Origin of the sequence: Halobacteriovorax sp. RT-2-3 (assembly GCF_047085075.1) — a bacterium.
In the GTDB taxonomy this organism is placed as follows: domain Bacteria; phylum Bdellovibrionota; class Bacteriovoracia; order Bacteriovoracales; family Bacteriovoracaceae; genus Halobacteriovorax_A.
In genome coordinates, this window is sequence record NZ_JBKIYF010000001.1 from 1 (window position 1) to 57,671 (window position 57,671).

The 57,671-nt window shown below is 36.5% G+C and carries 51 protein-coding genes (1 of these 51 running past the window's edge); 32 read left to right on the forward strand and 19 right to left on the reverse strand.

Annotated features, from left to right (window positions below; all coding sequences use genetic code 11):
- Positions 1-122: 122 nt before the first annotated feature.
- Together ACMAYX_RS00005 and ACMAYX_RS00010 are read right to left on the reverse strand one after the other, a co-directional pair.
- On the reverse strand, positions 123-1,136 hold the full coding sequence (locus ACMAYX_RS00005) for a glycosyltransferase family 9 protein (protein WP_412462495.1): 1,014 nt from the start codon (positions 1,134-1,136) through the stop codon (positions 123-125).
- Between the two features lie 73 nt (positions 1,137-1,209).
- Positions 1,210-2,247 carry a porin gene (locus ACMAYX_RS00010; RefSeq protein ID WP_158246790.1) on the reverse strand — a complete coding sequence of 346 codons (1,038 nt, stop codon included), beginning with the start codon at positions 2,245-2,247 and terminating at the stop codon, positions 1,210-1,212.
- A gap of 121 nt (positions 2,248-2,368) precedes the next feature.
- Here ACMAYX_RS00010 and rimM point away from each other — a divergent pair, with 121 nt between their 5' ends.
- The 6 genes from rimM (at position 2,369) to ACMAYX_RS00040 (ending at position 6,161) form a co-directional block, all read left to right on the forward strand.
- On the forward strand, positions 2,369-2,902 hold the full coding sequence (gene rimM / locus ACMAYX_RS00015) for a ribosome maturation factor RimM (protein WP_103216953.1): 534 nt from the start codon (positions 2,369-2,371) through the stop codon (positions 2,900-2,902).
- Positions 2,903-3,625, forward strand: a complete 723-nt coding sequence (trmD, locus tag ACMAYX_RS00020; RefSeq protein WP_103216954.1) for a tRNA (guanosine(37)-N1)-methyltransferase TrmD — start codon at positions 2,903-2,905, stop codon at positions 3,623-3,625.
- Between the two features lie 13 nt (positions 3,626-3,638).
- On the forward strand, positions 3,639-4,220 hold the full coding sequence (locus tag ACMAYX_RS00025) for an RNA methyltransferase (RefSeq protein WP_103216955.1): 582 nt from the start codon (positions 3,639-3,641) through the stop codon (positions 4,218-4,220).
- Between the two features lie 67 nt (positions 4,221-4,287).
- Positions 4,288-4,650, forward strand: coding sequence for a 50S ribosomal protein L19 (gene rplS, locus ACMAYX_RS00030; RefSeq protein WP_103216956.1), 363 nt, complete (start codon positions 4,288-4,290; stop codon positions 4,648-4,650).
- A gap of 65 nt (positions 4,651-4,715) precedes the next feature.
- The gene (locus tag ACMAYX_RS00035; protein WP_392992259.1) at positions 4,716-5,378 is read left to right on the forward strand and encodes a ribonuclease HII; all 663 of its coding nucleotides are present in this window, start codon (positions 4,716-4,718) and stop codon (positions 5,376-5,378) included.
- 312 nt (positions 5,379-5,690) lie between these two features.
- Positions 5,691-6,161, forward strand: a complete 471-nt coding sequence (locus ACMAYX_RS00040) for a hypothetical protein (RefSeq protein ID WP_103216958.1) — start codon at positions 5,691-5,693, stop codon at positions 6,159-6,161.
- Here ACMAYX_RS00040 and ACMAYX_RS00045 read toward each other — a convergent pair.
- Positions 6,152-6,535: an STAS domain-containing protein gene (locus ACMAYX_RS00045; RefSeq protein ID WP_103216959.1), complete on the reverse strand. Its 384-nt coding sequence runs from the start codon at positions 6,533-6,535 to the stop codon at positions 6,152-6,154. The genes ACMAYX_RS00040 and ACMAYX_RS00045 overlap by 10 nt on opposite strands.
- 131 nt (positions 6,536-6,666) lie before the next feature.
- Between ACMAYX_RS00045 and rsmI the strand changes: the two genes are divergently transcribed.
- The 8 genes from rsmI to ACMAYX_RS00085 all read left to right on the forward strand — a co-directional run bounded on the left by rsmI (position 6,667) and on the right by ACMAYX_RS00085 (position 14,788).
- A complete protein-coding gene (rsmI, locus tag ACMAYX_RS00050; RefSeq protein WP_412469433.1) occupies positions 6,667-7,485 on the forward strand; it encodes a 16S rRNA (cytidine(1402)-2'-O)-methyltransferase in 819 nt (272 codons plus the stop codon).
- Between the two features lie 73 nt (positions 7,486-7,558).
- A complete protein-coding gene (locus ACMAYX_RS00055; protein ID WP_412462497.1) occupies positions 7,559-8,326 on the forward strand; it encodes an MBL fold metallo-hydrolase in 768 nt (255 codons plus the stop codon).
- Between the two features lie 46 nt (positions 8,327-8,372).
- A complete protein-coding gene (locus tag ACMAYX_RS00060; RefSeq protein ID WP_412469434.1) occupies positions 8,373-9,644 on the forward strand; it encodes a hypothetical protein in 1,272 nt (423 codons plus the stop codon).
- Positions 9,580-11,991 carry an LPS-assembly protein LptD gene (locus ACMAYX_RS00065; protein ID WP_412470040.1) on the forward strand — a complete coding sequence of 804 codons (2,412 nt, stop codon included), beginning with the start codon at positions 9,580-9,582 and terminating at the stop codon, positions 11,989-11,991. The genes ACMAYX_RS00060 and ACMAYX_RS00065 overlap by 65 nt, the downstream gene beginning before the upstream one ends.
- Entirely contained in the window at positions 11,988-12,620 is a 633-nt protein-coding gene (locus tag ACMAYX_RS00070) for an aminodeoxychorismate/anthranilate synthase component II (protein WP_412469435.1), read from the forward strand. Before ACMAYX_RS00065 ends, ACMAYX_RS00070 begins: the two co-directional genes overlap by 4 nt.
- Positions 12,621-12,630: 10 nt before the next feature.
- Positions 12,631-13,296, forward strand: a complete 666-nt coding sequence (locus tag ACMAYX_RS00075) for a hypothetical protein (RefSeq protein WP_103216965.1) — start codon at positions 12,631-12,633, stop codon at positions 13,294-13,296.
- A 24-nt stretch (positions 13,297-13,320) separates the two neighbouring features.
- Positions 13,321-14,079, forward strand: coding sequence for a 5'/3'-nucleotidase SurE (surE, locus tag ACMAYX_RS00080; RefSeq protein ID WP_103216966.1), 759 nt, complete (start codon positions 13,321-13,323; stop codon positions 14,077-14,079).
- 55 nt (positions 14,080-14,134) lie between these two features.
- The gene (locus ACMAYX_RS00085; RefSeq protein WP_103216967.1) at positions 14,135-14,788 is read left to right on the forward strand and encodes a M23 family metallopeptidase; all 654 of its coding nucleotides are present in this window, start codon (positions 14,135-14,137) and stop codon (positions 14,786-14,788) included.
- Here ACMAYX_RS00085 and ACMAYX_RS00090 read toward each other — a convergent pair.
- From ACMAYX_RS00090 to thrS, 11 genes are all read right to left on the reverse strand, one after another.
- Entirely contained in the window at positions 14,765-15,358 is a 594-nt protein-coding gene (locus ACMAYX_RS00090; RefSeq protein WP_103216968.1) for an exonuclease domain-containing protein, read from the reverse strand. The two genes, ACMAYX_RS00085 and ACMAYX_RS00090, sit on opposite strands and share 24 nt — an antisense overlap.
- A 23-nt stretch (positions 15,359-15,381) precedes the next feature.
- Positions 15,382-15,624, reverse strand: a complete 243-nt coding sequence (locus ACMAYX_RS00095) for a hypothetical protein (protein WP_103216969.1) — start codon at positions 15,622-15,624, stop codon at positions 15,382-15,384.
- A complete protein-coding gene (locus ACMAYX_RS00100; RefSeq protein ID WP_103216970.1) occupies positions 15,615-16,832 on the reverse strand; it encodes a hypothetical protein in 1,218 nt (405 codons plus the stop codon). The genes ACMAYX_RS00095 and ACMAYX_RS00100 overlap by 10 nt, the downstream gene beginning before the upstream one ends.
- Complete coding sequence (locus tag ACMAYX_RS00105) at positions 16,813-17,190, reverse strand: hypothetical protein (RefSeq protein ID WP_103216971.1); 378 nt, start codon at positions 17,188-17,190, stop codon at positions 16,813-16,815. Before ACMAYX_RS00105 ends, ACMAYX_RS00100 begins: the two co-directional genes overlap by 20 nt.
- 195 nt (positions 17,191-17,385) lie before the next feature.
- Complete coding sequence (locus ACMAYX_RS00110; protein ID WP_103216972.1) at positions 17,386-18,012, reverse strand: 3-oxoacid CoA-transferase subunit B; 627 nt, start codon at positions 18,010-18,012, stop codon at positions 17,386-17,388.
- Between the two features lie 2 nt (positions 18,013-18,014).
- Complete coding sequence (locus ACMAYX_RS00115) at positions 18,015-18,710, reverse strand: CoA transferase subunit A (protein ID WP_103216973.1); 696 nt, start codon at positions 18,708-18,710, stop codon at positions 18,015-18,017.
- Positions 18,700-19,908: an aminotransferase class III-fold pyridoxal phosphate-dependent enzyme gene (locus tag ACMAYX_RS00120; RefSeq protein ID WP_412471356.1), complete on the reverse strand. Its 1,209-nt coding sequence runs from the start codon at positions 19,906-19,908 to the stop codon at positions 18,700-18,702. Before ACMAYX_RS00120 ends, ACMAYX_RS00115 begins: the two co-directional genes overlap by 11 nt.
- A gap of 26 nt (positions 19,909-19,934) precedes the next feature.
- Positions 19,935-21,017, reverse strand: a complete 1,083-nt coding sequence (locus ACMAYX_RS00125; RefSeq protein ID WP_158246793.1) for a C45 family autoproteolytic acyltransferase/hydolase — start codon at positions 21,015-21,017, stop codon at positions 19,935-19,937.
- Positions 21,017-23,875, reverse strand: a complete 2,859-nt coding sequence (locus ACMAYX_RS00130; protein WP_392992243.1) for an aminotransferase class III-fold pyridoxal phosphate-dependent enzyme — start codon at positions 23,873-23,875, stop codon at positions 21,017-21,019. The genes ACMAYX_RS00125 and ACMAYX_RS00130 overlap by 1 nt, the downstream gene beginning before the upstream one ends.
- 25 nt (positions 23,876-23,900) lie before the next feature.
- Positions 23,901-24,890: a D-alanine--D-alanine ligase gene (locus ACMAYX_RS00135; RefSeq protein ID WP_103216977.1), complete on the reverse strand. Its 990-nt coding sequence runs from the start codon at positions 24,888-24,890 to the stop codon at positions 23,901-23,903.
- A gap of 42 nt (positions 24,891-24,932) precedes the next feature.
- Positions 24,933-26,675 carry a threonine--tRNA ligase gene (gene thrS, locus ACMAYX_RS00140; protein ID WP_392992242.1) on the reverse strand — a complete coding sequence of 581 codons (1,743 nt, stop codon included), beginning with the start codon at positions 26,673-26,675 and terminating at the stop codon, positions 24,933-24,935.
- Between the two features lie 199 nt (positions 26,676-26,874).
- Between thrS and ACMAYX_RS00145 the strand changes: the two genes are divergently transcribed.
- The 9 genes from ACMAYX_RS00145 to ACMAYX_RS00185 all read left to right on the forward strand — a co-directional run bounded on the left by ACMAYX_RS00145 (position 26,875) and on the right by ACMAYX_RS00185 (position 36,343).
- On the forward strand, positions 26,875-28,158 hold the full coding sequence (locus tag ACMAYX_RS00145) for a winged helix-turn-helix domain-containing protein (RefSeq protein WP_392992240.1): 1,284 nt from the start codon (positions 26,875-26,877) through the stop codon (positions 28,156-28,158).
- A 15-nt stretch (positions 28,159-28,173) separates the two neighbouring features.
- Positions 28,174-28,668 (forward strand): hypothetical protein, encoded by a 495-nt coding sequence (locus ACMAYX_RS00150; RefSeq protein WP_392992238.1) that lies wholly within the window; start codon positions 28,174-28,176, stop codon positions 28,666-28,668.
- A 2-nt stretch (positions 28,669-28,670) separates the two neighbouring features.
- A complete protein-coding gene (locus ACMAYX_RS00155) occupies positions 28,671-29,135 on the forward strand; it encodes a GNAT family N-acetyltransferase (RefSeq protein ID WP_412471357.1) in 465 nt (154 codons plus the stop codon).
- 215 nt (positions 29,136-29,350) lie between these two features.
- Positions 29,351-29,866 carry a ribosome maturation factor RimP gene (rimP, locus tag ACMAYX_RS00160; RefSeq protein ID WP_392992236.1) on the forward strand — a complete coding sequence of 172 codons (516 nt, stop codon included), beginning with the start codon at positions 29,351-29,353 and terminating at the stop codon, positions 29,864-29,866.
- A gap of 16 nt (positions 29,867-29,882) precedes the next feature.
- Entirely contained in the window at positions 29,883-31,295 is a 1,413-nt protein-coding gene (gene nusA / locus ACMAYX_RS00165; RefSeq protein WP_103216983.1) for a transcription termination factor NusA, read from the forward strand.
- Between the two features lie 39 nt (positions 31,296-31,334).
- Positions 31,335-34,109 (forward strand): translation initiation factor IF-2, encoded by a 2,775-nt coding sequence (gene infB, locus ACMAYX_RS00170; protein ID WP_103216984.1) that lies wholly within the window; start codon positions 31,335-31,337, stop codon positions 34,107-34,109.
- Between the two features lie 16 nt (positions 34,110-34,125).
- Positions 34,126-34,482, forward strand: a complete 357-nt coding sequence (rbfA, locus tag ACMAYX_RS00175; RefSeq protein ID WP_103216985.1) for a 30S ribosome-binding factor RbfA — start codon at positions 34,126-34,128, stop codon at positions 34,480-34,482.
- Positions 34,482-35,450, forward strand: a complete 969-nt coding sequence (gene truB / locus ACMAYX_RS00180) for a tRNA pseudouridine(55) synthase TruB (protein WP_412471358.1) — start codon at positions 34,482-34,484, stop codon at positions 35,448-35,450. Before rbfA ends, truB begins: the two co-directional genes overlap by 1 nt.
- A gap of 53 nt (positions 35,451-35,503) precedes the next feature.
- Positions 35,504-36,343 carry a ferredoxin gene (locus ACMAYX_RS00185; protein WP_199177516.1) on the forward strand — a complete coding sequence of 280 codons (840 nt, stop codon included), beginning with the start codon at positions 35,504-35,506 and terminating at the stop codon, positions 36,341-36,343.
- 63 nt (positions 36,344-36,406) lie between these two features.
- On the opposite strand, the gene ACMAYX_RS00190 is transcribed toward ACMAYX_RS00185, so the two are convergent.
- A complete protein-coding gene (locus ACMAYX_RS00190; protein ID WP_412471359.1) occupies positions 36,407-36,697 on the reverse strand; it encodes a cyclic-phosphate processing receiver domain-containing protein in 291 nt (96 codons plus the stop codon).
- Between the two features lie 100 nt (positions 36,698-36,797).
- On the opposite strand from ACMAYX_RS00190, the gene ACMAYX_RS00195 reads away from it, so the two are divergent.
- From ACMAYX_RS00195 to ACMAYX_RS00205, 3 genes are read left to right on the forward strand one after another with little or no spacing between them, the layout of a single operon-like run.
- Positions 36,798-37,673 carry a type II toxin-antitoxin system death-on-curing family toxin gene (locus ACMAYX_RS00195; protein ID WP_412471360.1) on the forward strand — a complete coding sequence of 292 codons (876 nt, stop codon included), beginning with the start codon at positions 36,798-36,800 and terminating at the stop codon, positions 37,671-37,673.
- Between the two features lie 52 nt (positions 37,674-37,725).
- The gene (locus tag ACMAYX_RS00200) at positions 37,726-38,253 is read left to right on the forward strand and encodes a hypothetical protein (RefSeq protein ID WP_412471361.1); all 528 of its coding nucleotides are present in this window, start codon (positions 37,726-37,728) and stop codon (positions 38,251-38,253) included.
- Complete coding sequence (locus ACMAYX_RS00205) at positions 38,246-38,770, forward strand: GNAT family N-acetyltransferase (protein WP_412471362.1); 525 nt, start codon at positions 38,246-38,248, stop codon at positions 38,768-38,770. The genes ACMAYX_RS00200 and ACMAYX_RS00205 overlap by 8 nt, the downstream gene beginning before the upstream one ends.
- 244 nt (positions 38,771-39,014) lie before the next feature.
- Here the strand turns inward: ACMAYX_RS00205 and ACMAYX_RS00210 are convergent, their stop codons facing one another.
- The 3 genes from ACMAYX_RS00210 to ACMAYX_RS00220 form a co-directional block, all read right to left on the reverse strand.
- Positions 39,015-44,474, reverse strand: coding sequence for a zinc-dependent metalloprotease (locus tag ACMAYX_RS00210; RefSeq protein WP_412470557.1), 5,460 nt, complete (start codon positions 44,472-44,474; stop codon positions 39,015-39,017).
- 36 nt (positions 44,475-44,510) lie between these two features.
- Positions 44,511-45,350: a hypothetical protein gene (locus tag ACMAYX_RS00215; protein WP_103216990.1), complete on the reverse strand. Its 840-nt coding sequence runs from the start codon at positions 45,348-45,350 to the stop codon at positions 44,511-44,513.
- A gap of 390 nt (positions 45,351-45,740) precedes the next feature.
- Positions 45,741-46,421, reverse strand: coding sequence for a M14 family murein peptide amidase A (locus ACMAYX_RS00220; protein ID WP_412462507.1), 681 nt, complete (start codon positions 46,419-46,421; stop codon positions 45,741-45,743).
- A 245-nt stretch (positions 46,422-46,666) separates the two neighbouring features.
- On the opposite strand from ACMAYX_RS00220, the gene ACMAYX_RS00225 reads away from it, so the two are divergent.
- The 3 genes from ACMAYX_RS00225 to ACMAYX_RS00235 all read left to right on the forward strand — a co-directional run bounded on the left by ACMAYX_RS00225 (position 46,667) and on the right by ACMAYX_RS00235 (position 48,214).
- The gene (locus ACMAYX_RS00225) at positions 46,667-47,137 is read left to right on the forward strand and encodes a ribonuclease H family protein (protein WP_103217557.1); all 471 of its coding nucleotides are present in this window, start codon (positions 46,667-46,669) and stop codon (positions 47,135-47,137) included.
- 90 nt (positions 47,138-47,227) lie between these two features.
- Complete coding sequence (locus tag ACMAYX_RS00230; RefSeq protein ID WP_103216992.1) at positions 47,228-47,914, forward strand: FKBP-type peptidyl-prolyl cis-trans isomerase; 687 nt, start codon at positions 47,228-47,230, stop codon at positions 47,912-47,914.
- A 147-nt stretch (positions 47,915-48,061) separates the two neighbouring features.
- Positions 48,062-48,214, forward strand: coding sequence for a hypothetical protein (locus tag ACMAYX_RS00235; protein WP_158246795.1), 153 nt, complete (start codon positions 48,062-48,064; stop codon positions 48,212-48,214).
- On the opposite strand, the gene ACMAYX_RS00240 is transcribed toward ACMAYX_RS00235, so the two are convergent.
- Positions 48,211-49,107 (reverse strand): hypothetical protein, encoded by an 897-nt coding sequence (locus ACMAYX_RS00240; RefSeq protein WP_412462508.1) that lies wholly within the window; start codon positions 49,105-49,107, stop codon positions 48,211-48,213. The genes ACMAYX_RS00235 and ACMAYX_RS00240 overlap by 4 nt on opposite strands.
- A gap of 204 nt (positions 49,108-49,311) precedes the next feature.
- On the opposite strand from ACMAYX_RS00240, the gene ACMAYX_RS00245 reads away from it, so the two are divergent.
- The 3 genes from ACMAYX_RS00245 to ACMAYX_RS00255 all read left to right on the forward strand — a co-directional run.
- A complete protein-coding gene (locus ACMAYX_RS00245) occupies positions 49,312-52,173 on the forward strand; it encodes a tail fiber domain-containing protein (RefSeq protein WP_392992221.1) in 2,862 nt (953 codons plus the stop codon).
- Positions 52,174-52,363: 190 nt separating this feature from the next.
- Entirely contained in the window at positions 52,364-56,983 is a 4,620-nt protein-coding gene (locus ACMAYX_RS00250; RefSeq protein WP_412471363.1) for a hypothetical protein, read from the forward strand.
- A 42-nt stretch (positions 56,984-57,025) separates the two neighbouring features.
- Positions 57,026-57,671, forward strand: the 5' portion of a protein-coding gene (locus ACMAYX_RS00255; protein WP_103216996.1) for a ParA family protein. The gene runs 260 nt beyond the window's last position; the window shows 646 of its 906 coding nt (coding positions 1-646); its start codon is at positions 57,026-57,028; the stop codon falls past the right edge of the window.

A 57,671-nucleotide genomic window follows, 5' to 3' on the forward strand; every position in this document is an offset into this window, starting at 1 on the left:
CGCTTGCGCCGAAGGTAGTGCCAGGGTCACTTGGTGTGAGACTAGGAAGATGCACCTTCTATATAAAAAGCCAGATCAATGATCTGGCTTTTTTTGTTTGTGGGTAAAAAAAATAAGTCACACTACTTCAAGATTGAATTTACCTTTTCAAGTACTTCCTCAACAGTAATAAGATTCATCATATCGTCTTCTTTTATACGAAAGCGCCAAGGGACATCGTTCTCTGTTTTATGAAAGTAGTGTTCTAAGGCCCTAGGGTAGGCATTAATACAGTTTTCTATTTGACCGAATGGTCCAGTGTATTCTGGAGGTACGGCCGTATATAAACCTATTACCGGTGTATTTAGCGCTGCTGCCATATGGGCAGGTCCAGAGTCTGGAGCAATCACCATTCTAGCTTTTAAAAAGACATTCTTAAGTCCATTAAGAGATGTTTTTCCACATAGATTTATGATATCTGCCTGTGATTCTTGTTCAATAGAATCACATATATCTTTATCGCTTGGAATTCCAGTTAGTACAATTGGTATATTGTGTAGCTCTTTTATTTTGTTTGAAAGCTCGATGTAGCGCTTTGTAGACCAAGTTCTTTGAAGTGAAGAAGCTTTTGGATGTATAACGATAAAGTCTTTTGGAGGAAGTTGTGAAACTTCTTCAGTCGTAAAAGGTAAGTTGAATTCGATTTCGTTTGAATTGATTCCTAAGTAATCAGCGAAGCCTAAAAAAGCGTCTACAGAATGCTCCTTCTTGAAAGGGATTGATTCATTGATGAATATTTTTTGTAGATCACGTCCTCTTTTTGAGTCAAAGCCAATTTTTCTCTTAGCTTTTATAAATGGGTAGATAAAATTAATTCTAAGGTTTGCCTGTGTACATAGAAGTACATCAAAGTTGTAAGGGGCAAATACACTTTTTAATTTAAAGTAGTCTTTTAACTTCTTTGGCTTATCAATTCTTATAAGTTCAATATCCTCAATTCCTTCGATTAAAGGGGCAAAGGTATTGCTCGTTATAAAATATATCTTAGCTTTTGGAAGGGCCTTGCGAATGCGATTAAGCATTGGAAGTGTCCAAATAATGTCCCCAAGGGCAGATGTTCGCATAATAGCGATTGATTTAATTTGATCTAATTTCATGTGGTTATTATAGTGATTTTTTGTGAAAAAGAAAGGCCCACTTTGCGTGGGCCTTAAAGTATTTAGCTAATAATTAAAATTTTAATTGAACACCAGCTGCTGCCATTGATGCATCATTTTGTGTTGCACCAGTATCAACTTCATATGTTAGGTAAGTGATATTGAAGTCAATATTCTTATTAAGCATATATCTGTAGTGAGCTGCAATTTGAGTGTAGTCATTATTAAGATCTTTCTCATCACGATTTTGGTAAGTAACAGAGAAAACATTCTTATTTAGCATATAAGTGATACCAGCAAGAATACGATTAATTTCGCTATCAGCTACTGTCGTGTCGTTGTTTTCGATACTGTAACCAAGGTTGATTTTGAAGCTTCCTAGTCCAAGATTTACACCTGCTAGAGTGTAGTTGCTATCTTCAGTTGAAGCACTTGCCCATTGGTCATAACCAGCGTAAACGTCTAGATCTACCTTATCCATTTTTCTTTGGTATCTTACTAGACCTGAGTAGTGTGTATCGCCGTAGTTAGCTGTTGGGTCGTTATCATTTCCATTTCCACGATCTGTTGAAAGAGCGATTGTAAGACCACCCATACTTGGTGTTTCGTAAGAGAACATGTCTGTTCTTGCACGGTATCTAAAACCAAGACCACCTGATGCTGCTCCATCAATTCTAGCACTAGTATCAGAACCGGCCATTGAAGCTACTGTTGAGCTTAGTGGATCTGATTTTAGCATTACATAATCAAGTGGAGTATATGTTTGACCCATCTTGAATGTACCAAAAGAAGTCTTTGCTCCAACTGCAGCTTGACGCATTCTGATTCTGTAATCATTACCAGAGTTTGATTTACTTGAGTTAAGGCCCATTTCAAGTACGTAAGTACCTTCAATTCCTTCTGTTCCCCATTTTCCTGTAGCTCCTAGTCTAGACTCAGAAGAATCAACGTCTACAAAGCCAGAAAAAGAAGTTCTGTTTGAGTTTTCGTTGTCAGTGTAAAGTGCAACTCTGTTTAATTTTCCGTAAATTGTTGGCGCATCAATTGTTGCTGTCGCCGCGATTGCTGGAATTGCAACTAGCGTAGCTGCAACTGTCATTAGTTTTTTCATAATTCTCTCCATGAATAAATAATCTAATATAAATATTAAAACGAGAGGTTACAAAATTGGCAAGTTAAATACCTGAAAAATATAATGATGATTTAATGAAGAGAGCATGGTATAAGGCAGCATGAAGAAAAATTTAGAAAATATGGTTTTACTTGGTACGGCAACTAGGCCTCATGGAATTAAAGGTGCTTTTGTTTTTAATCTTGAAAATAAAGTGAATAGTGTCCTTGAAAATGGCTCAACTTTTATAGCTATGCCTTTAAGCGGAAGTAAAATAAGTAAAGATGGCGAAGAGAAGGAGATTAAAACAATTTCTTTTGGTAATAAAGTCATCGCATATTTAAGTGGTGTTGATAATCGTAATATTACAGAAGATATGCTTCCTTTTGAAATCTACGTAAGTCGAGATATTTTTCCTGATATTGAAGATGAGGACGAGTTTTACATGTCTGATATTGTCGGTCTTGATGTTTATGACTTAGAAAAAGAAGCGGTAGTGGGTAAAGTTGATAAGTACTTTGATAATGGAGCTCACATTGTTCTAGTGACAAAAGTAGGTGGCAAATTTGTGGATATCCCATTTGTTGATCATTTTGTTAAATTAGTTAATTTAGAAGAGAATCGTGTGGAATGTTATATTCCACATCTAATGTAAATGAAGAAAGTTTGGGTCCTTACATTATTTCCACAATTTTTCACTGCCTTTAAAGATAGTGGAGTCATTGGTAAGTTCTTAGGTAGTGAAGTTGAGTTTAACCCTCTCTACCTTGGAGACTTTTCACCAAAGAGTTTTAAAGGTGTTGATGGAGCTCCGTATGGGGGAGGGCCTGGAATGGTTATTCGCGCAGATGTTTTAGAGCGTGGAATTAATCATATCCTAGAGACAGAATCTCTTGATAAGTCTCAGTTAGAGATTATTTATACTTCTCCTCGTGGTGATGTTTTTAATAACGAGGAAGCCAAGTTGTTAGCCAAAGACTTTCAACAAAATAATAAGCAGTATGTTTTTATTTGTGGGCGATATGAAGGGATTGATGAGCGCTTCATTTCTCAGTATGTAACTAAAATAATTTCTCTTGGAGATTATGTGTTATCTGGTGGAGAGTTGGCCGTCATGACTATTGTTGATGCTATGATGAGGTTTTTGCCTAAAGCTCTTGGAAATGAAGATAGCGCAATTCTTGATTCTTTTGAAGATGGACTTATTGAAGGTCCTGTTTATACAAGGCCTTCTGAGTTTAATGGCATAAAAGTTCCCGACGTTTTACTCGAGGGAAATCATAAGTTGATTGATGAGTTCAATCACAGTAAAAAACTAGAATATACAAAGAAGTATAGGCCAGATTTGTATAAAGCCTATATGAGAAATAAAGATTAAGGATATACCAAAGATGAAAGATAATATTTATCTAGGCTTAGTACACCACCCAATTAAAAATAAAAGAGATGATATTGTTACGACTTCAGTAACGAATCTTGATATACACGACATCGCAAGAAGTTGTCGTACTTTTGGGATTAAGAACTACTTTATTGTAACGCCACTAGAGGCCCAACATAAGTTAGTTAATAGAATCCTAGGACACTGGGAAGAAGATGATGCAGGAGCTTATAATCCTGATCGCCAAGATGCACTTGCCATTGCACGCCTAGTAAACTCTGTGGAAGAGGGAATCAATAAAATCAAAGAGATAGAAGGTGTTGATCCTTTGGTCTGTGTTACTGGAGCAAATTTTGAATCAAATAACGGTGTAGAAACTGACCTGATCAATAATGCGCGCCTTGACAAAAAGCCTATCTTCCTGTTATTTGGTACAGGATGGGGTCTTCATGCACAAGTACTCGAACGGGCACATTTTGCGCTTGAGCCAATTTTTGGTGGAAGTGCTGATGGGTATAATCACTTGTCTGTTCGCTCGGCAGTTGCCATCTATTTAGATCGACTGAATAGTGCCTCTGAGACCATGAAATAGAACTTACTTAAGAACAACACGGTGTTGGTCCTCTGAGAAGTTCAAGACGTTAAAGTAGGAGTTCGTAATGAATTTAGTAGACGTTGTAAATGAAAATTACAAGAACACAAACGTAGAATCATTCCCAACATTTAAAACTGGGGATACAGTTGCTGTTCACGCAAGAATCACTGAAGGTCAAAAATCTCGTATTCAGATTTTCCAAGGTGTAGTTATTGCAATGAAAGAAGCTGGAAAACTTACTGGTCACTTCAGAGTTAGAAAAGTTTCTTCTGGAATTGGTGTTGAAAGGGTATTCCCATTCCATTCACCAAACGTAGAAAAGATTGAGATCGTTCAAAGAGGTAAATCTAGAAGATCGAAACTTTACTACCTAAGAGATCGTTCAGGTAAATCTGCTCGTATCGCAATTGACTACGATAGAAAATAATCAAAACTATTTAAGTCATAGAAGGGCCCCTAGAAATAGGGGCTTTTTTTATTTTAGGGTCAAAAATGTTTGAATCACAGTTTGTCGATAACCATAAATTTATCTTAGCAACAGATGAAGTAGGTAGAGGACCTCTTGCAGGCCCTGTTGTAACCTGTGCTGTAAAGGTATCAATTGATAACTTGAAGTCTCTCGTCGAAAGGCTAGATTCAGTTGGTGTGACAGATTCTAAAAAATTAACACTTAAAAAAATGGAGAGTATTCTCAAAGAATTGGGGGTAGAGAAGTTTTCAAAATTCAATGAACATGAACTATTTCAATACAGTGTTGAGAAAGTTGCGCCAAAAAAAATTGATGAACTCAATATCTTTCAGGCGAGTTTATTTGGAATGAAAAAAAGCTGTCATAATCTTCTTTGTGATTCAAGTTCAGTCGTTCTTGTTGATGGAAAGTTTCCATTTTCTTCAAAAAAAATTAACGATATTCATCCGATTATTAAGGGTGACTCAAAATCATCACTCATTGGACTTGCTTCAATCATTGCAAAAGTGTGTCGTGACCACCTTATGATAAGAGAGGCGAAAAAATATCCTCATTACGGATTTGAAAAAAATGCTGGTTATCCAACGGCCGTCCATCGCAAGGCCATAGAAGATTATGGTATCACCCCGATTCATCGAAAATCATTCAAAGGGGTAAAAGAATTTGTCACTCAGGAAAATAGCTAAAGGAAGTTCATTAGAACTTAGAAAGTCTCGACTTGTTCACTCTGAATCTGTTCCTCTTTTGGTTTGTTCGACAATGCTTCGTAGGCATGGTTGTGGGCAAGTCGATATAGCAGGTATTTATAAGCTAAATGGAGAGTTTCTCATTAAGCTGTTTGAAGTTAAATCGAGCGGTTTTATGTCAGAGTCTCAAAGGTTGAGGTTATTAAATAGTGCTCATTTTATCTCTTCTTATTTTGAAATATCGTGCATAGTGTCGCTAGTTTGAACAACATTTACCTTGCATCGAACGAGGCCTTCTTTTACAATTTTCATATGGTTAAAAAATTATTCTTAATTACTCTTTTTATTTCAACAACTTTTACTAGCTTCCAAGCAAAAGCAGATATGGATCCTCGTGTGAAAATCGTCGCTTTAAATGCAGGATATGGAACCGTTGGAGGAGCTCTGCTCGGTACTGCTGCCATGGCATTTGGTTCTTCGGGACGCTCAGTTGCAATTGGTGCATCTCTTGGTCTTTACGCTGGATTAATTTTTGGTGGGTATATTGTAGGAAGCCATGAGTACAGAAAGAATGATCGTATGCAGCCTAGCCAAGAAAATTATTATTATCCAGATACGAATGATAGTCCTTATCAAGATTCTCGCTACCAGGGTGGTGGTTATAATTACCAGGGATCAATTAATCAGGATGGCTTCTCTTTAGAAGGCCCGGCCGAAATTGGTTTTAAACAAGAGCGCCCAGGCCAAGATTTTTATGTGAATCTTTTAAATTATCAGTTCTGAAAAGTACGTTTTCTCTGACCGTAGAATTGTGAAAGCTCTGTATCGTCAGTTTCGAATTCGTTAATTAGAATATCCATTGCATCAAAGTTATAGATTTTGAAAACTTTTAAAAACTCTGGCGCAACATTTGAAAGTCTAACTTGATCACGTCTTTTATTTAATGCTTTGATTGTATCAACGAATACACCAATTCCTGAAGAGCCAACAAAGTTAAGGGCCGTCAGGTCAAGAGTGATTAATGAAGTAGGGTGAGTGTTAGTGATTGTAGCTAACTCTTGCTTAAGAGGAATGATATTTTCATAATCCATTCCACCTTCGATATGAACAGTGATATTTCCTGTTGAATCTGTACGTACTCTTGCTTGCATTGTCATTTAAACTCCTTCTTCTACAAAATAACAGCATCTAATAACTATTGTAACGCATTGCGTATTAAGATTTTAGATGGAAGTTATTTCTTATGTAAGTTATAAATAAGGGGAATCATTAAATATTAGGACTAACTTTGAAACTGACTCTAGTAACAACACCAATAGGAAACCTTGGAGATATAACTGAGAATATGCGTCAGGCATTTGTGAGTTGTGATCTCGTTTTGGCCGAGGATACTCGTGTTTTTCGCTCACTCTTATCAAAATTAGAAATAGAGCGTTCAGATTTAAAAGTTGTCTCATTTAATGATCATTCACAGGATCGTCTTAAGTACTTTCTTGATTTAATCAGATCGGCACAACACCCAATTCTTGTCTCTGATGCTGGAAGTCCTATCATTTCTGATCCAGGGCATATTCTAGTGAAAGAGCTCATTAATGAAGGCGGTGAGGTTACATCAGTAGCAGGGCCTAGTGCAGTTACTGTTGCACTTGAGTTAAGTGGAATGGCACCAAATCCATTCTGTTTTTATGGATTTCTTCCACGAAAAAAAGGTGAGATTTCGGCAAAATTCCAACAAGCATATCAGACAAATGTAACATCTTTATTCTTCGAATCACCACATCGTATTCATGGGACACTAGAGCAATTGTCACAAGAATTTCCAGAAGCGCAGGTAAGCGTTTGTCGCGAATTAACGAAGAAGTTTGAAGAGTGTGTACGCTTTAAAGCACAAGAATTTAAAACTGATTTGGTTAATGCAAAAGGTGAGTTTGTTTTGGTTGTATCATGGCCTAAGCTAGAATCTGGAGCAACAGCATCTAATGAAGAATTTGAAAAGTTGGCCCAAAATTATCTCGGTAAGCAAACGCCGAAAAACCTTGCAAAACTTCTTTCAAAGATTACAAATCGAAAAACACAAGAGATTTATCAAGAGCTTACTTCTAAATAAACCTATTTTTTCAGTATCTTATTACTAGTAAAAATTTCTAATCCAAGTTAAAATTAAATAAATTGGAGTTAGAATGATCGTTAAAGTCATTGGAGGCCACGGTGGGGTCTCACCACAGTGTCGGGCCACATCGTACTTGGTGGATGATAAATTATTAATTGATGCAGGATCTGTTGCAACAGGTATCAGTGTAAAAGAACAGATAAATATAGATAATATTCTTATCTCACACTCTCATCTTGATCATATTTCTGACTTAGCATTTTTGGCCGATAATTGTTTTGGTTTAAAAGGTGACCCATTTTATATTTGGACATCTAACGAAGTTCAAACAAGTATTCAAAAGCATCTTTTAAATGATGAAATTTGGCCGGATTTTACTAAGCTTCCAACTAAAGATGATCCAACTCTTAAGTTTTCAAATATTGAAAATGGTGAAACAAAGAAAATTGGAGAGTATACAGTTCACGCAATTAAAGTGAATCACTTTGCAGGCTCTCTTGGCTTTATTATCGAAAAAGGTGATTGTGCAATCATCTTTACACAAGACACCGGGCCTACAGATGCAATCTGGCAAAAGGCCAAAACAATCAAGAATATTAAAGCAATCTTTTCTGAGGTTAGTTTCCCTAATTCTTATGATCAGTTGGCCAAGGATAGTCGTCACCATACTGCGCAGACGATGGGGCTTGAGATCGCAAAGATGCCTAAAGATATTCCAATTTACTTAGGGCATCTAAAGCCAAATTACTTAGACCAGTTAACGAAAGAAATTGAAAAAATTAATACTCATGGACGAATTAATATTATTGGTTCTGAGAATAAGAGCTATCAATTTTAATAGATTTTTATAGTCAAAAATTTCTTTTCGTGAGATATCTCTTGCCGTGAAAAATACAGATAATTTCCAAAGTCAAAAACTTGAAGAGTCATTTCTAAAACGTCTTACACTTTTATGTGGAAAGGAGAGTTTTAGACCTAAGTTAGATCATATCAGAGATTTTCTTTCTCAAGACAGACGCGTTATTGAAGCAAGGTCTAAGGTTATTATCGTAGGTGGTACTAATGGGAAAGGTGAAACTTCCCATAGCTTAAGTTACTTATATGAACGTGCAGGGTTTACAAGTTGTCTTTGGACTTCTCCGCATGTTTTATCAATCACTGAGCGCTTTAAATTGAATGAAAAGAATATTTCGATTGAAGAGCTAACAGAATTATTAGATGAGAATGAAGAAGTCATCAAAAGTTTAAAGCTCTCTTTTTATGAAGCACTATTTGTTCTTTTCATTAAATTTGCACTTAAGCATGAAACTGACTTTGTCATTCTTGAGGTAGGCTTAGGCGGGCGCTTTGATGCAACAAATATCTTCACAAGGCCAATTGCTGCTATTACATCAATTGGATTAGATCATACAGAAATTTTAGGTAACACATTAAAAGAGATTTTATTTGAAAAATATGGAATCACTCGTTTTGGTGGAAAACTTTTTGAAAATATTGAGCAGACATTTCTAAAAGATATTCTTTCTCAGTGGTGTGAGCGCGATGATATCACTTTAACTTCTGTATCTAAACAAAGTGATTTACCATATTTTGAAAGAAATAGGCAGATGGCCGTTGCGCTATTTGAAGAATCAACTCAGCAGAGTCTTGATAAGGATTCGTTGAAGAAAATTGAGTGGCCTCTTACACCTGGACGTTGGGATAGTATGCTGGTTGGAGATAGGGAGTTTGTTTTTGTTGGAGCTCATAACCAATTAGGCCATAAAGTACTTTTAAAAAGTATTTCAGATTGTCAGGGCAAAGAGTCATTTGATGTACTGATGAGTTTCTCCACAGGTCGTGAAGATCAAATTAGTAGTACGATTAAGCTCTATAATACTTATCCTTGTATTATTAAATCAGTGAATATTTTAAGCTTTCAGCACGAGAGAGCATTAAGTAAGGAAACACTTCAACAAAACTTAAAGACTGGCACAAAAGTGTATGAAATACACGATTTTCTCGATACAATATTAAGTACTAATGAGGAAATTGACACAGAAAAACAATCAAATATCGAATCACTTAGATCTGGTTCCAACAAACTTCTTGTTGTGGGCTCTTATTACTTTATCGCTTGTATGCAAAAGTATCTTCGTACTAAGTATTCAAAATAATATCTACGCAGATACTCCAAAAGTTTTAGCTTTTGGAGAAAATGATGAAGTCCAAATTCTTTCTGATAAAGCCTATCGTAAAAGTAGTGATAACTCTTATGAAGCTCACGGCAATGTTATTATCAAGCTTGGTACAGATACAATCTATGGTGAAAAGGCCAGCATCTCTCTTGCGACGAAAATTGGTAAGATTTGGGGAAATGTTCGCTACGCCGGTGCCAAATTTAATCTTTATGGAACACAGATTTCATACTCTCTTCAAAAGGCCGAGTTTTCGGTACAAAATGCAAAACTAGTTGATGAAAACTTTGTCCTAAGAGGTAAGGAAATTGTTCGTCATGATAGTGGAGTTTTTAAAGCGATTGAGGCGGAGTTTACAACATGTAAAGATTGTCCTGAGTCTTGGAGTATTCAAGGGCAAGAAGTCACAGTTGTGCCTGATGATTATATTAGTCTAAAGCATGCATTTGTTAAGATTAATGGTGTGATCATTGTTTATATCCCATATGTTTCACTACCTATTAGAAAGGTTAGAGAGTCAGGGCTCCTTTTTCCAACGATCGGTCTTGATTTTGATGAGGGCTTCTACTTTAAGCAACCAATTTATTGGGCAATTAATGATAATAGTGATGCTACTTTTTCACCGACTGTTTTTGGTAAGCGTGGAAATGGTCTAGCTCTTGAGTATCGTAACTCTCTTGGTAAATATTCTAATATCGAATTTGATGGGAAAACTGTAAACGATAAAATTTGGCAGCCAGGTAAGCTCGATCTTGAACCAAGTGGCAAAGATGAGATTAGGGGGGCGTACAAGTTTAACTATTTTTATCATCCAAATAATAAATTATCATTTTGGGCAAACTCTACTTATTTAACAGATCTTGATATTCAAAGTGATTATGAGGAGTACTTCGAAAAAAATATCTATATGGGTAGTGAGAAAGGCTCTCGTATTTCTACTGATTATATGGGTGATTCAGTTATCGCAAACTTATACTCTAGTTTTATGAGCAATAGTATCTTCAGTGATCCCGAAGGTTTCGATACTGATTATGTACAAAATACTGTGAGACTAGGATTAGGACATAGACCTTTTAATATTTTTAATTCGAAAGGTGTTCTATCAAAAATAAACTTTTATCAAAATCTAAAGTTTGATTACTTTAAACAAGATGTTGTTAACGAAAATCTCTATTATAGAAATATTCAGCGTTTTGACTATAACCCTTCCTTAGAGTTTGTTTTAAGGCCGATCTCTCATATTAATATAAAAATGGAATCGGGTCTCGATGCTCAATACTATGTACTTCCTACAGAGAAATTTGAGAAGCAAAACGGTTATAAGTATGGGAACTATGTTAATACTTCAATGTGGGTCGATATCGAAAAAATTTATGGACGTGCTTATATTCAAGAAGAGATTATCAAGCCTGTTTTAATCGAAGATGAGGAAAGAAACTTAATTGCTAAAATTCCACGTACAGAAAAAGAAGAATTAGACGTAAGAAAGCTTTATCGTTCTTCATATAAACATAGTTTAAAATTCGGTGTGAACCATTTTTATTACAATGCTCAAAAATATCGTGGAAATAAGAGACTAGGGGATCAATTCGCTCTTCTTGAAGACAATGGGCGTTTTGATGAAAGAGATATTATTAGAGGTCGAAATAATACACTTCAAGATGTATCGACTCGTACTGATTTACCTGAATCAAATACGATTGAATTAGTGTTTAACAATAATATTTTAAAGAAAACTCCTAAGCCTAATTATCAGATGTTTAAGAATTTTAATTATCAACTTGATAATTATGAATATTCCAAAATTGCTTATTTCAATATCTCTCAAGGTTTAATCCTAGAAGATAATGAAGAGTCAACGATTGATACTGATGATAGGCTGACAAGGCTTGCAATTTTAAGTGGTCTTAACTTTAATAACTTTTCGCTTAATTTATCAGAGTATTATTTCCATACAGAAAGTAAGCATATTACTTCATTAACAATGAAGCATGATTTGAAAAGATTTCAATATGAACTAGGCTTCAACTACGACTCTTTCTCTGAAGATCGACGTTATTTTACTATTGATGTTGATTTTGAATTAAATGATATCTTTTCATTTAGAACTGGTTATTACTATGACTTCGAATTAGAAAGGGTATATGAATCTTATCTTGGAACTCGTTACAATCCACTTAATAATTGTTGGGTATTTGATATTGAATATCGTCAAAAGGATGAGTTTGTTAATAATAAATTAAATCTTGATCAATCAATCTCATTAAAGATTTTAATTAACTACAATGCTAAGAATTTTGATTCAGTCTTTGGGGTAACTTTGTGAGACTAGTCTTTATCGACTTTGAAGATAGTTTTACAAATAATATTCTCTCTTATTTTGATCAGTTTGATTTTCATATTGATATCGTAAACTTTCGAAATCTTTCTAAAAGCAATATTTCAGACCTCCTAGAAAATCAACTAGTCGTTTTAGGGCCAGGCCCTGGCCACCCAGAGGAATATTTAAAATCCTTTGTAAGTGTTGGTGTCAACTTTAAGGATGAACTTTCAAAGGCCAAGCGGATCATAGGGATATGTCTTGGTCATCAATTAGTTCTTAATATTTTTGATGAACTTCGAGTTGTGAGAAGCTCTAGGCCAATGCATGGTCAGGCCATTACGATGAAGCTTGAAGAAGATGAGGATCTGTTTGATTGTTTTAATCGAGAAGATAGGACTGAGCTAATTCATGCTAAGCTTCAGCGCTATAATTCCTTAAAAGTAGAAATCGATAGTGGAGAGTATAAGTCTGGTAATAAGGAGAGTCTGACTCAATTCATTTTCGACAATAACGATGAATTATTAATGGCATACCGCCCGAACTTCTTTTTTACGATGCAGTTTCATCCTGAATCAGTTGGTACCTCATGCAATAATATCCTCTTTGAAGCAATGAATAAGTTTTTAATGTAGAATTATTAGGATGAGATTTGTACTAGAAGGTATATACGACAAAAGAGGATTTAAATTTGCCAATGAAATGGCAAAAGGGGCCTATGGTTTTGATTTTAGACCTAGGAGTTTTAATTTTATCCAAGGTTATGTCATTGAAGAACTTTTAAAAGAATCACTTCTAAAGCTTGAAGATATTATTGAACTACATTTTGAAAATGATGCTCCATTTGTAGTGGATTCAATTATCGAACAAGTTGCAAAAATTCATCCAAATATCAGAATTAACTATGGTACTAGTGGACTTCACACTAAAGAAGAGTTGGAAAGATCTGGTAAACCTTTTTCTATTATTTTTGATATCTCTGACTCACAAGTTTACGAAAAAATTCAGTCTCACTTATGTCAAAGTGTCGTTTTCCTATATGATGATATTCATCAGATGGCGCAGCAGGGACAATTAAATAGCTTCATTGTTAATTTTTATACAAAGGTTATGTCTTCTAAGAATGAGAAGTTTGAATTAGGTATGAAACTAAACTGGGATTCAAATCTTTCAATTGGAATTATTGAGCAACTAGATCCTGACTATATTAAGTTTGAAATCTCATCTCAAGTTGAACGCTGTTATCGAAATATTGATGTTCCTAAGTTATCAGAATACTTTGGTGCTACGATAAAGGCCCTTGCTATTTAATAGCTTTTGATTAATAAGTAATCTATGAATATTTTACTCTCAAATGATGATGGATACTCTGCTGAAGGAATTCAGTGTCTTTATGAAAGTCTAAAAGATATCGCCAATGTTGCAATTGTCGCTCCTGATAAAGAGCGCTCTGCTACATCTCAGGCCTTAACTCTTCATGACCCAATTCGCGTAGAAAAAATTAATGATTACACTTTTAGTTGTAATGGCTATCCGGCCGATAGTGTATTAATTGGAATAAACTCTGTTTTAGACTTTAGGCCAGATTTGGTTATTTCTGGAATCAATCACGGGGCCAACCTTGGACAAGATATCTATTATTCTGGAACAGTTGGTGCTGCAAGACAGGCCGTATTTCAAGGAATAAGGGCCATTGCTGTTTCTACTGTTATGAGATCATCTGATGATGTTAGGCACTTTCAGACGGCCGCTGGAGTCGTTAGAGAGCTCGTTGAAAAGAAGTCTGAAGCATTGCTTGCAATGCCTGAGTGCTCACTGTTGAATATTAATGTACCAAATGTGTCGGCCAATGAGGTTGGAGAGATCGTTTGGACAACTCCTCAGATGAGAAGATACAGTGAAGAAGTCTATGAAAGGGTAGATCAAATGGGCCGTCAGTATTTTTGGATTGGTGGATCTCCTTTAGAAATCGATCCAGACACGACATCTGATCACCATGCCATAATGAACGGAAATATTTCGTTTTCTTTCCTAAACCTTTTGAATTTTTCGTCCGATGTATTCCATGAATGGGCGGCAAAAATTTCCAAATAATTTGAAATAATTGATCATTTTTGTCCTCATTTGAAAATTAAACGAATGAGGACGAATGAAGAAGTCATTGCTATTTCTTATAACATTAATGTCGCTACTTAGTTGTACGACCCTTAAAAATGGGCGCTATATTAAGTTAACGGATAATTATAATGCTAAGAAATTAGCAGAGATTTTTAGTATCCCTGAGTGGCAAATCGAAGAGTTTAATAAAGGTGCTGCCTTTAAAAAAGGTGATACGATCTTTCTACCTTATAAGAATGGTATTTTATATAATCGTGTTGAAGGACGATCTATTTCTTCTATTAACTATCAAAAGCTTCGTCAAAGCTCTCGCTTCCTTTGGCCTGTGCCATCATCTAATCGTGTAACTTCAGGTTATGGGCATCGCTGGGGCAGACCTCATGAAGGTATTGATATTGCTGCCCGTAAAGGGACATATATCGTTTCGGCCGATTCTGGTGTCGTTGTTTATAGTGGTAGGAAGTCAGGTTACGGTAATATCACAGTCGTTTCTCATATTGGTGGATTCTTCACTGTCTATGCTCATGCACATAAGAATTATACGAGAAAGGGACAAAAAGTTGCTCGTGGCCAAGTTATTGCTTCAGTAGGAAATACTGGTAAATCAACTGGTGACCACTTACACTTCGAAATTCGACATGACTCTAAGGCCTTTGACCCTCTAGAGTTTTTTCACAAGCACTAGGTCTAATAACTTGAAGTACATTAGAGCAGTGTTAACAGCATCTTCAAGTGCCGTGTGAGCAACATCACCCATATTTAAAAACTTCATAAGTTTTGAGCCTGACTCACATTCTGCTGGTATGATGTCCATATCAATGAGTCCGTAGGCAATACATGAAAGATCAAGTTGACGGTGCTCAAAGTAAGTTCTCATAAAATCCCAGCCAAGATCTCTTGTCATAAAAGGAAGATCAATCGCACTCATCGATTTTCCAAATAGTGTGATTTTTTTATTTCCAAAGTATTCTTTAACTTCTGGTGATTCAAAATATTTAATAAGCTCTTGTTTGAAGTCTTCAATTGCAACGCCTTCAGAGTGGGCCTTTTCAATAAGTTCTTTATTATGATCAATAACCCATTGGTTTAGATTTGGCTTTAACTCTTCAAAGCTTGGGCATTTTATATAAAAATGTTTTTGAAGTTCTTTATTAATTGTTTTTGTTTTTGCACAAAAGGGAACCATTGCAAATTCGATGATTAAATCTTTTTCTTCAAGTCCAGTAGCTTCAATATCGAATGATAAGTAACGCATAGTTTTTCCTTTTTTATATAAGTTTATAAATATGAAATAGTAATATTAGAATTATACTTTTGAATGATATCTTTTACTAGTAGGCCACATGCCAATTGATCTTCATTAATTAGGCAGAGTCTACATACTTCTTCACCATCACAACTAGATGCAACAGGTATGTTATGTTTTCTTAGGAATTCAAGAACAGTTAGCTCAAGTTCTGACTCGTTGACCTCTAGGGACCAACTCTTTTGTGAGGCATCTCCCTTGAGTGTTAATTGCATGTAAGTTGACCATTTCTTGGATCTTTATATGTACTTAATCCATTATTGAGCTCAAGTACCGTAAGCTTACCAAGTGCAGGCGTATAGTATTGTGCCGTACCTTGTTCGTTCTTAGTCGTTCCATATATTTCAGAGATTGTTCTTTTTGGATTTTGAAGAACTAAAGATCTTTTTGTATTCATATACTCTTGCGCCGAGGAAACACTTGGAAAGTTATTAATTAGTTCTGTTAATACTTGAGCATTATATGTGATTCCATTCATGAGTAGGATATAGCGTCTACCTTGCTTTAATTCACTCATACAAAGTGCTGTGTAATTATCATTTTCAAAATTCGACAGTAGAACATCTTTGATTGAATTATTAATCTCAGGTAGGGAACTTGTAATCCCAATAATATAATTATTCTGGTCTTTATAATGAGAAAAAGTGTTGTAGTAAGATTTCTTAGGCCTTTTTAAGATGGCCATTTTTGAGTCATGAAGTTTTGAATCAAATGAGCAACTATAATTACCTCTTCTAAACAGGTAGTTGGAGTTGTAGCTATTTATACTATTATGATCTTTAGCAAATTTTGTTAATTTACTTAGTCTTTTTACATAACTAAGTCTTGCAAATAATTCATTCTCACGTACACCTTGAGCACCTCTAAAATACAATCTTTTCAAATCTTTATTCTTAAATAATTCGGCCTGATTATCTTTAATAAATTGTTCCAAAGAGTTTGAGGCGTAGATGTATTCACTAATGTTCTTTTCGATAAGCGTTAGTCGATTTTTGATTGCGAGCGGTTTTTTATAGAAATTTGCCATTTGAGAAATGGCATTCAAAAAAGCGAAATCATTTTGTTTTTGTGGAATACTGTTAATGAAGAAATCTTTTCCTGCAACCTTTGCAATCAATAAGGTATGAGAGTTGAGCGTAGTCGCGTGCGGAGAGAAGTATAATTGAGAGAGTGTAAAATTTAATATCTGATTACGATAGCTTGAGTTTGTTGATTTCGAGCTAATTATCTTACTAATCTCGGGTTCATTTTTTTCGTTATCTAATAAAATATTATTTTTCTTTTCTACAATAGGACAAGTATGGTTAATACTTTGAGAAGTATTTAACTGCTTTTCAACTTCAGAGCATCCGATAAGAGGGATTAATCCTAGGAGTATAATTAAAGTTTTAAATTGATTTGTATTAAGCTTTGTAATTATCATCTTTATGAAACTCTTCATTTTCTTCGTAATAAATCTCAAGCTCTGAATCACTCTCTGTACTGTAACTCGAATTAAAGGAATCATTTAGCTCTTGAATTAATTTTGTAACTTCTTTTTGTTTTCCAAAAATCTCAATTATTACCCAAAGGCCTTTGTCATTAACAGCAGTATGAGCAATATGATAGGCCATCTCTTTTGCATTTAAGAACTGAGTAACTTGATCAAATGCTTTTTCTTGATATGGTGTCGATCTGGCCGGTGGGGAAGGAATAAAATATGTAAATGTTTGTTTGTATTTTTGAGACTCAAAAGCATGAGTGCTATTATTTGCCGCTTTATTCCTGTTGAAAATACTCATCTATTCCCCGTAAGTTTTTGTGATTACGTTTAATTATAAACGTGCTTCAAGGTAAATGGAAATGTTTACCCATTTATTTTTTTTCTGCATTTTTCATTATTGTGCGTTATAATTTAATTGATCGACAGGATGTCGTAGCAAGAGATAGGCATGAAGCCGAAAAAATGGAGGGCCAGTTGCAGGGCCCTCTTTTTTTTACTCAAAAATCTCGTTATCAAAATTCTTATTCAATTCTTTAATAGTTAATCCATTGGCCATATTTAAAACTTTAAATTTTCCATCTTCAATTTTAAAGCTTCCACATTCAGTTACAACGTAATTAACGACACTTTTTCCAGTGAGAGGGAGAGTGCACTCTGGTAATAGTTTAGGCTCACCAGTTTTGCTATAGTGACTCATCATAACAATGATATTTTTAGCGCCATTGACTAGGTCCATAGCTCCACCCATTCCCGTGATTTTCTTACCTGGGATCTTCCAGTTTGCAAGTGAGCCTTGTGTATCAACTTCCATTCCACCAAGGACGCAGAAATCGATATGGCCACCTCTAATCATTCCAAAGCTCATCGAACTATCAAAAAAGCTTGCACCTTTTTCAACCGTAATAGTTTCTTTGCCTGCATTAATTAAAGTAGCCGATACTTCGGCCTCTGTCGGATTGTCACCTACACCAAGAACACCGTTTTCACTATGAATGATATAGCTATGATTCTTAGGAAGTTGTGATGGGATTATTGTTGGTAGTCCAATTCCAAGATTAATCGTAGAGTTCTCTGTAAAGAGAGTTGTAACTTCTTTGGCCATCTGCTCTTTCGTCCACATAATTATGACTCCCTCGTTTTTAAAAATTCAATAGCATTTTCATAATTTGAACCTTGATAAATTCGCTGAACAAAGACTCCTGGTATATGCACATCTTCAGGTTTGATATCTCCAAGTTCAACTATTTCTTCCACCTCAACGATCGTTGTCTTTGCTGCCATTGCCATAAGAGGGGAGAAGTTTCTAGCTGTTTCTTTAAACCATAGATTTCCATATGGATCTGCTTTTTGTGCTTTGATAATTGCAAAGTCTGCGTGTAGTGCTTCTTCTAAAATACATGGACGATCAAATTCTTTGACTTCTTTACCTTCGGCCACTTCTGTCCCATATCCTGTTGGAGTATAGAAGGCACGAATTCCCATACCTGCCGCTCTAATTCTCTCACTTAGCGTTCCCTGAGGTACTAGTTCGATTTCTATTTCATTTGCGAACATGGCCGCTTCTAGGTCTGGATTACCTCCTACATATGAACAGAATCCTTTTGAGATCATTTTCTTTTTCAAAAGTTTTACAAGTCCTCGTCCAGAGTTTCCAATATTATTTGAAACAACTTTTAAATCTCTTAGTTCCATTTGAGCTAACTGATTAATTGAGTTTTCCGGGATTCCACAAAGGCCGAATCCGCCACTCATTATCGTTGAGCCACTTGTTACATCCTTGAGCGCTTCTTGGGCACTTGGGTAAATCTTACTGTACATATGAGTCCTCGATTATATTTAATAAATTATTTAAGCAAGCTTCTAGTTCTTTTGGTGCGTAATTTAAATACGGACAAAGGATTAGAGAGCGGTTTGTGATATTAATGAAAAGACCATTTGAAAGTAATTTGTTCCATAATAGAGAACTTTCTATGATTACATCACTAAGGTCAATGGCCATGAGAAGGCCAATATGCCTGATGGACTCTATCGCATGAGAGTTTTCTAATTTGATCTTAAATTGATTTAAGAGGTCATAGTTCTGGTTTCTTATTTTAATAAAATCATTCGATTCAATTAATGACATAACTTCATCAAGAACTTTTAATCCGATAGGGTGTGCAGCATTTGTAAGTCCACAGCTTAGTATATTGTCATCAAAGTAAGCTGCATTATCTTCACTAACAAAGACTGCTCCAAATGGAAAGAATCCACCAGAGATATTTTTTGCAAGACTAATAAAATCAGCTTCTAAATTTGTATAATTTTGAAAACCAAAATTAGTCATTGTTCGACCAAATCCACACACGACCTCATCTAAAATGAGTTTGATTCCATTTTCCTTGCAAATTTTCATGATTTCATCATAGTAGCTTTGTGGGGGAATGAAGACGCCATTGCCACCTGTTATAACTTCGATACAAATCGCTGCAATATCACTACTTCCAATGTCTTGAATGACTTTTTTTGTTTTCTCTAAGTCTGGATCATTAAAGAAGTTTGGAATGAAAGCGTGAAACCTTGAAGGAACACCCGCACCATCTCGGCGCCAATCTCCTGTCAGAGCAAGAGCACCCAGTGTCGCTCCATGATAGGAAGTTTCACATGATAGTATAAATTGGCGCCCTGTAATTTGCCTGGCCATCTTTATGGCATTTTCATTTGATTCGGCCCCTGAAGTTGTATAGAAGATTCTTCCGTCAAGACCTATCAGGTTAACGAGCTTTTTCGATACAGTCTCTTTTAGTTCAAATTGACATTTTGGGGTTGCCATTGGCATTGACTTGATTTGCTCAATCATTGCCTTTTCAATTTGAATATTTCTATTGCCGAATGACTGATGATAACTTCCTGAAGAAAGGTCATAAATCTTCTGATTAGAAGATGTAATATAGCCCCATTCAAAAGTATTTTGGATATCGATTTTCTTGGCCTGGTTTTGTTTTGTCCATGTGTGAAAAAAAGGTAGATGGGCCATAAACTCTCACTTTAAAATCTAATTTCTCATAAAATTAGGGGTAGATGAATTTCTACATATTCAAAATTTTTGTCATATTTTTTGCAGCCTCTCCAGGCCTTAAATATCTGTGTTTGATAATTATAAAGTGCGCCACCACATGTTTGAGAAGGATCACTTGCTCCCTCTGGAGAGTAGTGTGAGCAAATTGATAAAGGATGGCCGTCGTGAGACATAAGAAGTTTCATAATAGATGCTTCATCCTTAAGTTCACTTCTATACTTTTCGACAAGATCAAACCTTGCATGTGTCGTTTTACTAATATTGTTTCGATCTTCTACTTTTCTAACAGTGCTACCAAGACAGTGATTTGTATGGAAGATCAGACCTTGTGGGTTTGTATTTAAAATTTCTTTTTGCGTAGGTGTGATCTCATAATTGAAGGCACTTTTTCCATCGCTTATAAGATAATTATGGCCTGATGTAATGGGAGCTTCCATTAGTAATTTTCCCATATCATTGAGGCTTTTTTGTTTCGCTGCTTTTCTAATTAATGCAGGCCAGATAATTCCATTTGTTCCATCTAGGACATTAATATTGTTAACACCAATGAATTGACCATGGTTATTAACGGCCATTAATCCTAAACATCCACAAACTGTGTAGATAAGTTCTTTTGTACCATTATCCTTATCGTCAATTTCAATTAGCATGAGATAATTTTTTGCACTTTGATGCATATCCCATGTCTGAGCAGCGATGCTATTTTTATCATCGATATATGAGACCGATGTACACCCTTCGTCTTGATTCTCACTATCGAGTTGAATATCTCTAAAGTCAGTGTAGTTATTTAGGATAATAATGTCTTTGATTGAAGTTTCACTGCCTTTCGCTATCCCTTCAATCTCTTGTGCTAGGCTTGCATCAAACTTCATGGTTTCTTTAAACTGTAAGTTTGCAAACTCATCAAGTTTATCTTTCAAATGCGGTGACCTTTTAAGAAGAAGGCCAGTTCTAATCTCTATAAGTTCTTGTATTGCTTCTTTAAAAGTTTCACCGTGCTTAAGCCCATTTTCGTATGGGCCACAAGCATCGTATTTGAATATAGGTAAATTTAAGTCTGTCATTAACATGTAAAATACCACTTCTTACTTGTTTGGTTACCAAAAATACTTGGCGCTTTTAATGTAAAAGCGTAAGAAGTGTCGTTAATAATTTTAAATTCTTTTTTAGCGTCAGCAGGTGACTCTAAATATGATACAGCTTGAGAAAGAGCATAAGCGTCACCATCCCACGTTGAGATCATCATTAGAGGCCTTGACTCATAGACTTCTTCTTGCAGCATACAAATACCAATTTGTCCTGCGATGTGAATGTAGCTAGCATCCGGAATAATTCCATGGTCTTTTGAAAAGAGTTTCTTTTTATTATGAAAATAAACACTTTCGTTAAAAACAACTTTTGTTCCGTTGTCATGTGCGATTTTTATAATTTCTTTTAGTTCTTCATTAGTAAAATTGACTAAAAGATCACCAATGAAAAGAGCTAAGTAATCTTTGGTCGCAAGTTTTTCTTTTAGTTGGCCAATCGTATCTACTTTAGAGTTCGGATAGAAGTCTAAAACGCCTGAAAGAGTAGCGGACATAAAGCTTTGCTTACCAAAATAGTCATGGTTAAAAGATATTACTTTTGTTCTTTCTTTTTGATTTTTGATAAGAATCGATTTGAATATTTTTTCTACACACTCACTATGTCCACTCGCTGTAAAAAAGTGTTGTAGTTCTTTAGGTGCGATATCTTTGAAACGCTTAAGATTTGCCATAAAACTTTCATCAATGAAGTTTGAAAGACAGATCTTGTTTACAAGTGTTGGCATACTCTCGAATGAAGCAGCATTTAAGATAGGGGAAGTTGAGTACTTTAATTTCTCATTACTCCATCTCAGGTTTTGGCGATAGATGATAACATCGCGATGCTCTTCATCATCGAGATAATTCTCTTTAAGTTTCATCTCAATGATGGCCCCAAGAGAACAGTTTATAGAAAGCATTGCTCCTGCGTGAATATCACGGTTTCTTCCGTAGATATATTCGTTGCCATTGGCACTTGCAATAAGTGTTAGCGCATACTTTAGGTATTTTCCCATTCCTTGTGATTGCTCCATATTTATAATTGTTGTATCGAGCATATAAAGAGTTTTTGGACTATTGAAATACTTAACTAAGCGTAGTCCACTCTCATGAGGGAAGTGAGTAATTTTACCTGCAAATGAGATTCCTACCAGTTGTCTTGTTTCGCTTAGTAGGGCCATCGCAATTGAATCTTTACAATGAGCAATTTTTTCGAATTTCTCAATGCTTGTTTGTCTCGTTGGCTCATATGTATGACGTTGGATTTCTTCAATCTTGTGTTTGTAATAGTCGAAGTTTTCACCATCAATTTTAATTAATTCTAAGTTAAATTCTTCATTAAAGAATTTTTGGGCAAAGCTAAATGCCGCTTTGTCTTGAAGGTTCCCACTGAAGGCTTCCACTAATTTTGCATGCCATAAGTATTCATTGGGAGAATTTACTTTAGTTTTTGGAGTATATTCTAGTTTATTTGTTTCACCTTTATAAATTCGGTTAGCAATCTCGTTAATTGCGTCGAATAGATAGTCGATATCTTCGTTAGTCCAGGCCGTATTAAGTCTAAATCTTAGTGTATTATCTCCAGCTTGATAATAGAGTAGTCCTAGGTCAAAGCGGTTTGAGATAAAAGGTGCAATATCTTTTGCATCCGATAGATCAAAAGCAAATGCGACACCAAAGCATCTAGGTGATGAAAGCTGATCCCACTTACTTATAAGTTGATTAAGTTTATTTCTTGTATATTCTTCGATTGTTGCAATTTTGTAGCGAAGTTGATCGATTGCTATTGCTTGATAGTAACCTCTGATAACAGAAGAAGTTTGAAACTCATTATTCTCCCAGCATGGATCTTGTGTCAGTACAATTCCACTTTGGGCCTTCTTTGCACATGTAATATACTCAGGATTAATTTGATTTCCTTGTGAATCTTTTAGATCAAATGTTCTGTGCCAGAAGAAGTCTCGTCCAAGTCCAAACCCTGTTTGAACCTCATCATAGATAAGTGCAACTTGATAAGATTTTACGATCAAATTAAGGGCCACATGGAAGCGATTTGTTGAATAGCGATCACCACCTTCGCATTGCATTGGCTCAACTAAAATTGCAAAGTGAGTATTCTCTTTTAGAACTTCATGAAGTTGCTTTAAAGAGGCGATTTCTGATTTAAGTAAATCATCAGCTTTACTTTCAAATTCTTTTAAATTTGCTTCAAAGCTTGGTGAAAATGGATTCTCCCATAATCTAATCCACTCTGGATCTATATCTAAAATAAATTGATCATTCTTTGTTTCAGGATAATCGATGAAAGTTGTTTCATGTCCTTCGATTTGATATGGCTCTCGCTTACTTGGATTCCAAGTCGAGAAAAGTGTTGATAGGAAGCGTCCGTGAAAACTGCCTTCAAAAGCTATGATTTTGTTTGCACCAGTATGGGCCCTTTTCATATAGGCCATAATAAGGGCCGCTTCATTGGCTTCCGCTCCAGAGTTCACAAATACTGGTGTAAGTTTGTCGTTAGAAGCTTTCTCTCTTAGAAGAGTTTTAAAAGACTCGGCGATTTCGATAAAAGTTGAATCGAGATAATTTCCTGTCCATGCACTTTCATGCATTGTTGTTCCAAAAAGGGCCGTTGCATTGAAACCAAGTCCTAGTGTGGCTATCTGTGAAGCAGCATCGAGGAGAAATTCTGGAGAATTTTCATCTCTTGTTTCCATCGCAAGGTATGCTCCTTGTGAAAATTTATGATGAGGAATATATTCTTTCTTCTCTGCAGAAGTGAAGTTATCCTTGTACATTGTTGCTAGCTTTTCTTTAGCGTGTTCGTGACTGTTTTTACCAATTAAGTTGATTTCCATCTCTTTAACCCTTAAGTGTTTTATATTATCTAACTTCTTTTTGAATCTTCTCTTTTAGAAAATCACTAAATTTGAGTCCTGTGTTTTCTAGCATTTTTGGAAACATTGAAATACTTGTCATACCTGGAAAAGTATTGATTTCATTTAAGTAGATATCCCCATCGCTTAAGAAGAAGTCTATGCGTGACAGATGTCTTAGCTTTAGGCATTTGAATGCTGTCTTAGCTATAATTTGCATTTGAGAGATCTGTTCATTAGTTAACTCAGGCGCCTCAACATAAGTTTTAGCTTTTGATTGCTCACTATATTTTTGCTCATAATCATAAAATTCATCACTTGCATTTACGATTTCACCAGGTTTAGATGCGTGGAGATTTCCTTCTTGCTCAAATACTGCAATTTCTAGCTCACGCCCTTTAAGTGTTCTTTCAATGAGAATATCATCGCTATACTCGAGTGCTTTATTGATTGCATCCACCAAATCTTCTCTATTTGTTACGTGGTAGCAACCTACTGAAGAGCCCTGACTAGCAGCCTTGATGAAAACGTCATTATTTGATTTTTCAAAAAAATCCACAACTTCACTTCGTTCATAAGGTAAATCTTTGTGAATCGACATCCACTTCGTATTTGGTATACCTAGATGATCAAACCATAACTTTGTCGTTACCTTGTTAAAACAAATACTACTTCCTTCATGGCGTGGGCCAAGGTAGGGAAGCTTATGCATTTCAAGGAAGCATTGTATTTCTCCAGTTTCTCCTGGAGGTCCATGAATAACTGGAATGACATAATTGATATATGGCCTTTCTGTTGCCGTTTCTAATATCTGTCCATTTAGGCTAACTTTTTGACCGTTTAAAGTAAGATCCCCCGACTTTGTCATTTCAACGACAATAGGGTTGAACTCTGGATTGATGGCGACTTGCTCTTTTATATATTGAGCAGAGCGAAGAGACACTTCATGCTCGGTAGACCCACCACCACATATGATTAAGATATTTTTCCTTTCCATGGAAACCTTCTTTTAAAGTGAATATATAAAAAACCCTAAAGCTTATGCTTTAGGGTATTTTAAACTATCTAGTGCCTTAAGTTTCTCAAGCATTTCTGCATTCGTCCAATTGAACGAACCTTTTGCTCCATGCTTTCTAACTGCTACGGCATTGTTTTCAATTTCACGATCACCAACAACGAACATGAATGGAATTTTAGACTTTTGAATTTGGCGAGTCTTATATCCCATTGTTTCATTACGATCATCTACGCTTACACGATAACCTTGCGCAAATAATTGCTCTTTAAGTTTGTGAGCAGCTTCCCCGTGTGCTTCATTATTAACTGGAACAATAACGATCTGCTCTGGTGCTAGCCAGAAAGGGAAAACACCTGCAACGTGCTCAGTGTAAACACCAAAGAATCTCTCAAGTGATCCAAGTAGGGCACGGTGTACAACAACTGGTCTTTCTTCGCCACCGTCTGCCGTCGTGAATTTAAGATCAAAACGGTCTGGTAGTTGGAAGTCTAGCTGAATTGTCCCAAGCTGCCACTTACGTCCAATTGCATCTGCAACCTCAATATCAATTTTTGGTCCATAGAATGCACCGTCACCTTCTTTGATAACATAATTGTGACCAGAAGCTTTTAGTGCTTCTTCAAGTGCGTTCTCTGCAATATCCCAAGTCTTATCATCACCAGCTTTCTTTTCTGGACGAGTTGATAAATTAACAGTGATATTATCGAAACCAAATAGCTCGTAAGCTGTGAAGATCATCTTCATTGTTCTTTGAATTTCTTCTTGAACTTGATCAAGTGCTAAGAAGATATGGGCATCATCTTGGCAGAATGAACGCACGCGAGTTAGACCTGCTAGTGCACCTGCTTTTTCATTTCTGTGAAGACGGCCAAAGTCCGCATAACGAAGTGGTAGGTCACGGTAGCTATACTTATAGTGCTTGAACATTAGCATGTGACATGGGCAGTTCATTGGTTTTACCGCATATTCACGATCGTCAATCTTTGAAAAGAACATGTCGTCTTTGTAGTGCTCATAGTGACCAGAAGTATGCCAAAGAGAGCTATCTAAGATTTGAGGCGTGATAACTTCATCGTATTCATAGATACGGTATAGTCTTCTAATATAGTTCACAAGTTCGTTAATAACGATTGTTCCTTTTGGCATAAAGAAAGGAGCACCTGGAGCAACTGGCTCAAAGTGGAATAATTCTAGTTCTTTTCCTAACTTTCTGTGATCACGCTTTTTTGCTTCCTCAAGCATCATAAGATGTTGCTTAAGTTCTTTCTTATCTGAGAACGAAGCAGCATAAATTCTTTGCATAACTTCACGCTTTTCATCACCACGCCAGTATGCACCCGCAATGCTAAGAAGCTTAAAACCTTGTGGTAGGTCAGTTGTATTTTCTACGTGTGGCCCACGACAAAGGTCAATGAATTCACCTTGCGAATAACAGCTAACTTCTTCGTCTTCAGGGATTGCTTCAATAAGTTCTACTTTAAGTTCCTGACCTTGCGACTTGAAGAATTCAACAGCCTCAGTTCTAGTCATAACTTTTCTTTCGATTGGTAATTTTTCTTTGATGATTGTTTTCATCATATCTTCAATTTTTGGAAGATCTTCCTCGCCCAGGGTTCGATCCATCAGAATGTCGTAGTAGAAGCCATTTTCAATAACAGGTCCAACGCCAAATTGAACGCTCTCATTAGGATAAAGTCTTGAAATTGCTTGCGCCATTAAGTGGGCGCTCGAGTGTCTGATTGTGTCTAAATCGTACTTGGGCATGTAATCTCCATAAAATTTTGGAATAATTCCTACTTTAAAGGCCCATAATATCAAATAATTAAAGGGTTCATCAATATTTTGAGTGTAATTATTTTAGTTATTATAAAGAGTTTTGACGGGCAGCGTGATGACATGTTATGAACATGTTGTGGTAAGATTCCACAAAATTCTCACAGCGGAATAGAAATAGGGAGTTGATATGCAGATTGTCGGGGGACAAGAATCTGGAAATAGTGTAAACAGCGGCTTTAAGACTGAGGTTTTAGGCTTTCTTGGTCATGGTGAAGGGCTTATTCCTTCACAAGATATTTTGACTAAGTTAGAGGTTGGTAAGGCTTATTACCAATTAGGAAAACTTCATTATGATAAAGCCGATCTTAATAAGGCCGAAGTAAACTTTTTAAAGGCCATCGACTGTGCTGAGTGTCCTCAGGATAATTATCGCGTATTAAAAATTCTAAGTTTTCTTATTAGAATTGCTGCTGAAAAGCTTGAAGATGAAAAAGCCGCTAAGTATGTAAATCAGAGTGAGAATATCATTAATGACTTACAGGTAAACCTTGGTAGTCTTTCTGCTGAATACTTCTATTATGCAGGTTTAATCAAGTCGTATCGAAATGATTTTGCAGGTGCATTTAGCGACTTAGAGCTATCTTATAATAAATCTAAAGAAGAAAATGATCCTGATCTTCACTCAAAGTGTTTATTGGCCCTAGCTAATAATGCTTATAATAGAGGTGAATTCGACCTTTCTCTTGATTACATGGCCCAACTGGATAACTTATTAAAGATTATTAATAAGGAATATCTTGGTGGTTCGATGCATATGACTTATGGAAAAATCCTAATTGCCAAAGGTGATGTGGAGGCTTCTTTAAAGCACTTCAATCTTGCTAATATTACACTTCAGAATAAGAAGTGTTGGAATCTTTATGGTTATATTCTTTTAGGAATTGGTCAGGTTGAAAAAGTGAAGGGTGATTATGATAAAGCTACTCTTTACTATAACCTTGCAAAGCAAGCAGTTGATTCAACAACTTTTAAGCGTCTAACTAATGTACTTGATGCTGAAATTCATGAAGTTAATGATTCAAGTGTTGATATTTACCTTGATCGCAATAATAGAAAAGTGAAAGAAAAGAATATTGGTGTTATCGACTTTAAGCACCGTTTTGTTCTTCTTGAAATTCTATTCTTGTTAGCTAAGAACCGTGGTTCTTTTTATGACAAAGAAGATCTGGCACGTGAGATTTGGAAAGACGAGTACAATCCACTAATTCACGACAAACTTATTTATACGTCAATCTCTCGTCTAAGAAAGCTTATCGAGCCGAAAGACAATAGTAATACGAAGAGAAAGTACATTATCCGTGGTAAAGATGGATATACTTTCAACCCAGACGTTAAGATTCGTTATCAGATGGAGACAAAACTTACTGCAGGTAAAGCTGTAGCAAACGTTGACATTAGTTCTCCAGTTTAATTAGCATTATACTTAATGCGATTTATTCTAGTTTCAATATTTTTAATGAATACATGGGCCCTCAAAGATAGGGCCCTTTTCTCTGTAAATGGCCAAATCTATTTCGGTCAAAACACAAATGATCTTTTAAAAGCTTATAATCAAAGTTTGTGCCTGATAGGGAAAAAGAACTATATTGCTAAGTTAACTGGCCTAGCTCCTGCTCTTGAGCAAGTTACAATTGCGCCAGAGTCCCTTAATGCAAAACAGAAAGACTTAATAAAGAGAGTATTATTGCTCTCAAAGTCTATGGATTTAGAAAGTGAGTACGCTTCGTATCCAAAGTTTGGCACTTGTAAAATAAGTAAAGAGCTAACTAAAAAAGTGGTTCAGATTTATAACACAAATTACGAATTGAAGAAGAGATACCAAAATTTTCTAGAAACTCATAAATTAGATAATGGCCCTTATATAGATGAGGAATATAAAGACTTCGTTTTAAAGAATGTTGACTCAAGGTTATTCTTATAAAGATGAAAGAATTCAAAATAGACTTAATAAGCAATATTGACGAAGAGATACTGTCGAATTTATGCGACTTTGAAGCTGCATTTTTCAAATGGCCTTGGTCAAAAGAAAATTGGCAACAATTGGCATCCTCTGGTCGAGACATTTCATGTATCTGGGCCGAAGATGATCAAGTTGTGGGAATTTGTGTGTTTGAGGTGAATCAACCAGATTTTTGTCATTTATATAAAATTATCGTTCACCCTGACTTTAGAAGACGCTCAATTGCCAAAAAGCTATTTGAAGACATGCTGAGTCATTGCAAGAGTGTTTTTAATGGCCAAATATTTCAAGTTTATCTTGAGGTGGAGGCTTCAAATGAGGGGGCCATCAGGTTTTATGAGAGATTGGGCCTTGAAAAAATTCATCTAAAGAAGAATTTCTATGCAGATGGAAGTAGTGCTGTTATAATGCAAGTAGTCGTAAGCTGAAGTTGTTTTCATAAGTTATCAATGACAAACCTTGACAAGATTTCAAAATCTTTGATAATTAATAAGTACTTAGAAATTAGAAAGTTTTTTTCAGGTTTTTGAGTAAATAACGATTAGTTAAATATTTAACAAGATATAATCGGGTAGACTTTTAGGGCTACCCTTTTTTTTTATTTTTATAGGCTTTTTTGTAAAAGCATATGGGATGCGTTTTAATGGATTTAGATATCTCTTATTCAGGTATGGAACAAAAATTTTTCGAACTTGCTACTGAAGTTGTAAGTGGGGAAGGTTACCTTCTTTATGATATGGAGTATATCAAAGGTTCTAAAACTTTACGCGTCTACATAATGAATAAAGAGACAAGAACAGCTGTAATCGAAGATTGTGTGAACGTTGACCGCGCTTTTAGTGAGCCAATGGAAGCACTTGATTGGATTCCAGATGATATTGTTCTAGAAGTTTCTTCTCCAGGAATGTTTAGAAAAATTAAAACAAGAGAGCACTTAGAGTTAAGTATCGGTGAGCGTATTCTTGTTCAACTTAATAAGAAATTTGGGGATCTTTTCCCAGGTGAAAAGTTTGATAAGAAAACAGCAAATGCTAAGAAAGTTATTTGTAGCTTAAATAGCTACGGAGACGACTATATCGACGTGACTCTCGATAGTGATTTTGATTTAAAATTAAACTTAAATGATATTAATAAGATCGCACTTGAACCAGAAGTGTAATTGTTTGAGGTGAAAAATGAGTTTCTCAGAATTAAGTAAAATTATTGATGTGTTAGGTAAAGACCGTGGTATCGATAAGGCCATTATCGTAAACGCAATTGAACAAGCTTTCTTAGTAACTGCTAGAAAGAAGTTTGGAATTCAAGGTGAATACGAAACTCGTTATAACGAAGATGACGATGATGTAGAGATCTTCCAATATAAAAACGTTGTAGATGAAGTAAGAGATTCAATTATTGAAATCAATCTAGGTGATGCTAGAGAGCTTGATGAAGATGTTGAAATCGGTGACCAATTAGGGATCAAAATTGAAAACCCTAACTTCACACGTGTTGACGTACAAACTGCGCGTCAGATTATTATGCAAAAAGTTCGCGATGCTGAAAGAGAAATCCTATTCTCTGAGTTTAAGCACAGACAAGGTGATCTTGTAACTGGTATCGTTAGAAGATATGAGCGTGGAAACGTGGTTGTTGATCTTGGGAAGGCCGATGCTGTTCTTTCAAGAAGAGAGCTAATTCCTGGTGAGCAATTTAACCCTGGTGACAGAGTACAAGCTTACTTAACTGAAGTAGTTATGACTAACCGTGGGCCAGAAATTAGACTTTCAAGAACTTCACCAATGTTCCTTGTTAAGCTTTTTGAAATTGAAGTTCCAGAAATTCAAGATGGAACAATTGAAATCAAATCAGCTGCACGTGAGCCAGGTCAAAGAGCTAAAATCGCTGTTCAATCAGTAGATAAAGATATTGATCCAGTTGGTGCTTGTGTTGGTATGAAAGGATCACGAGTTCAAAATATTGTTAATGAACTACAAGGTGAAAAAATTGATATCGTAAGATGGAATGATGATCTAGCTACATTTGCTATTGCAGCTCTTGCTCCATCTGAAATTGAAAATATTTCTATTGATCACGATTCAAAATCAATGGACGTAATCGTAGAAGAAGATCAGCTATCACTTGCTATTGGACGTCGTGGACAAAACGTTCGTCTTGCAGCAATGCTATCTGGTTACAATATTAACATTATCTCGAAGTCTAAACTTCAAGAAAAAGTTAATAAGTCAGTTGAGAACTTACTTCAAATCCCATCTGTTACAGATGCAATGGCACAAGTACTTGTACAAAATAGCATCATGGCAATTGGTGACTTCATGGCAACTCCTGCGGATGAAATTGCTACTATGACTGGTGTTGATGCTGCTACAGCACAAACTGCAATTGATGAAGCTGCAAAGTTAGTTGAAGAAGGAACAATTGAGCTTCAACCAGAAGGTGAAGAAGAATTAGTATCTGCTTCTGCAGTTCCTAAGTACCTAGGTATTATTAATAAAGAAGGTGCTGAGCAGGAAGATGAAGGTTCAGACAAATTTAATGAAGCAGAAAGAAGATTAAGAGAAGAATTAGCTGCATTTAAAATTAAGTAATTTTAAAATAGAAAAGTGTAGTCATACTACGGAGATAAAATGCCTAAGAAAATATTTGAATTGGCCAATGAACTCGGAAAGAAGCCATTAGACCTCGTAGAAGAGCTGAAGTCACACGGATTCTCAGTAAGAAACCACATGTCGGTATTATCTGATGAAGATATTACTAAGTGGGAATCACTTACTGGAGGAAGTGCTGGAGATGCACCTGCTGAGAAGGCGACAAAGAAGAAAACGGTCAAAAAGAAAGCTGCAAAAAAGGCGACTGTAAGAAAGAAGTCTGCGGCACAAGCTGACGATGATAGTGAGGAAGATAAACCTGCTAAGAAGACAGTTACTCGTAAGAAGAAGACTGTTGTACGTCGTAAAGCTTCATCAAAATCTTCGGAGGCAACTTCTGATGATGAAAACACTGAAGCTATTGTTGAATCTTCTGAAGATATTGAAGTAAATGCAGAAGAGACTGTAAGTACTCCTGTTGCTGAAGAAGCTCACGCTCCTGAAGTAGAGGAAGAAAAAGAAGTTGAAGCTAAGGAAGCAAAAGAAGAAGTTGCTGTCGAGGCTAAGACTGAAGAGAAAAAAGCTTCTGAAGAAAAAGAAGAGAAGAAAGAATCGACGACTCTAGATGGAAAGCCATTTGGTCTAAGAATTGTTTCAGCTCCAACTAAAGAAGATAAAGAGAAAGCTGCTGCTCGCAAGGCAAAGAAAGCTGCTACTAAGGACGAAGAGGTTCAAGATGATATCAACACTAAAGCAGGTGTTGTTGAAGGTGATGAAGATCGTACAGCTAAGAAGGATAAAAATCGTCTAAGTGGTCTTGCTTCTATGTTAAGTGCTAAGAAGACGGTTAACCGTTCACAAGCCCTTAACGAAGAACGTGCAACTTCAGAGCTTAAGTCTTACTCTTCACTTCAAGGTACTGGACGCCCAATGTATACTCAAGTTAAGAGAAAGCGTCAGTACTCAGGACCTTCGAAATCAACTGAGATTACAGAAGTAAAAGAAGCAAAGAGAATTATTAAGCTTCACGGTGGTGCTTACGCTGAGCAATTAGCGAAGAAGCTATCTATTAAGCTTAAAGATATGATCGATAAGTGTCTTGACCTAAATCTACTTGTTAGAAATGGTGACTATATTGGTCTTAAATTAGCGGGACAAATTGCGTCTCTTTACGATTATAGAGTAGAGGATCAGACTTTTGATGAGGATGCGGCACTTGGGAAAGAATCTCTTTCTGAAGAGCAACTAAATAAGCTTCCACTTCGAGCTCCTGTTATTACAATTATGGGTCACGTTGACCACGGTAAAACAACTCTACTAGATTATATTAGAAATGAATCGATTGCTGCTGGCGAAGCTGGTGGGATCACTCAGCACATTGGAGCTTACTCGGTAGATGTTAAAGACTCTAAGCTTACTTTCCTAGATACTCCAGGTCACGCGGCCTTTGGTGCTATGAGACAGCGTGGTGCTGATATTACAGATATTGTTATTTTAATTGTTGCTGCTGATGATGGTGTTATGCCTCAGACTGTAGAGTCAATTAAATACATTCAATCTGCAGGTAAGCCTTTAATTGTAGCGGTTAACAAAATGGACCGTGAAGGTGCTAACCCAGATCGTATTAAACAAGCTCTAACAGAATTTAATATCACTCCTGAGGAATGGGGTGGGGAAACTCAATTCTGTCATATTTCTGCACTTAAAGGTGATGGAGTTGATGAACTTCTTGAAGCAATTGCACTTCAAGCTGAAATCATGGAGCTTAGAGCTGAACCTAAAGGGCCAGCTGAAGGTGTTGTTATTGAATCAAGAATTGAGCACGGACGTGGTCCTGTTGCAACTGTTCTTGTTCAAACAGGTACACTTAAAAAAGGTGACTCAATTGTTGTTGGAGAAACTTTTGGACGTGCAAGAAGTTTAACTGACCATAAAGGTGTTCAACATAATAAAGTTGGGCCTTCGATGCCAGTACAAATTATTGGACTTGCAGAAGCGCCATCTCCAGGAGATAGCCTAAACGTTGTTAAAAACGAAAGAGAAGCAAAGAAGATTGCTCAAAACCGTATTGATGAAAGAATCAGAATTGAAACTGCAGCTCAGACTCAAGGGCCAAAAGTTTCACTTGAAGACTTCTTTGCAACTGCTGTATCAGATGAGGGACAAAAGAAAGATCTTAACCTTATCATTCGTTCAGATGTTCAAGGATCTTTTGAAGCGATTAAATCTGCTATTGAAACAATTTCAAATCCAGAGGTTGAAGTTAAAGTTATTCGCGGTGGTGTCGGTCAAATTAGTGACTCAGACATTGAACTGGCAAATACTTCGGGTGCCTTTGTTCTTGGATTTAATATGAGACCATCAACTTCTGCACGTAAGCTTTCTGAGCAGTATGGAATTGATGTTAAGACTTACTCAATCATCTATGAACTAATCAATGATGTGAAACTAGCTGTTGAAGGTCTTCTCGATCCTGAGTTTACTGAAGAGTATATCGGGCGCGCGGAAGTACGTGATACATTCTCTGTTCCTAAAGTTGGAACAATTGCTGGTTCAATTGTTGTTGATGGTGCTATCCAAGTTGGTTGTAACGTACGTCTTCTTAGAGAAGGTAAGATCATGTTTGATGGTAAGATGTCTTCTCTTAAGAGATTTAAAGATGATGTTAAAGAAGTTAAAAATGGTTACGAATGTGGTGTTGGCCTAGAAAATTACAACGATGTAAAAGTTGGCGACCTATTCGAAGCATATAAACTGAAAGAAAAGAAACGTAAGCTTGAGGATGTTTTAACAGCAGACTCACCAATTCTTTAATTCGGTTGGAGATGTCATGAGTGGCAATAAGAAAAAACTTCAATATGAAGAACAAATTAAAAATGAAGTAAATCAATTACTTCGTCGTGGACTAGATAACTCTGCGTTCACATTTTGTTCGATTACTAAGGTTGAGATAAGCCCAGACTTTTCTACGGCAAAGTTATATTGGGATACATTCGATCCTTCTAGAAGAGGTGATATTGCTAAGGCGATGGATACTTCTCTAGGTAAAATTAGAAGTCACCTTGCTAAGACTTTACAAGTAAGACACACACCTTCATTAACTGCTGAGTATGACTCGCAATTTGAAGATGAGCAGGAAATTGAAAAACTACTGCAATCTGAAAAAGATAAAGGAAAGTCTTTCTAATGGCTTCAAGAAATAAGAAATTTAAGGGCCCAATCTTTGGGCCTTTCTTTTTTAAAGTTGATAAACCAAAAGGGATAACTTCCTTTGATGTTATTAGGCGCTTTAAAAAAAACCTTCCTAAAAATATTGGTAAGATCGGACATTTTGGAACTCTTGATCCATTTGCAACTGGTCTACTTGTTATTGGTATTGGACCTGCAACAAGATTAAATCAATACACTCAAATTGATTCTAAAGAGTATATTGCGACAGGAATTCTTGGTGTTAATTCTCCAACAGGTGATTTTGATACTGAAGAAGGTACAATTGAAGAATTAGAGTTTTCTGACGTAAGCTTCGATGAGGTAAAGAGTCAGCTTGAAACTTTTATTGGTCCGTATATGCAAAGCCCTCCCGCTTTCTCAGCAACTAAGCACGAAGGCAAGGCGCTTCATGAGTGGGCACGAGAAGGTGTCTTTATTGAAAAGCCACCTGTTGAGCGAACAATTCATGAAATTGAACTATTAGAGGTTCAGGGCCGTAAGATCGTCTTTCGTGTTTGTGTTTCTTCTGGAACTTATATCCGAGTTCTCTTTGATGACCTTGCTAAGAAATTAGGAACAAGAGGTGCTCTGGAAGACTTAAGACGAACTAATTCAGCAGGAATTGATTTAGAAAATAGTATTGATTTGGCAATCTTTGATGATGAAAATTTCAGTGCTAATGATTTTTTATTGAACTACACAAATCCGATAACTGAACTTATTGGATTTGAAAAAATAGAATTAGACGAGGCCATGAGCCAACGTTTTGTTAATGGCCAAACATTAAAAATGGATGTGGCCGATGGCCACTATTGGATGAGATCGCAAAATCAAACACTTGGACTCGCGGTCGCTAATGGTGGACTACTTAAGAGTTGCGTGGGCTTTAGTCCAGCTGCGTTAGATAAAATCGATTTAACTATGTGTAATTCCTTAGACGAATAATTTTAATTCGTGCTATACTCTAGGAAATTACAAGTGAAATTTAAGGAGATAAAGTGAATACTACTTTAATTGCATTAGCCATTGCATTATTAGTTGTAACAGGGATGGTTGTCCAACTAGGTGTTTTAAGCCTTCTTTCAGGTTCATTCTTCTTCCTATTTGGGAAGTCGAAGTTTGAAGTTCTAAAATCTTCAGATGATGAAAGTTTTGCTTTTGGTTACCGTTGGAATAATTCTAGGCAGCCTGCTAAGTTTAACCACGTTACGGTAAGGCTATTCAACCCATTTGGTAAGAAAACTCAAGTAACTGTTTCAAGTGACTTTGCTGTTCAAGATTCTGACTTTGGTATTGAAGTTAAAATGGGACCGGCTTTTAAAGATATTTTAGAGCTTGAAAACCTTGATTCTTCAACAGTTGAAATCGAACTTAAGTCTAAAGACGGTGTTACTCAATCTCGCACAATGAAGGGACGCAAGTTTATTGAAGCATTCCGTGGTGCTGAAAATACTGTTGAAACATTTAATGAAAAATATGGTTACGTAAAACCAAAGATGTTTTATCACCAAACAACTCGTTCATTTATTGCAGATGCCATTCCACAAGGTGATATTCCTGTAGGACTTAGAATTTCTGCAAACCCACAGTTTGCTGGTGAATTCGCTGGTGCTGCTGGTGCAGGAGCTCCTGCTCAAGAAAACTTTGCTGTTTCTAAGGTATGGATTGAAGAAGGTTGTATTGTTTGTAACGCTTGTGAAGGTATTTACCCTGAAGTATTCGAAGTTACAGATACTAACTGTGTGATTCGTCCAGATGCGCCACTTGATAACGGACTTTTAATTCTTGAAGCTGCTGAAGCTTGTCCAACTGAAGTTATCAAATTCAATAAAGCATAATTCAGATTTTAAATTTTGATATAAACAAGGCCCTCGAAAGAGGGCCTTATTTTTTTGTAAAATCTATTTTTTATAAAGGGATTTTAATACTAGGTTCATGCGATCTCTACCAACAGGATTTGACGTTACCAACTTGGTAGTTTTTGGTAAATGGTTAGGATTCTTTTCAAGCCAGCATACAATATCGTAGCCAGTAAGTTCTCTTCCAGTTGTATCGTCAAAACAGCCTAGATCATGATCTAAAAGTAAGAGGTCCCAGCTTTCTGTTGATAATTTTCTAATACCGTCTTGATAAGTTCTAGCTGTGTATGTCGCAGGTATCGTACGAATGTCATCAATTAATAATGTTTTCATAAGACAACTCTAATGTTAAAGTTACAACTGTATATATAAGTTGATTTTAAATCATCTTTAAAGATAACAGTAAATAGAGTGGGTAAAATTTTCTAAATTTATGAATGCATTTGATATCAAAAAGGAACAAGTTGTACTGATTCATGATAAATTATGTGAAGATGCTATACGTATAGGAGACCCAATCGTTCCATCCGGAGTAAAATGTGAGAACATGCTCGAGTCTTCACTTGCAACACTTGCTCCTGGACCATTTGGAGCTGTCAAATACGATACAATTGAACATAAAGCGGCTGTCTTGATTTATAGTATGATTAGTAATCACGCTTTTCATAATGGAAATAAGAGAACAGCTCTTGTAACAATGATGGCTTTTTTAGACTTAAACTTACTAACTTTAAAGTCTGGTGTTTCACAAGAGGCTTTATTTTGTTTGTTTATCTCTTGTGCTTCTCACAGATTAAAGTGCTTTAGAAAATGTAAAAATAATCAACATTATTTAGACTTAAAAGAAGAAATTGAAAAGGGCGCATTTTCTTGTTCTGATAAATACTTCAAGGATATGGATAAAGAAATAATAATTATAAGAGATTGGTTAAAAAAATACACTAGAAGATGTGATTTGTTTGAAATGAAAGTTGGTCTGAGGCAACTTAATAAGTTGCTAAGACAATTCGGATTCTCCGCAAGAACAGACTCATTTAATAGATTAGAGATTTTAAAAAAGAAGAAGGTCCTAGGTGTATCTTATGAAAAAAGTTATTGTTATTTTCCTAAAATTTATATTCGATGTAGTGAATATCGCTTATCAAAAAAAGAAATCTCAACTGTTAGAAAAAATTTACAACTCGACCCTGTTAATGGCGTAGATTCGCAAGCTTTTTATCAAACAGGTGGAGTTATATATGATGAGTTTATCAAGAAGTACAGAGTCGTACTGAGAGACTTATCAGAGTATGATAAACTAGGGTTTTAAATACAATTTCATTAATATCGACTTATATTTGTTGTCCATTTATAATTATTTTATGAAAATAGATAAATATTCAACACTCTTATCTCCTGTTGATAACGAGCATTTTAAACGCCGTTTTTTCTTAACTGGAGAACCAATTAACGAATCCCTTATAACCAATGTTTTCTTTGTTCCAAGGGCCGGTGACAAGTGGCTATACCTTGTTAAAGACAGTGGTAAGCTTGACTATCCTGGAGGAGAATTAAGAGAAGGGGAAAGCGTTATTTTTGGTTTAGAGCGAATGCTAGGTCTTGAACTTGGCATTAGTATGAAAAGTATTAACAAACTTGGGCATTGGATCTTAGAAGATAAATACGAGACGCCCTTGCGAGAGCATTTTTCTCATCCTATCTCAGCTGCTGTCGTTTTCACTGGAGATGCAAGTTTCGTTAACTCTAATAATTTAAAATCAGCTACCACTGAAGAGGTTTGCCGACTTCTAAAGTCAGAAAACCGCCATTTACAAGCAGATATTTACTTAGCATGCGCTGAGTATTTAGAGTCTTTGGATGAGTTTAAGACGAAGGGGATACATGAATAGAATTACTCTAAGATATTTAACTCATGAGGATAAGGATGAATTCTTTGCTGCTTTCCATGAGGACTGGGAGAACAATTTTGACTTTGTTCATTACTGGGAAACTCTAGCTAATAGAGAGTTTGAGAAATATGTTTCGATAGCTCCGGAGTTTGCAAGGGGAATTCATATTCCAAAAGAGCACGTAGCTGCCGCATTACTTTTTGCCTTCAACGAGGACGGGAGAATTGTAGGCCGTACATCAATTCGTTTTGAATTAAACGATCATCTTTTAAAGGTTGGTGGCCATATTGGTTATGGAGTATGCCCCAATTTCCGCCGTCAAGGATATGCGACTCAAATCCTTGCTGAGTCCTTAAACTACGTTAGGGCCAATATTAAGGGCCTTAAAAAGGTTCTTGTTACTTGTGATGAAGGTAATATTGGATCTGAGAAGACAATTCGTAAAAACCGTGGCCAGCTTGAGAATGTTATTGAGGTTAATGGTGTTAAGAAGATGAGGTTTTGGGTCGAGTTGTAATTTTTTAGGGACTTTAATTCAATGAGTAGTAGTGTGGTCTTTGAAGTTGGTTACCCGAAGGCTCCCTTTATGTTCAGGAAGAATTGTATGCCTGCGAGAGGCAGGAGCCGAAGCAGGCCATGGTCGCCTCTGGGTTGTTCGGCATCATTTTGCCATCGTGGCAAATGACGCCTCCAAAAAAAGAAACCCGCCTGGACAGGGCGGGTTTCAAATTTAAGAACAATTTATCGGTAGATGGTTCGGATTATTTTCCTTCCATCGGATTAATTAGTCTGAAGTATAATCCAAGAAGTTTTACGTTTCTCTTCATATCTCCGTAGAAGCTATCTACATCTTTAGTAACTTTCATTTTCGTCATCGCTTCACCAACAAGCTGATCCATTTGCTGAATCTGAGCGAAGCTGTTTTCTTGGATATCTCTTAAGAAAACATCTCCTAACTTGATTTGCTCGTTATTATTTAGACCTTGGATGATCTTTGTAATAACTGGTGCGAATAGCTCAACTTGACCTTGCTCGTTCACAGAAGGCATTGAAAAGTTGTTCAGAAGGTTAGTGATCTTATTGTCTAAGTAAGTATCCTTGTTTCCAGTCTTTGCCATTTGAATCATATCAACTGTTGAACAGTATTGCTCAGAAAGACGACATGCTTCAGCTTCAAATGCGATTGGAGCGATTGCCTGGCTAAGTACTTGGTTAATGTATTCAAGTGACACACCTTCAAGACCAATCTCATTCATCATTGTTGTAAATTGTGCTGATACAAAGTATGAACCAGCTTGTTTTACAAGTGCTCTTTGAGCAAGGAATCCTGCAATCATCTCTTTTTGATTTTGTGAAGCAAGAAGAGCGTTGATCTGAGCGAAGTATTTCTCCATCTCTGATTTAATTGCTGTTGCATCACCAAGAGCTGCTGCCATATCAAGCTCTGTCTTTTGAGCTTTCATTGTATCTTCAGTTGCACCTTGTGCCGCTGGAGTTTGAGCAAGTTGAAGTCCTGCGATTTGTGCCTGCTCCCATTCTTTAAAGAATGTTGACCAACGCTCATCGTGAGAGATTAACTGCATCATACTCGCTTTCTTAATAACGTTACCAGCTACATATGAATCTTGTGCGTAAGGTACATATGCTTTTCTGATATCAGTTTTCTCTGCTACATAATCCTCTGGGATTTGGTAAGTTTGCCCTTCGTGCTCAAAAGTCTCAGTAAGTAGGTCGTTTTGAGAAATGTGGTTTACCCAAAATGCACGAGCAGGGTTAGCTGTTTGTTCAAAAGTATCAATGTTACCGTAAACTAGACCACCGATAGCAGCATAGTTAGTTTCAACTTCACCAACTTCAACTTTAAAAGCTCCGTTAGTTAGTGGGATATTACGTCCAGTTTCTGGGTCATATACTAGTGGTGTAACTTGACCAGAAAGAACTTCTCCAATTGTTGATTGTACAATTGAATCTTTAATATCAATTCCAAATAGGTACTGCTCTAGTAACTGGTATGGAATTCTTAAAGAGTTTGAACGGTACTTATAAGAGTACGACTCTGACTCTGTAAGTGCTACAAGAGCTGCAGCCTTATCATATTCAACACCACGGTTTTTAGCTCTGTATGAATCACTATCTAGTGAGATTGCCTCATTCCACTTAGTTTCAACAACCATTGGTTTTTGCGTTGCTACTTGTAGAACTGTTCCATCTTCAGCTGTTACTTCAGTTTGAGATGGTACAAGAGTCGAAACAAATCTCTTGTTTCTTTGTGCTTCAGTATCAAGTCCAGCACCTGGAGTGATATCTGGAGTTGCAACTACCGACTGTAGGAAGAATAGTGATTTAATTACACCATTAACTAGGTCGTTAGTTGTTGCATCATGAGTTGCTTGATCTGCTTGAGAGTACAACTCTGGAGTATAAATTAGGTGGTAGAATACCTCTTCATTCATCATTCTAAGCTTGTAGAACTTGTCCATTAGCCAACCAAATGCTGCTCCACCGTAGAATTCCTTACGCTTACCTGGGAAGTAGATATACTCATACATCTGACGGTAGTCTGCAATTTGGTAATCTACGATTTCTTCAAAAGATGAACCAAAGTCGTGTCTGTTACACTGAGGAGAGTTTCCAGCGTCCTCATCTGAACAGAATCTAATTCTCTTAAGACCAGCTTCCGCCATAAGTCTATGCTTAGAGATATTTGATGGGTTTCCATTTTCTCCAACTAGTGCATCAACAACATCTTTAATTCTTACTAGGTGATAGTATAGACCTGGTTCGAATTCAGACTCTACAGAAGATACCTTAACGTCAACACCGTTGATCTCTACAGATTTCTTTCTTGAGTTTGTGTAACCTTCAAGTTCAACCATCCCTGTATAAGCTGCACGTAGTGCGTATACATCGTATGGAGCTAGACCATCGTAAGTAGCGTGGTCATCAATTGTATAATCCATAACAGAAGATGAAGTTCTCTTAGTTTCTTTTTCTCCTGGGAATACCCAGTTCTTCTTATCAAATGATCCAACGAAGTTGTGACGTAGACCAAGGTTGTGTCCAATTTCGTGAGCAAGAGTCGGCATCCAAATATCAATTAGGATATCGTTCTTACCTTCGTCTGTTTGTGCCATCTTTAGAACATCGTAGTTCTTAGCAAGATTACTTAGAGCAAACTCAGCTGTTTCGTGGTTACAAATTGGGTTTTTATTACCTTTTGCATCGTACTCCATTGAGTGCTTGATCTTCGCTTGAAGGGCCTCAATTGAGTTGTCACCATGAATCGCAGCTTGTAGTGCAACATCATCTTTATTAGCAATTGCTTGCCAAGCAGCATGTACTGCTTTTGCTTCTTTTTGGTTAGCTCTTGTGAAGTTAGAAAGAACTTCATCTTTATCAAATGAGCTAGCTCTAAAGTCGTTCTTCATTAGACGGTGAGCATCTTTGATTTTCCCCATCTGTGAAGCGATATTTGGACGCTTAATTGTGTTAAGTAGGCTGCTCTTTAAGTTAGTATGAGCAACACCATGACGGTGAGATTTCATCTCAGCTTTCTTTGTGCTTTGAGATACTGTTTCACCTTCAATTTCAACTTCAACTTCATCAGAGTCAGCAACTTGTGTATTTTGTCCTGCCGCTTGAGTCTTTGCCTTGTGCTCAGCTAGAGCATCTTCAATAGCTTTCTTATTAAGCTCATCAGCAAGGTTTTTAAGCTCTTTAGTTGGAGTAATATTCTTAACAAAGTTCTTCTCTGCGATGGCCTTATCAACCATCCAGTTAATTGAAGACTTCATGTTACCACCGTATAGGTAAACAGAAGCTGATTCAACAACACCATTTCTTGGGTTAAATGACGGTCCACCAAGTCCAATGATTGAACTTGAAGTTGCTTTTTCTACCCAGTAGATGTGGTTACGTTGTAGATCACCAAGGTGAGTTTTTTCTACTACCTCGATATTTACTGAACGTGACTCACCATCAAGATTGTGAGTAAGAGAAAGATTCTTCGTTCCTGCTGGAATTGAATCATCTTTTTCTATTTTAAGAGTGATAATATCACCACGTCCTTCATATTGTGTACCTTTGAAAGCACGCTTGAAGCCTAGGTTGATATCATCAACAACTTTTTGAGAAGAAACGATAATCTTATTTCTTAAATCAAGTTCTGTTTGAGTCAGTTTTCTAATTAGCTTCCCATCTTTATCATATTTATTTGATGGAATACCTGTAAGTACGTACTCGATATTTTTACCATTTCTGATATCAAATACCATTGGTAGGTCTACTGTTGTATCAAAGTCACGAGTTTGCTCAGTGTATCCTTTTGGTACTAGCTTAGAACCAGTGAATAGACCAAAGTTAAACTTTTTTTGTACTTCGTAAGAAAGGTTTTGCTCTGGTTCTTCGAACTCTTGATTATACTTCATGAAAGTAGTTCTTTCTTTGAAAGTCATCGTTTCATTCTGTTGTCCCCAGTAATCTCCACCGAAGTCAGCACAGTTAAAGAAGTTTCCTTTCTTATAAGTTGATTGAGTAGAGAAGTTAAGGAATTCATCTCTTCCGTCAACTACTTGTACGATGTCACTTACTTCTGTAAGACCATGGGCCTTACCTCCACCACATACGCTCATTAGGTAAGGGTCTAGTGACGTAAGAACATCACCAATTTGATCGTTTCCAAGATTAACTACTGCAATTGCTCTTTCATCATTGTGACTTGCTGGAACGTAAACGATTCCACCTTTGTCATTCTTACTTTCACGGAAGTATTCTGCTTCAAAAGCTAGTAATGGTTCAGTGTCAAGATCAGTTGATCCTGTCTTATCAAGTAGTGGTCTTGATCTTTTTACTAGAACACGATCTGGCTCAAAGTGGAACTTAACGATTTCAACGTGGAAAGTCGCTTTAGAACCTGCAAAACTGTAGTTAAAGATATTTGGAGAGTCTTCTAATACTCTTCTAAAAGTGAATTCTTGATTCTTAAATTTTTCAAGTTTTAGCCAAGCTGTCGATAGCTCTTCTCTGATCTCAGTTGGGTAAATCTCTTCTGGTTGAGAGTCTTTTTCTAGTTGAATGAATTTTGCATCTTCTGCAACTGTACTAGAAGAGATTTTCGTCTCAGCTAGGATCTCATCATTATCATCGATATCGTACTTGAATTTAACGTACTTAATTTTTTCAGAAATTTCTGAACGTAGGAAACAGTTATCAAGAGCGATTCTAGCCCTCTTTGCTGTATCAGCGTCACATCTAGAAAATAGTAGGTTAAATCTTTCTGCACGAACTAATTTTTCTTCGTTATCAGTTAGGTCTTCTTTCTTGATAACACGAGCAAAGTAAGCTTTGCTTTCATTGTCATCAAGAATAACCTTGATTAGATCCTTGTTTTCAAAAACATGACCATCATGCTTTGACGTTGTGAAAGCATTTTCGTTATTAAGGATTCGGTCTTCAAGTTGTCCTACTGTGAATAGGTTATTTTCAACTTTATCACGACGGTAGATTGTCGCGATTTCTTTTTGATCCATTCCGAAAACACCTGTGTAAGTTCTGTTTTCGATTAGGTAGTCAACTTTATAGTGAGTTGATTCCGAACGGTCCTTCTCAACATATCTGATATGTCTTGTTTTCTCATCAAGATCATTCTTTACATTTTCTCTTTGGTAGAAATCAACACCGTATTGAAATAATGGAATACGATCAAGCTTTGAAGCTTTAACTGGAAGAACATCGCGAATGATTTTATTAGAAGCGCTAAGAGTTTGTGCACTAGCATTTACTGGAGCGATATACGCTACTAGGTAGTTTGTCGTAAGATCAAATGTAATCTCAAACTTCTGACCTTCTTTTTCTGCGAAAATAAGAAGATCTTTTACAAGAACATTATAAGTCTTATCATTAGAACTAACGATTTGAGTTGAGTAAAGAGTCTTTGCTTCACTTCCAACACTTGTGTCGATTAGGTCTGTTGAAATTCTGTTTTTAGAAAGCTCTTCTTGAGTCGCAACTGCTTTTGATTCAATAACTAGCTTAGCTGAAGTAACAGAGTTCTTAGTACGGTAACTTTCTTGTGCAAAATCAGGCTCTTTGTCCGGAAGAGTCTTTGCACAACTTGAAAGGATCGCTGCCAATGCGAAAGCATGTGTAAGGCCTCTGAGCATTCCAAACTTGTTTTCATTTTTGATTTTCATTTTTTCTTCTACCTTTGTTCTTTTTGTCATTTGTTCTTCTTTCTCTTTGTCTTCGTTATGTGTGTTCTATATTTTTATTGTTAGTGATGCATAAACTGATGAATCTCTTTCATCAAATAGGTCGATCTCAACCTTCTTCCCATCAGGTGATAGGGGAGTTCCTCCAAATTCATGACCTACCTCTAGGTTGTATTTAGGGCCAAAGCTATAGCCAATGGCCTGTGAGAACGAATAAGCATCTTTTGTATTATTCTGGTATGTCCAACCCTTCATATACGTTCCTCCAAGTGATAGGTATAGCGCATCCGACACGCTGTATGTCAGATATGCAACTGATGAAAGACTATATGAAGTATTTGAGCTTCCAGTCATTGTTGTTTCATACTCATGGAAGTTCTTGGATGCACCAAGAATAACTAATGCAGATAGGTCCTTAATCCCAATAACACTATCGGCTATTGATAGGCCTTCACTTAAGCTAATTCCTGCTTGAAGCTTAGAATATTTTCTAGAAACCTTACTTGTTGGAAGTTTTAACGATGCCGTACCAAATGAAACAACACCATCAAATGGCTGAGAAGCCTTTCTAGTAAAGGATACTGACGTATCGCTGATTCTACTTTTTCGCTCATCAACAAAGTCTTTTGATACTGTTGTTTTAGCGGCGAAACTACCTTTATCTGTAATAATATTGAAACGAAATGAGTTATACATTCCACTATAGTGGCCTGCCTCAGATGTCTTTAATAAATCTCTTGAAACTGTCGTATCAACTCTAGCTGACCAATTTCTAGTCGCACCTGGTGCTTTTTTGACACCCTGGATATTACTAGTGCTACTTTGGGCAACAACAGATGTTGTTGTAAGCGCAAGTAAAATTAATGAGATACACTTAAATGGTGTCACTCTGTCTCCTTTTTTCGTTCCTGAAAATGAAATTCGTTCAATACTTGATGCAAATGGTATGCCATTTGTTCATCTTCGGACGAGTTCGCATTTGAAGTAAATATATAACAATAGGGGTACGAAGACGCTGACTTTGGAAAATCTACAGGGTTGTTTAGGGAGTTGACGATTTTTGAGGGAAGTATAAAGGGAGGCCGTGGGACGGCCTCCGATTACACCTAGGCCCAAAAGAGAGAGGGATTATGAGGGATATTGGGGCCTAAATGATATTTATACCAAAATATAAACATGGGCGCCGCAATGCAGCACTCTCATTTTGAATATGCCTTATTAACGGATTTAGCGCTATCGAAGATAAGTTAATTTTGTTTAAGAAGAGTAAATTAACCTTTAGAGGAATCGTTTCAGAATTCCTGATGTGATCATTTCTTTGAATCCGACTTCATTTTCTTGCCACACTTCTTCAACAGTTACACCAGTGTCTACTGTTGGGCATTCAAATGTAAGTACAGGTGCTCCAAGCTCAACACTTCCGTAAGTTCCGAGTGAGCCAGGAGTTGGGTAGCCGATATCATCTGCAATTGGATAATTATTGTGTTTGGCCAAAAGCTGCGCAACATCCTTACAGTCACCATTGTAATTTACAATTGGTTTCCATGAGTGAATTGATAAAATAAAGGCCGGAGGATACTCATTAAAGAGCTTATTTAGGAATTGGTTTTCAGGCTCACTTAATGGAGCACTTCCTGGATTGTACTTATCTTCTTCGAATTCACTTTCCCAGCTTTGAGTAGGTAAGTTTCGATTAAGATCAACACCATTAGCATTAACGCGCGTTCCTGCATTAACACCATCTTTATTGACGATAGGAATAACGACTAGAGGTAGATCTGTCTCAACCTCAGTCTTAAGCCATGAAAAGATTTCTTTTAGGCAGTGAACTCCCTCGATTTCATCTCCATGAACTCCTGCCATCAGATAGATATAGCGAGGTGAATCAACTTTATTTTTAAAAGCTTCGATTTCAAGGTTGTTAACTGTTTTTCCAGACTCTAGTTTAATAAATTCCATAAAGAAATTGTGGTGGAAGTTTCCTTTTTTGTAAATGAAGTTTTATACTTATGACTTTAAAAAGGAATACTTAAGTAATGAAAAAGAAAAACATACTAAAAACTTTAGAATATTTAGAAAGTGTACTTGATACACAAGATGATCATGATGCAATTGCTCAGCTTCGCGAAAGCGTCGAGCTCCTTGAGGATGTCGATAATGGCGTTGCAAGTGGCAATGGACACTTCAGTATACCAATGGAGGCCATGGGGGCCTACACTGTCTATAGTGACGGTGGATGTCGTGGAAACCCTGGACCTGGAGCGTGGGGGGCAATGGGACAAAATCCAGATGGCGTCGTTTTCTTTGAAAGCTCTGGCTTCGAGTATCAGACAACTAACAATCGAATGGAGCTTACTGGTGCCATTGAATCATTGAAGTCACTAGAGAATGAATTGGAAGAGATGGGGCTAGATCATGGACATGCCGCTTTCCTTTATAGTGATTCGAAATATGTTGTTGATGGAATTACGAAATGGGTTCCTGGTTGGAAGGCACGTGGTTGGAAAAAAGCCGACAAGAAGACTCCAGAAAATATTGAGCTGTGGCAAAGTTTTGATGAAGTGGCAGGACGTTTTTCTAATCTTCAGTTTCGTTGGGTAAAAGGACATAGTGGTCATCCGCAAAATGAGCACTGCGATATGTTGGCCAATAAGGCAATGGATGAAAATATTTAAGGCTTGAAAAGCAGACCAAAGCACTTTAATCTATTTATATAAATATTAATTAGTAAAAAGACTTCAATAAATTTAGACAAAGGATGTTAAATGAAGAAACTACTAGCAACAATGGCAATCGCGCCATTACTATTTGTTTCATGTGGTAAGAAAGAGGAAGTAAAGCCTGAGACTGAAAATGATAAAATCTTCTATTCAGTTGGACATGTTTACGGAAAGAGATTTAAGGATTTCAAACTTACTGAAAGAGAAATGAATAACCTTGTTCAAGGTGTTCGTGACGGTATGACTAAAGATGCAACTGATATTGATACAAGACAATTTGCATTTAAATTTAGAGATATCGTAAACCAAAGAATGAGCGAAGTATCTAAAACAGAAAAAGATGCAGGTGCAAAATTCCTAGAAGAATTTGTTGCTAAAGAAGGTGCTAAGAAGACTGAATCTGGTTTAGCTTACAAGATCATTGAAGCTGGTTCTGCAAAGAAGCCAACTGAAACAGATACTGTAAAAGTTCATTACAAAGGTACTTTAAGAGATGGAACTGAGTTTGATTCTTCTTATAAGAGAAATAAGCCAATCGAATTCCCTCTTAACAGAGTTATTAAAGGTTGGACTGAAGGGATGCAACTTATTGGTGAAGGTGGAAAAATTAAGCTAGTAATTCCATCTGAGCTTGCTTATGGTGATCAAGGTGCTCCTCCATCAATTCCTGGTGGCGCAACACTTACTTTCGAAGTTGAACTAATCGAAGTTCTTCCAGCTGCAAAGAAATAATTCTTAATCGAATTAATCAAATAAAAAGTCGATAAAGTATAGGCCTTCTTAAGTTATCTTAATGAAGGCCTATTTTTTTTCACATCAAATGACATTCAATTTTCGTTATGCTTTCCTTTTACTATTGTTTCTAATTAGGGAGGAAAGATGAAAGTAATTCTACTGATTGCCTTATTGTTACAACCTGTCTCTGAAGCTTCTTTCTTTAAGCATAAAAGAGAGAAAGAATCATTCTTTGCTTATATTATTAGGATATTGATTAAGCCTTCAATTCCTCATGATGGTGAAGGTGATACTTAAAAGGCATATCCAACAGATAGGCCAAACATTGTTTGATCTGTCGATTGTTGGAAGCCATCTGCGAATTCTTCATCAGTTTGGATAGCATCAAAATTAGCTTTGAAAATAAGTGATTGAGAAGTTGAAACCTTATACTCAAGACCTAAGCTGACTGATGGAAGAAGCATTGCGCTTCCAACTCTAACTGTATCTTGGATACTCGTTTCAGAACGGCCAAAGCCTGCGCCTAGTGAAATAAAGTAGCTGAAGCGATAACTCCAACTATTATTAAATGAAATTTTTAAGGCCGCTGTCCCCATCATTCTTTTGGTTTCCTGCTCAACATTTGGATTTAGAAGTGTCAGAAGGTCTAGATCGTAGCGAAATCCTATGATTGTTTGAAAAGTTTGATTAATAGGGATGGCGTAGTTAAATTGAAACGTGTCACCAGTTCTCGTTCCATCATTATTAATACTTGAACTTGTCGATTCACTTAAGCCTTGATTCTTCCCGTAGAAAAATTCAAATCGATTATCATAGCGTTGAAATTGTTTTTCTCTAAGAGACATCTCTTCTTCTGCTAGCATCTGTTTGTATTTTGCATCTCCAAGAATTTTAGGGATTTCTAACCATACTCGCTCAGGAGAGTAGTTAACTGTAACAATTTGACCTTTTTCAAAAGGTACGCGCATATTATTATCAGTCACAATCCACTGAGAGTATTCTTTCGTTATGGAGATAGCACGGGCCGTAAAAGAAATCTTCTTCGAAGAAAATAGAGAGACTTGTCCCTTTACAATATTATCAACTCGTCCTTTTCGAATAACAAAAGACATTCCATCATTAGCAATATTTTGAATAACAATTAGGTTTGTATTGAGGTCATACTTTTCGGCAAAGGACGCTGTGGCCATTGATAGAAATGTAATTGTGACTAAAAGAGTTTGCAAAAATCTTTGAACGCTATTCATATAAGTATTTTATAACCAATGACAAGTTTAAGAAATCATTGGCAAATACTCCTTATTTGCAATTGATAACCAAGTGCTTTGGTATAGTAATATTAATAGTTTAACTTTATTTATTAATCTCCGATATGAAATTAGGGATTTATGGATATGAAACTTAATAATGCATTTTACATTCTCTTCGTTGTACTTTTTGTCGCGTGTAAGCCGGTGAGTAATACCGCTCGCAATAACGTTGATTCATCAGACACTTCTGATATTACTAAAAGACATCAGATTACACTTATTGAAGTTTCTTCAAATCAATTGATTCTTAATGGGACAAACCTTTCAACAATAAGTGCTGTTAAAACAAAGAATGGCCCACAAGTTATTAATTTAAATATTTTATCAAAGTCAGCAAATATGGTGAGGCTAGGAGTACCTAATGGTTTAAAGATCGTTGGTGGCTTTATTTATGACCTTATTGTTACAGATGCCTTTGGACAAACAGTGACATCTGTAAGTTTTGATGTCCAAAATAGTTCGATTTCTACAAGTAAAATTCAAGATGGAGCAATTACGAATTCGAAATTGAGTTCTCTTGGCGCATCTAGTGCAGGACAAGTTTTACAGTATAATGGATCAGCTTGGGTTGCTGTTGATTACCTTGGTGGCTCAAACTACTTAGGTCGATTAATTCTTGATGCTGGAGGAGGAGTTACACCACCTTCTGTAGCAGGAGTTAATAATGGTGACTTCTATGTTGTTAATGATGCAGCACCAGTTGTCGGTGATCTAAATGGTGATGGAAATATTGAAACCTTCACTGCAGGGGACATCATTCGCTTTAATGAATCGACTAATAAGTGGGATCTGCAATTAAGTAATGGTAGTTATGCTGGCCCTTGGGATATTAGTGGTTCACATATTAGACGAGTAGGTTCAGGTGGAAAAGTTACAATTTCTGATGATCCTTATGAAGGCCCTTCAAAATTAACTGTAAGTGGAAATATTGCAGGCCCTACTACTGCTGAAGAAAGTATTCTACTGCATGTTGGTGGAAATGTTAGTTCTGGTTTAGGATCTAGTTGGGCAAGGGCATTATCATTTGGTTTAAGACAAGAGCATAATGCCACGATGGGAGTATACGGAAGTAACACTAATGTCGGTGGGATGAATTACTTCTTTATCGATGTTGATGGAGACGGAGATAGTTTAACTTCATCTTTTTGGAATTCTGCTGAATTCTATATCGACTCTTCAGGGAGAACATCAGTTGGTGGTATTCCTAATCCACTATATCTGTTCTACGTTTATGGTAACTCGGGAATAAATGGAAACTTTAATGTTTCATCGACTGTTACAGCTGCTGCATTTGTAGGGGACGGTTCTGGGATTACAAATATTAATGCTATCAATATGACTAATTCTGGAACGACGACAATAACGGCCGGTAGTTCTGGACCTGGTGATATTGCATTTCAATCTGAATCTTCAGATTTTGCTCTCTACGATGCAAATGGTTTTCTTTCATTTGGGCACACATCAAATCTTGGAACATTCAATGCGACTGCTCAAATTGATGTTCGTAGTGACTCTGGAGATGCGAGTGGACAATTCTATTCTTATGGTGGAAATCAGTCATCAATTAATCTTGCAAGTTCACAAGGTCTAATTACTGCACCTTCGATGACAACAACTAACGATGTTCTAGGTCTCTTAAACTTTGGTGGAGATACTGGTAGTGGAATAGTTAATACTGCAAGTATTCGCTCAACTGCGACAGAAAATTTTAGTGCGACAAATCTTGGTACTGAATTGAATTTCTATACAACTGCAAATACTTCTAATACTCAACAAGAAAATATGAGACTGACAAATAATGGAAGGCTATTAGTTGGTAGTTCTGCCGTTTCCAATACATCGGGTTACCAGATGGTTGTTGGTGGAAGTACTCAACTAGCAGGCAATCTGAATGTTACAGGTATTTCTCAGTTAAGTAGTACTGTTGTTTCTGGAACACTTTCTCATACCGGAAATTTATCAACAACAAATTTAACAGCAAGTGGGACAATTCAAGGAAATGGAATTACTTCAACAGGTGGCCTTGTAAATACAGGCGTACTTACAAATAATGGAAATGCTGTTGTAAATGGAGCTCTACAGGTTACGGGCGCCGCTACTTTTGACAGTGATATTACTGTCACTGGAAATGTGGATTTTGGAAATATTTCTGTTAATACGATTGCAGGTGATGCAACGACAAGTTCAGCATTCTTTGGTCAAGTTACTTCAGCACAAAAGATTATTTCTCAAGGTGGAATTGATAATGTTGTTTTTAAAGGTGGAACGCTTAATAATTTTGAAGTTCTTGTAGATAATGGAACTGGTATAAAGCTTGGAAATATGAACTCAGCAGGAGCAGTTGGCTCAAGCCTTCCTGTTACAATCACTACAGCAAATACTGATCGTATGACTGTTACGGCAGCAGGTCGTGTTGGAGTTGGAACAACGACACCTTCAGAGCAATTTCATGTCGTAGGCAATCTAAGAGTTCAAGGTGCAACAGACTGTACGCTTGGAGGTGGTGCCGGTGCCACGAACTGTACATCTGATGAAAGATTAAAAGATAATGTTGTCGAAATTGAAAATGCACTTGATAAGATTAAGGCACTAAAGGGGGTTGAATTTGATTGGAATGAAAAATCACTTTCTCCTGGAATGCACTCAATCGGTGTAATCGCTCAAGATGTTCAAGCGCAATTTCCAACGGCCGTCATTGAGAATGCAGATGGATGGCTATCTGTGGATTATGCAGTCTTAGTGTCGCCACTTATTGAAGCTGTAAAAGAGCTAGATAAGAATATTTCCATGTATAAGCTTATGAGTGAAGGTGTTGAAGTTCAGTTGGCAACAAATACTCGTGAGATAGCTACACTAAAAGAAGAAAATAATAAGCTTAAAGAAGAAAATGAAGAAATGAGGCAAGCACTTTGCTCGCTTAATCAAAGTTTCAAATTTTGCAAATAGAAGAGAGCGCCTGTCAGTTATTTAAGGCGTTTTCATTCTTTAGTGCATATCTAAGTATCCATAATTACATAAATATAGAGGCGGGATCAGCTATCTTCTATAATATTGAAATAACATAAGTGTTTGTTTGTCTTTATTTAAAGTTAAGAAATATTTTGGCGATAAGTTATTGGGATACTTGGGAAAGATAATGAATCGTTTACTTTTATTTACAATATTTTTAAGTGCTTTCATCGGTTGTACACCGCAGATGAATTCTTTGAAGCAGGCAAGCTGTGATGATGGACACTATTTCGATGAGATCACAAGAAGTTGTGTTCTAGATGTATCTCCCAAAGCTCCAGTTATCACGACAACTTCAGTCTCTATGATGGAAGATGCGCTTAAGACAAGTTTTCCAATCTCTTTTACTGATCAAAATGGGGGAATCCCAACTTCATGTACGATCGTCAATAGCTCTTCAGGCCTTAATCAATCGATTACAATTGGATCAATGACTTTTGAAAGAGTTAATACTTGGCAAAATGCAATTAACTATGCTGATCTATATATTGAACTTGTGGATAATCCTTCTGTTATTGCAGGATCAGAACTTGTTTCAATTGCAACAAATACAATCACAGTACAAATTGATTCTGGATTTTCAACTTCACTTCAAATTACGAATGCTATAAATTCTAGTTCATTGATTAACCCGATTATCGTGGCCTCAATTACTGGGCCTAACACAACAGAGAGTCCAACTCCTGGAATAAAAATGTTAGGTGCTACTTGTGAATGTATTAGTGGTACTTGTTCAATGGATATTGAACCATCACGCCATATTAATGGTTCATCATATATTGATTTCTATATCAGTGATGATGATGGTGATAGTGCCGTTTCAAGATTATATGTTGATGTGACAAATGTTGATCAATCACCAAGTGTTGCTGCAACAAGGTCTGCGACAGTAAGCGAAGATGACTTAATTACTTTTGTTTTTGATAGTGAAGTAAATGAAATTCCAGTTTCTGGATATTTTGATTATGATGGAGACTTTGCAACTTTCTGTAGTGCTAACTCAATTCATGCAAGTGTCCAAAACTCATCAATTTCATGTAACTGTTCGCTAGGTAAGTGTACTTTAGCCTTTAGAGCAAATACTGATTACTTTAATGCTTCTTCAGAGGCCATGGTTGAGTATCAAATCTATGCAAATGGAAAGTACTCTAATACTGGTGTTGCTTCTGCAAGAATTGTTGAAGTCGATGATGAGCCTGTTGCTGCTAATATTATCACTGTTACAGTGGATGAAGATAGCACAGGAACGCCAGGTGCCCAAACTGCCGTTGGTTTTTACTTTCCAACTGCATCAGATGATTCTTATATGGGATTTCCAAGTTCAGATCTCCGTTATAAATTTAAAAATTTAACAAATTATTCAGATATCCAAGGTTCATGTACAGGTGCTCCTGGAGATAACTTTCATGCTAATAGTGTTGATGATGCCACTTATTGTAATCTCTACTTCGATGGAGATGCTAATGGTGTCTATACAGTAGAATATCAAATTTCTGACTCACCATTACCTTTAACGAGTATGGCAGATTTCCATACAACAGGTTATATCAATGTTGTTATCAATGCTAAGAATGATCCGCCAGTTGTTGCAGGTGGGCCATTTACGCATACAATGAATGAGTCTTCTGATTGGAATAGCGTAAGTGAAACGATTTCATTAGGTAGTGTTTCTGATGTCGATAATACAACATCGACTCTTACTGTTTATTTTATCGATGGTAGCGGAAGTCGTATTAATACGATGGCCGGACAAAGCTCTGTCTCAGGAACAGAGGGGACAATTAAGGATTGTGCAATTTCTTCAGGTGGTGCAATTACATGTTTATACGAAACCCTCAATGGTAATAGCGCTAATACGCTAGGTACACCTGATGATTTCCAATTTGTTGTAAGAGATTCAAGTAATGCGGAGTCTGTTGTTCAAACACTTGATGTTGTTGTTCTTGAAACATCTGATGCACCTGTTATTTGTAATTATTCTGTATATAATCGCCGCGCTGGACGTACCGAGTGTGGTGTAAATAACTGTATTGGAAATGGAGCACCTAGATTCAATCCTACGTCACACGTAAGTAATGACCCTGTCATTTATTTTGATCGCACAAACGGCCTATGTTATGAATCAATTGATACAGACGAGTGGTCAGTGGCCTCTAATAACGGTACTCAAAACGCTAGTTACATGAGTGATGTTATCGTTGGTGAAAAAGAAGATATTATTATTGATAATGTTATTATTAGTGAAGGTGGAAGTATCAATGAAGCTTCTCAAACAGTAACGATTGAAAATGTTGTTTCAACTAATAATGTACTGATTCAGCCAATGAATATTCAGTTTTTAAAAGATACTGATCTAGATGGTGAATATAGTGAAGCCGGAGATCTTGCTGCTGTAAATGGTGCTATGGCAAGTGGTGTAATTGATAATGGAATTTCTATTAATGAAATTCTAAGAATAAAAATGATCCCAACGGCATCTCAATTTGGTGAGACAACGATTTCATTTGATCTTGTGGATAATGGAACTGGATCACCGAGAACTTCTGTTTCTTTCAAAGTTAGAGTTGAGCCGCAGACAGTTGCTCATCATGGTTGGGCAGATGTAAAGGCCCTTGGTACAAAGGTTAACCATTTTGGAATTCGTGTTGAATCAAACTTTACTTGTTCACATTCTCTTACTAAGTGTGACGGTGGAAAAGAGTGTTATGGAACGGTTGCTCCAAACACATCAAATGTAAAACCTGATTCTGCTGGTGCTATTTACCGTACGGCAGGAAATCTTTGTTATTATTCAACTGGAACGACTTCAAGTGATTGGGTACTAATTAATAAGTCTGTTGCATGTAATATCTCAGAGGTTAATCGCGACTACACAACTGATGGACTTTTAGAAGATACGACAACAACTTGTGATGATCTTGGAAGTGCAAGTTGTATTGGTGATGTAACATATGATTCAGGTGATGCTAGCTCTGTAAGTGTTGTTTTCAATTCTCAAACTGAGACATTACTTGCAAGTGATAATAACGGAAAATTCTTATTTAATACTGCTTATCAGGCAACTACTGGTCAGGATTGTTTTTATTCAGATGGATCAAATTGGATTCCTTATCATGGTACTTCTAGAGTGAACCTTGAATGGGAGAATTTCACTGTCGGTACTTCTGGAGCAATTCAAGGCTACAATGTATATCGTAAGAAGGCCGGCCCTCTTTATACGTTTAATTATAGCAATCCACTAAATAGAGAACTTATTACTTCGTCAAATACATATGTTGATAACGGTGAGAACTCGCGTTTAGCTCCTGTTCCAAACCACACTTATGTTTATGAAGTTAGACCAGTTCTTAGCTACACTAATCAGCTAGGGGATAATGAATCTCTAGAGATTACAACTAATAATAATGTTGCAAAACTAACTGTGGTTGCACCTCAAGAAAACTTTGCATTTGTACATCGCTGGATGGTTAATAAGAAGGCGTGTGAGATGATGCATTCTGATTCGTTTATCGATAGTAACTATGTATGTGAGTATAAAGGCTTTGGTGATACTGCCTCAGCTCTTGGAACGATTGGTTCTGTCTATGACTTTGGTAAGGACTTACTTGTACCTCGTTTTGAAATGGGATGCCCTTATTCAAAAACAAGCTGTGATACAACTGATGGACAGTGTGTGGCCCAAAATCTTGGAGCCTATGATGGTCCTGACGGATCAATCTTCTATGAAAGATCAACTGGTACTTGTTATGTTAAAAACGGAACTTGGCAAAACTTTTCAACTCAGACTTTAGACTCTGCTGTTGCATTCCAGTCGTTCTTGCCACCATTAACTAATATTACTAACTCTAGTGCTGTTAATGCATGTACAACACTAACTGGCGCTCCAACGATCGTTGGTTATGGTGCTGCTACTACTTATAAGCTGCCAACTCGTGATGAGCAAATTGCTTATAGTGCATGGGATGTTAGAGCGACTTCTGATGCTAATGTTGAAGTTGTGGAAAGAGGACTTGCGCTTAATTCTTCAAGTAAGTGTAATGCTTCATTAGCAAGTGGGCTTGAGTCTTCGTTCATGGATATTGATAACTTAAGCTCATCAGATATTCATACAATTCCTGGAACAAATTCTTCAGGAATTCGCTCTTTGCATACAGGTTCTGTATTCACGCAAGATTGTACATCTGCCTTTGGTGTTCAAGATGCTGTAGGAAACGTTTCTGAGATTTCTAATACGGCCTATAGCTTCAATGCTAATATTTATTCTTTTGCTTCAATTGTTTCAACTAAAGCTGATATCTATGGTGGGACAGGTGATTATCTGATGGATTCACTCATTGGGCCATGTAATGACTCTGATGGCGACAATGATTGTGACCTAGAGCTTGAAAGTCATTTATTTGAAAATGTTTCTGATTATAGTGCAAGATATTTTAACTATGTTTTCGGTATTCCTATTTCAAATGCAGCAAAAGCTACTGAAGATGCTATGCCAGGAAGTGTTATTAATGATTATACTCTAAGAATCGGATCGACTGCTGGTATCACTAACTCACAACTTCACGATGATGAGATCTTTAGAATCTTTGACAATACTGGTGGAGTTAACGGAAGTATGGCAAGTGGTGGTGATTATTCAAGTCTTTCGGGTGCTGGCGTGTACGCATTTGAGTTTCTTCCTGATACTGAGGCAAGTAGTCGAATTGGTCTGCGTTGTGTTATCGAACTTGATCCAAATCAGTATGACTAATTGGTACCCACTTCTAAATTTATGATATAATCTTTAAGCATCATGACAATGAATGATTCTTGGGAGAAGGTTATGTTCTTTGGTCGCAATCGCACAAATACTTTAGAAGATTTAGGTAAAGGAAAGATAATATCTTTTCTTAATCAAAAGGGTGGGGTTGGTAAAACAACAATGTGTTTTAATACTGCCCATGCCTTGGCCCAGAAAGGTCACAAAGTTCTTGTTATTGATATGGACCCTCAAGCGAATATGAGTTACTTGTTTGGTCATGAAGAAAGTAGAGAGAGTATTAGTATTTTCAATCTGCTTCTTAATTCAATTAAAGAACTTAAGCATCTGCATTCTTCAACGATTTTCGAAAAAGTTGTTTTCAAGTCCGAGTTAGGTGTTGATCTACTTCCGGCGGCCCAAGAATTATCTGGATTTGAATTATGTGTCGCTGCCATTAATTCTCCAAGACAAACAATTCTAAAAAAATATGTAGAACAAGCGGGATTAAGAAAACGCTACGATTATATTCTTATTGATTGTCCACCAACTCTTGGGCTTTTAGTTGTTAATAGTATTTGCGTCAGTGATGGAGTGATTGTTCCATTTAGACCAGATGATTTTTCAATGAAGGGGCTAGAGCATTTTTATGGGATGTTATCAGACATAGAAGATATGGATATAGTGAAGCTTCCAGAGA

Coding starts and splice junctions, on each gene's coding strand:
- ACMAYX_RS00085 (WP_103216967.1), top strand. CDS start 14,135: ATGAAGAAGTCATTGCTATTTCTTATAACATTAATGTCGCTACTTAGT.
- ACMAYX_RS00210 (WP_412470557.1), bottom strand. CDS start 44,474: ATGACAAAAAGAACAAAGGTAGAAGAAAAAATGAAAATCAAAAATGAA.
- ACMAYX_RS00135 (WP_103216977.1), bottom strand. CDS start 24,890: ATGGAAAGGAAAAATATCTTAATCATATGTGGTGGTGGGTCTACCGAG.
- ACMAYX_RS00110 (WP_103216972.1), bottom strand. CDS start 18,012: ATGTGGACGAAAGAGCAGATGGCCAAAGAAGTTACAACTCTCTTTACA.
- surE (WP_103216966.1), top strand. CDS start 13,321: ATGAATATTTTACTCTCAAATGATGATGGATACTCTGCTGAAGGAATT.
- ACMAYX_RS00250 (WP_412471363.1), top strand. CDS start 52,364: ATGAATCGTTTACTTTTATTTACAATATTTTTAAGTGCTTTCATCGGT.
- ACMAYX_RS00195 (WP_412471360.1), top strand. CDS start 36,798: ATGAATGCATTTGATATCAAAAAGGAACAAGTTGTACTGATTCATGAT.
- truB (WP_412471358.1), top strand. CDS start 34,482: ATGGCTTCAAGAAATAAGAAATTTAAGGGCCCAATCTTTGGGCCTTTC.
- ACMAYX_RS00225 (WP_103217557.1), top strand. CDS start 46,667: ATGGGGGCCTACACTGTCTATAGTGACGGTGGATGTCGTGGAAACCCT.
- ACMAYX_RS00145 (WP_392992240.1), top strand. CDS start 26,875: ATGCAGATTGTCGGGGGACAAGAATCTGGAAATAGTGTAAACAGCGGC.
- ACMAYX_RS00005 (WP_412462495.1), bottom strand. CDS start 1,136: ATGAAATTAGATCAAATTAAATCAATCGCTATTATGCGAACATCTGCC.
- ACMAYX_RS00190 (WP_412471359.1), bottom strand. CDS start 36,697: ATGAAAACATTATTAATTGATGACATTCGTACGATACCTGCGACATAC.
- trmD (WP_103216954.1), top strand. CDS start 2,903: ATGAAGAAAGTTTGGGTCCTTACATTATTTCCACAATTTTTCACTGCC.
- rimP (WP_392992236.1), top strand. CDS start 29,351: ATGGATTTAGATATCTCTTATTCAGGTATGGAACAAAAATTTTTCGAA.
- rbfA (WP_103216985.1), top strand. CDS start 34,126: ATGAGTGGCAATAAGAAAAAACTTCAATATGAAGAACAAATTAAAAAT.
- ACMAYX_RS00230 (WP_103216992.1), top strand. CDS start 47,228: ATGAAGAAACTACTAGCAACAATGGCAATCGCGCCATTACTATTTGTT.
- infB (WP_103216984.1), top strand. CDS start 31,335: ATGCCTAAGAAAATATTTGAATTGGCCAATGAACTCGGAAAGAAGCCA.
- ACMAYX_RS00100 (WP_103216970.1), bottom strand. CDS start 16,832: ATGATAATTACAAAGCTTAATACAAATCAATTTAAAACTTTAATTATA.
- ACMAYX_RS00130 (WP_392992243.1), bottom strand. CDS start 23,875: ATGGAAATCAACTTAATTGGTAAAAACAGTCACGAACACGCTAAAGAA.
- ACMAYX_RS00025 (WP_103216955.1), top strand. CDS start 3,639: ATGAAAGATAATATTTATCTAGGCTTAGTACACCACCCAATTAAAAAT.
- ACMAYX_RS00240 (WP_412462508.1), bottom strand. CDS start 49,107: ATGGCCACAGCGTCCTTTGCCGAAAAGTATGACCTCAATACAAACCTA.
- ACMAYX_RS00205 (WP_412471362.1), top strand. CDS start 38,246: ATGAATAGAATTACTCTAAGATATTTAACTCATGAGGATAAGGATGAA.
- ACMAYX_RS00040 (WP_103216958.1), top strand. CDS start 5,691: ATGGTTAAAAAATTATTCTTAATTACTCTTTTTATTTCAACAACTTTT.
- ACMAYX_RS00155 (WP_412471357.1), top strand. CDS start 28,671: ATGAAAGAATTCAAAATAGACTTAATAAGCAATATTGACGAAGAGATA.
- rimM (WP_103216953.1), top strand. CDS start 2,369: ATGAAGAAAAATTTAGAAAATATGGTTTTACTTGGTACGGCAACTAGG.
- ACMAYX_RS00150 (WP_392992238.1), top strand. CDS start 28,174: ATGCGATTTATTCTAGTTTCAATATTTTTAATGAATACATGGGCCCTC.
- ACMAYX_RS00125 (WP_158246793.1), bottom strand. CDS start 21,017: ATGACAGACTTAAATTTACCTATATTCAAATACGATGCTTGTGGCCCA.
- thrS (WP_392992242.1), bottom strand. CDS start 26,675: ATGCCCAAGTACGATTTAGACACAATCAGACACTCGAGCGCCCACTTA.
- ACMAYX_RS00035 (WP_392992259.1), top strand. CDS start 4,716: ATGTTTGAATCACAGTTTGTCGATAACCATAAATTTATCTTAGCAACA.
- ACMAYX_RS00115 (WP_103216973.1), bottom strand. CDS start 18,710: ATGTACAGTAAGATTTACCCAAGTGCCCAAGAAGCGCTCAAGGATGTA.
- ACMAYX_RS00245 (WP_392992221.1), top strand. CDS start 49,312: ATGAAACTTAATAATGCATTTTACATTCTCTTCGTTGTACTTTTTGTC.
- ACMAYX_RS00105 (WP_103216971.1), bottom strand. CDS start 17,190: ATGAGTATTTTCAACAGGAATAAAGCGGCAAATAATAGCACTCATGCT.
- ACMAYX_RS00075 (WP_103216965.1), top strand. CDS start 12,631: ATGAGATTTGTACTAGAAGGTATATACGACAAAAGAGGATTTAAATTT.
- ACMAYX_RS00010 (WP_158246790.1), bottom strand. CDS start 2,247: ATGAAAAAACTAATGACAGTTGCAGCTACGCTAGTTGCAATTCCAGCA.
- ACMAYX_RS00045 (WP_103216959.1), bottom strand. CDS start 6,535: ATGACAATGCAAGCAAGAGTACGTACAGATTCAACAGGAAATATCACT.
- ACMAYX_RS00120 (WP_412471356.1), bottom strand. CDS start 19,908: ATGGCCCATCTACCTTTTTTTCACACATGGACAAAACAAAACCAGGCC.
- rplS (WP_103216956.1), top strand. CDS start 4,288: ATGAATTTAGTAGACGTTGTAAATGAAAATTACAAGAACACAAACGTA.
- nusA (WP_103216983.1), top strand. CDS start 29,883: ATGAGTTTCTCAGAATTAAGTAAAATTATTGATGTGTTAGGTAAAGAC.
- ACMAYX_RS00090 (WP_103216968.1), bottom strand. CDS start 15,358: ATGCGTTACTTATCATTCGATATTGAAGCTACTGGACTTGAAGAAAAA.
- ACMAYX_RS00200 (WP_412471361.1), top strand. CDS start 37,726: ATGAAAATAGATAAATATTCAACACTCTTATCTCCTGTTGATAACGAG.
- ACMAYX_RS00235 (WP_158246795.1), top strand. CDS start 48,062: ATGAAAGTAATTCTACTGATTGCCTTATTGTTACAACCTGTCTCTGAA.
- ACMAYX_RS00055 (WP_412462497.1), top strand. CDS start 7,559: ATGATCGTTAAAGTCATTGGAGGCCACGGTGGGGTCTCACCACAGTGT.
- ACMAYX_RS00095 (WP_103216969.1), bottom strand. CDS start 15,624: ATGCAATTAACACTCAAGGGAGATGCCTCACAAAAGAGTTGGTCCCTA.
- ACMAYX_RS00220 (WP_412462507.1), bottom strand. CDS start 46,421: ATGGAATTTATTAAACTAGAGTCTGGAAAAACAGTTAACAACCTTGAA.